Source organism: Rhizobium sp. BK049, from assembly GCF_014193135.1.
In the GTDB taxonomy this organism is placed as follows: domain Bacteria; phylum Pseudomonadota; class Alphaproteobacteria; order Rhizobiales; family Rhizobiaceae; genus Rhizobium.
Map to the genome: position 1 here is coordinate 228,439 of NZ_JACHYV010000003.1, position 57,671 is coordinate 286,109.

A 57,671-nucleotide genomic window follows, 5' to 3' on the forward strand; every position below is an offset into this window, starting at 1 on the left:
ACACGTAGTTCCATGGGTCGGGATGCTCAAAGACCCGTTCCCAATATTCCTCTTTGGAAGCGGCCTCTGACAAAAGGGCTTCCTTTCCAGTTTTTTTTCCGCGGCGCTCGGCTAACACCGCGCCATGCAAGCGCTCATTCTGCCGATCTGCCTTCGAAAGGCGCAGGTCATCCGTTTCCCCGTCGCCTGCCAGAGATTTTACAAGAGCTGCGTCGCGCGTTGACTGGACAAGGCGGCCGAGGCGTCCCCGCCGTCGTCCTCCCCGACGAAGAATCCGAAGGAAGCCTCTATAGTTACGCAAGGTTTCGAATAACCAGTGGCGCGCAAAGGCGAAGGTCCTGGGCGTGGGCAGCCGACCGCCTGCATGCATATCCCGGACGATCAGGCGAACCAATGCGCTGACCGACAGATCTCCCCATAGCGGCCCCACGTGGGCGCCGATATGTTTCTGTCCGGACGAAAGCTGCAGTACCAGCGTATCGGCTTCGACGGCCTTGGTAATCATCGCGAGCTTGTTGACGTCGACGCTCACAGTCTGGACGCGTCCCAGCTTAAAAGAACGCGAGACGGCTTCTGATGAAAGCCGCCAGGCAAGAAGCTGCTCTGTCTTTCTTGCGGTTCCGGCCAGCGAATGGCTTTCGATGAGGGCGAGGAGCCGCGAGACTGCCGGTGCCCACGAGTCCATCAGGTCGATCAGGGCGGCAGTATTCTCAACCGATTGGCCCGTCTGCAACCCATGAAGGATGGCCACCGCCATCATGTCTTCGTGGCCCGAGCCATCGGGAAATTCCGGCAGAAGCTCGGCCAGGTCCTTGGGATCGGTTTCCGCACAAATATGCATCGACGCGATCCAAATGAAGATGCGAAGCTGGCTAAGGGCGGGCTTCGGCCAAGCGTCGTCCTCGCCCTGCGTCGGCAAGCTCCGCTCAACTTGCAAGGCCCGCGCCCTTTCCGTCACGACAATCGCGTCCCGCATCATCCTAATCGGATCGGACGACAGAGAGCCGGCCTTCATGCGATAGAAGGCCAGGCATTTGTCCACCCGCTGGAATCGAGCCCCGGCGAACGCCATGCGAAGCCAGAGATCCCAGTCCTCGCAGGTTTGTAATGTGACATCCATGCCGCCCAGTTCCGTAAAAAGGCGCTTAGGAAAGACTGCCGTATGAATGGCCAGAGCGCAAATTGACGAAAATTGCTGGATTGCATGATCTCCGGTAAGATCATGCGCCTGCTCGATCTTCTGCATCCGGCCATCGGCCGTGACGCGGCGATAGCTGCAATGGGCGATTAGTGGATGAGACTGGTTGCTGGCGATCGGCAGCATGCTTTCGTTGAAGGCGGGATCCAGCCAGTCGTCGGCATCGAGCATGCAGAGCAGAGGCGCAGCGGCAAGCTGAGCGGCTGCATTGCGTGCGGCGGCCGCACCGGCATTCGGTTGACGGTAAAGCGTAATCCGCCCGTCCGCGTTGGCAAGGCTTTCAAGGATCTCCCAAGTCGCGTCGGTCGAGCCGTCATCCACCACGACCGCCTGCCAGTTCGATATCGTCTGATTTTGCAGGCTGCCCAGACAATCCGACAGCGTGCCGGCGGCATTATAGGCCGGAATGAGAAAGGAGATCGCAGGTCTCGACGCCGTCACCATGGCTGCATTTTCCAGCGGCCGAGAAGATAAAATGCGCCCTGCAGGCTCCCCAGAACCTCTTCCTTCAGAAAGAAGTTGTCCGAAGTCGCTCCGCGTTCGAGCCGCTTCGCGAACCTTTTGAGATGATACCAGGGGAGCGACATCAGCATGCGGCGCAGATTGCCCAGCTTGCCGGTGTTCTGGTACTGGATCAGCAGCGCAGCGACATGGCCTTTCATATATTGATGGACCTGTTTTGCCAGCCCTTCCATGTCCTTGCGGTGAAAATGCCACGAAACCGCGGTCGGCTCGTAGCGGCAAGTATGGCCATGATGGAGAAGCCGATCCCAGAATTCGGAGTCGTCGGAACACCCAGCCGCCCCCGCGCCGAGTCGGACGTCGAATAATCCGCATTCATCGAACACTTTGCGACGAAACGCCTGGCTTGCTCCTGCGCCGACCATCGACATGGGATTTTTATGCCGCTTATGCCGGCGATAGAAGTGCCGATCGAAGTCCCTGCGCCGATAGCCTCGGCCGAACCCCCAGTGTCTTTCGAATATCAACTGCGCGGGCGTGGAAAGCTCTCCGGGAAGGACGAGGCCGGTGACGCACCCGATTTCGGGCTGGTCGAACCCCTTCATCAGGTTCTCGAGCCATCGTTCGTGAAGCACCACATCGTCGTCCGTGAAGGCGACGAATTCCGTCGTTGCCGCGCGCACGGCAGCGTTTCGGGCATAGTCGAGGCCGATCCTATCCTCACGGACATAGGTGGCGCCGGCTGCCTCTGCGACACGACGCGTGCCATCGTCGGCCGATGCGTTGTCGACAACGACGATCTCGACCGGCGGAAGAGATTGTTTGGGGATGGATGCCAAGCAGCGGGCCAGCTCGTCGGGCCGGTCCTTGGTGCAGATCAGAATACTGACGTCGTGATTTTTGAGTGGGATTTGCGCGACCTGATGCGCATGCTCGACCGTCTCGGGCTGCACGACGCGCAAGGCGAGTGCGGCCGTGTTCTCTGGCTTGTCGACATAGGCCTGTCCTACGGGAATGCCATCCGACAGAAAGATCACCAACCCCTCGGAAAGGACGGATGAGCCGGTATCGACCTCGGCCGAGGCGAGATCGAGATAGCGAATTGGTACGGGAAAGCGGATGTCCTTCAGATCAGCCGGAATTGGTTCTCGCATCAACGCTCTCTCGATCGCACCCTTGAACCTTGCGGATCGGCCCTAGATCGGGCTGATCTGACAGCACGATGTGCCGGTTCAGAATATCGGCGCCCTTCGCGCGTCCGAAAGGCCGCGAGCCGCCCCAAGCCGTCAGCATCAACGATGCGCGCTGCGCCGCTGTGGTGATTGCTTCTCGGCCTTCATTTTTTCCCTGAACCATTCGAGCGTCCGGGCAACGCCTTGCTCGTAACTGATCTTACACGACCACTCGGGCATGACGTAGTTCGCATTGCTGAGGTCCGGCCGCCGGTTGGTTGGATCCTGTGGGGGTGACGGCTCGAACACGATGGGCGCGCCGCCGACGAGGCGGGAGACATATTGCGCGACCTCGAGAACCGAAATCTCGCGATCGTTGCCGATGTTCAGTGGCCCCTTATAGTCGGTTTGGTTTATCCAGAAATAGCGGGCGAAACCGTCGACGATATCGTCGACATAGCCCCAGCTGCGGGATTGCAGACCGTCGCCGAACACGGTGATCGGGCGGCCCGAAAGCGCCTGGGTGATGAAGTTGGAGACCGCCCGCCCATCGTCGGCGCGGGTTCTCGGGCCATAAATGTTGAAGGGACGGATGACCTTGACGTCCAGCCCCTGGGTGCGCTGCATCTCGAACAGCAGCGATTCCGTGCAGCGCTTGCTCTCGTCGTAGGACGAGCGTGGGCCGGTACAGTCGACCTGGCCCTTGTAGGATTCCGGCTGCGGCGAGACGAGCGGATCGCCATAGACTTCGGAAGACGAGGTAAAGCCGAAACGACCCCCCTTTTTCAGGAGATCGAGAAGCCGCATTGCCCCGAGAAGATTGGCGGAAATCGTCCGCTTCGGCTCCTTCATATACCAGGGCGGCGATGCGGGAGAGGCGAGATGGTAGATTTCGTCGAATTTATCGGATGTCTGCAGGTTTTCGACATCCGATTTCACGAAGTGGAAACGCGGGTCTTTGATGTGTTCGATATTTTCGAAAAGTCCGGTCCAAAGATTGTCGACAACAACGAGTTTCTGAACGTCAGTCCGAAGCAGAAGTCGATCGCACAGATGCGATCCGATGAAACCAGCTCCGCCCGAAATCAATACAGTTTTCATTTGCATTGCCCCTGATGACTTCAAGAAAGGTAGTTGTTTATTAGCATTCTCTATGAGGACTGGCAATTGCTTAGAGAAATTCTAAGAAATACTCGCGCATTAATCTTAATTATTAATTTTGCATTACTCCCGGTAGTAGCGCCCCGTGTACTGGGGGGCGAGATTGCGGTCGTTGGACATACGCTGCAGCCGGCTCGGCCACAGCATGTCCGGCCGCCAAGGGTCTATCACAAGGGCGCGGTCGCGCATCGGGCTAAAGTCCGACTCGAGACGAGCACGTTGATTCAGAGCGTTGCCCTCCGTGTGCTTCAAGGGTCCGACGGGTGAACAGCCGCTTTGGCGTGCCTCACGTCGATTGCGCCCATTTCCGATCAGTCGGCCGTAAGTGCGGTCAATATCCGATAGGCCGCGGCAATCCGATCCTCGTTGGGATAGTTTTTATTGGCCAGAATGGCGATTCCAAGGCGCTCCTGCGGAATGAAGGCGACATAGGCGCCGAACCCGTTGGTCGAGCCGGTCTTGTTGATCCAGACGTCGTCACGCGGCTTCATCGGCGGCCGCAGTTCAGAAACCGGAATGGTCTTCAGCATCGCGGGCGAATTGCCTTCGAGCAGGCTCGCCAGGGTGGCGGGATAGGCGTATTGCTCCCAGATCAGATCCTGGGTCATCTTCCCGACGCTGAAATATCCGGTATGGGTACTGGTAATCGCTTGCTGCAGTGTTCCGTCGAGCTTGACCAGGCCCATATTGGCGCCGACGAAGCGGATCATGTCGCCGGCCGTCGATCTCACGCCATAGGCTTCCGAGGAGAGCAGGGCCGGCGCCAGCCGCGCCGGCTCGCCATTGCGCTTATAACCTTGAGCATAATCGGCCAGCCGCGAGTTCGGCATATTGATATAGGTGCTCTCTAATCCGAGAGCCGCAAACAGCTTGCCTTCCATAAGGGCGGCGAAATCGCCGCCCATGGCCTTCGCGGTGATATAGCCGAGCATGCCGATGCTCGGATTGGCGTAACTTCTCTGCGTCCCCGCCGCATGAGAGGGCTGCCAGGCGGCGAAATAGGAAAGCAGCTGCTTTTCGGTCTTGACGTCATCGGGCAGCTGCAACGGAAATCCGCCGGCGGCATGGGTAGCGAGATTGATAAGCACGACATCGCCGAACGGCTTGCCCTTCATCGCCGGCAGATATGTGCTCACCTTGCGGTCAAGCGAAAACCCGCCCTTCGCGTCAGCGTAAGATGCCAGCGTCGCAGTGAAAGTCTTGCTGATCGATCCGAGTTCGAACAGCGTCGTCGGCGCCACCGGCCGGCCGGTCTCCTTCGATTCGACGCCATAAGTGAAGACGTGCTGCTCTCCATCGACGGTGATGCCGACGGCAATGCCCGGGATGGCGTTTTTCTCCATGACCGGCTTGATCGCGGCGTCGGCGATCGCCCTCACTTTCGCGGCATCGGCGGCAAAGCCGCTTGCGCAAGTGCATGCCGAGATCAAGGCGGCCGATAAAATTCCCATCCCCACATTCTTCATATCAATCATCTCCAAATCGCCAGGTCGATGCAGCGCAGAAAATGCGCCGAGGAGGGGATTAGCTACGCTGTTTTATGACCGCAAACGATGATATCTCGCAACAGCCACAAGAATTTCTAGGGCTCACATGGTTCGGCAATTCCTTCCCCTAAATGGCCTCAGGGCTTTCGAAGCCTCCGCGCGGCATCTGAGCTTCACCCGCGCTGCAATCGAGCTCTGCGTCACCCAGGCGGCCGTCAGCCAGCAGGTCAAGGGCCTGGAGAAGCGGTTGGGGGTGGCGCTGTTCCAGCGCCTTCCCCGCGGCTTGAAGATCACCGCGGAAGGCGAAGCGCTGCTGCCGACGGTCACCGCCTCCTTTGACCAGATGGCGACGACGCTCGACAGGATCGAGGCCGGGCAGGTGCGCGAACTGCTGTTCCTCGGTGTCGTCGGAACCTTCGCCGTCGGCTGGCTCCTGCCGCGGCTTGCGGGCTTCCAGCGCCGGCATCCCTTCATCGATCTGCGCATTTCCACCAACAACAACCGCGTCGATCCGGCGGCGGAAGGGCTCGATTTCGCCATCCGCTTCGGCAGCGGCTCATGGCACGGCACTGAGGCGCAGCGCCTGTTCGAAGCGCCGCTTTCGCCTCTTTGCACCCCGAAACTGGCCGATGATCTCCGATCGCCGGCAGACCTTGCCGGAGCGACACTGCTTCGCAGCTACCGCACGGATGAGTGGAGCACCTGGTTTCAGGCCGCGGGCGTGCCGCCGGCCGCCCAGGTCAATGCCGGCATCGTCTTCGATTCCTCCGTCGGCATGATGGAGGCGGCCCTCCAGGGGCTGGGCGTGGCGCTCGCCCCGCCCTCGATGTTTTCAAGGCACCTCTGCTCGGGCGCGATCGTGCAGCCTTTCGCCACCGCCATCTCGCTTGGAAGCTATTGGCTGACGCGCCTGCAGTCGCGGCCGATCACGGCGGCCATGCGCGCTTTTTCCGACTGGATCTTTTCGGAGATCGAAAGGTAGTCCAGGGGAGCGCCCACCGGAATGGGCGCTCCGAACGCGGCGTCATTTCTGGATGCAGGTGTCGACCGTATCCTTGGTGCACTCGTCCAGCCCGGTAAAGACCGGATCATCGACCTTCTTGCCCGAGATCAGGTCCATCATCACAGTCGGCGCCTTGTAGCCCATTTCAAAAGGCCGCTGGCCGACGAGCGCGGTTACCAGGCCCTCCTTGGCGATCGCCACTTCGTCGCCGATGGTGTCGGCGGCGCCGATGACGAACTCGTTCTTGGCGATCTTGTCGGCCATCGGCTTGAACAGGTCGCGATAGGGCTGCGGAGCGCCGAACAGCGGCCAGCCGCCCATGATACCGAAGGCGTCGAGGTCGGGATTGGCGGCGAGGATGTCGGTCATCGCCTGCACGCCCTTGGCGCCGTCGTCATTGGTAAAGACCGGGCAGCCCGCCACCTCGGTCCAGCCACCTTCACCCTTAAGGGCGTCGAGTCCCTTCTTGCCGCTCAACGTGTCACGCATGCCCTGGGCGCGGCGCAGGATGTTGTCGGCGCCGGGATTGCCTTCGATGGTGCAGATCTTGCCGCCCTTCGGCTTGGCCTTCTTGATGTATTCGCCGATCCGCGCCCCCATCAGATAGTTGTCGGTGCCGAGATAGGTCTTGCGCAGAGCGGAATCTTCCGCGGCAAGATCGGCATCGAGCGTCATGACAGGCACGCTCGGATTGGCCGTCTTGAGCGTCTGGGCGATCAGCTTGGCGTTCGACGGCGAGATGGCAATCGCCGCCGTATCGGCCTTGCCGAGCATATCCTGGACGATCTGCGCCTCGCCGGCTTCATCCGAGGTCGATGCCGGGCCGGTGTAGAAGCATTCATATTCGGCCGAAGCGTTTTCCTTGTTCCATTTCTGGCAGCCCTGGTTGATCGCCTCGAAGAACGGGTTGTCGAGACCCTTGACGACGATAACGAGCTGCTTCTTGGCGGCCATGGCCTCGCCGGCCGTGAACGCCAGAGCTGCAGCGGCAGCCAGCAATAATGCCTTCCTCATAGCTTCCTCCCTTTGTGAAAAGGCGGACGCCTTCGTCCGCCCTGTTATCAACCGGGATACCAGACGATACGAGGCTCCTCCCTTGAACGCCGGTATTCCCAGGCTGAATCGATAAGCTTTTCCAGATCGTAGACGGGGCGCCAGTCCAACAGGAACTTCGCCTTGCTGTTGTCCATCCAGTTCGAGTGATATTCGCTCGGAATATCGACGGAGCCGAGCCCGCGCGTGCGGGCGAGATAAGCGGCGACCTCGCCGTAATCGACCGGCCGATCCATCGCGATGTTGAAAAGCTGCCCCACGGCGCGCGGATTGTCGATCGCCGCCAGAATCGCCGAGACGAGATCGTCGACATGGACGAAATTGCGCTTCAGCGGCCGCCCGTCGGCATCGCGCAACAGCGGCACCGTGGCGTCGCGCGCGTAACGCGCCGCATCGGCCGGCGGCACCAGGCTCTTCCAGTCCGGCCCGCCGAAGACATCGTCGCCGAAGGAGAGTGTATATTTGAAATCGTCCTTCTCCATGATCCAGGGCGCCCGCAGGCAGCAGCTGTTGATGCCATACTGGATGGCGAACTGCTCGAGCATCACCTCTTCCAGCACCTTGGAGAGCGCGTAGCAGCCGGGATAGGCGCGATGCGGCGTCTTTTCGGTCACCGGCCCGTCGTGACGATAGAAGAAATGGCCGACGCCGGCATCGCCTCCGATCAAGATGAACTGCCGCGCCGTCGGGCTTAGGCGAAAGGTTTCCAGCAGCCAGAACAGCCCCTTTACGGTAACATCCATCACATCGTCGGGCGTTTCCTTGCAGGTGGCGAGATGCAGGACATGGGTGACACCGTCCATGGCCGCTGCGACAACATTGCTGTCGGCGATCGAACCCTTCACGACACTGACGCGGTCGGTTTCCTCAAGCACGCGATTATGGCAAAGCGCGCGAATGCGTGCCTTGGAAAATCGCGGCTCGTCAAGCAGCCCAGTAATGAAGCGCCGCCCGACCTTGCCCGTAGCCCCGGTGACAAGGATCAGCATACCTCTCTCCCCAGCAACAGCTAATATGCGCGCGTTTCCGGCGTCAATCTCTATTTGTCGTACAAAATAGATTTTTGTGATGAGAGGCCGTTTTAGCGGACATTTGATTGACCATTCATGGCGCTTTTGCATTAATGAACCAAATCGCTTTTCCGGGAGGAGATCGGCAAAAGCGAGATCGCAGGCGTCTGACTGGCAACCGGCTTCGGCAACCGGCGACGAAGGCAGGCCTGCAGGTTCCGGGGAGGGTGGTCGGCTGGTAGCGGTTCTCGAGCTCACCAATATTTCTAAGCATTTCGGCGCCATCCAGGCGGTGAACGATGTGTCGTTTACGCTCGAAGCCGGCCAGGTCGTCGGTCTGATGGGCGATAACGGCGCGGGAAAGAGCACGCTGGTCAAGATGATCGCCGGCAACTTCCGGCCGAGCGAGGGCACGATGCGGCTCGACGGCAAGGAGATCGTCATGCACCGGCCGGTCGAGGCGCGCCAGCACGGCATCGAGATCGTTCATCAGGATCTGGCGCTCTGCAACAATCTGACGGCCGCCGCCAATGTCTTCCTCGGCCGGGAGCTCCGCCGCGGCATCGGTCCGTTCCGCGTGCTCGATTACAAGACGATGTACAGGCGCGCCGGCGAGATCTTCAAGGAGCTGAAATCGGAAACCCGCCCGCGTGACCTCGTCAAGCAGATGTCGGGCGGCCAGCGGCAGGCGGTGGCGATCGGCCGCACCATGCTGTCGGAAGCGAAGATCGTGCTGATGGACGAGCCGACCGCTGCGATTTCGGTCCGCCAGGTGGCGGAGGTCTTGAACCTGATCCGCGAGCTGCGTGATCGCGGCATCGCGGTCGTGCTGATCAGTCACCGCATGCCCGACGTCTTTACCGTCGCCGATCGGGTGATCGTCATGCGCCGCGGCCGGAAAGTCGCCGACAAATCGATTGCGGCGAGCTCGCCGGAGGAAGTGACGGGTCTCATAACAGGCGCCATCGAACAGGTTTGAGAGGCGTGGAACTGGGCAGAAAAGAAGGTCAGCAATGGCAGTTACCCTCGATCAGACGATTGCGCAGAGAGAGCGAAGCCGGCTTTCGGAGTTCGTCGGCAGTCAGACCTTCTGGGTGCTGATCGCCGTCATCCTCGCCTGCCTCTTCCTGTCCTTTGCCACGGATTCCTTCGCGACGGCGAAGAACCTCTACAACATCACCCGCAACGTCACCTTCGTCGCCATCATCGCGCTCGGCATGACGCTGGTCATCATCACCGGCGGCATCGACCTCTCCGTCGGCTCGGTGCTCTGCCTCTGCAGCATGGTGCTGGCTGTCACCATGCATGCCGGTTACGGCATCGAAATCGGCATAGCGGCCGCAATCGGCACGGCGCTTGTCGTCGGCGCTTTCAATGGCGTCATGATCGCCTATCTCGATTTCCCGCCCTTCGTGGTGACGCTTGGCATGCTGTCGGTGGCGCGCAGCCTCGCCATGGTCGCCTCCAACAACACCGTCGTTTTCCAGTTCGGTCCCGATCACGACAAGCTCCTGGCGCTCGGCGGCGGCGCCTGGTTTCTCGGCATCGCCAATCCTGTTCTCTACATGATCATTCTGGCGCTTCTGACCGGCTTCGTGCTGCGCTGGACGCGGTTCGGCCGCTATATCTTCGCCATCGGCGGCAATGAACACGCCGCGACACTGACCGGCGTTCCGGTGCGTCGCATCAAGGTCGCCGTCTACATGATCTCGGCGCTGTCGGCCGGCATCGCCGGCATCGTCCAGACCGGCTGGCTCGGCGCCGTCACCACCAATATCGGGGCCGGCATGGAACTGCAGGTCATCGCCGCCGCCGTCATTGGCGGCGCCAATCTCGCCGGCGGCGTCGGCACCGCCTTCGGCGCCCTGGTCGGCGCGGCTCTGATCGAAGTGATCCGCAACAGCCTCGGTCTGCTCGGCATCAACGCCTTCTGGCAGGGGACTTTTATCGGCGGCGCGATCGTGCTGGCGGTGCTGTTCGATCGGATCCGGAATTTCAGGCAGAGTGAGTAGGCTGCGGTTCTTCGACAGCAGCATGCGTAAACAATGAACTGAAGCGCGAGCGGATCCGAAAGGTCTCGGCGCGCTTTGATGCTACCGCAACCTAGGCTGCCGGCGGGCGGTATCGGATCGACTTCGCTCTTTCCAGCGCCTGGATCGTGTCCTCGACTTCGAGCAGCACGGTGGTCTCGATCGAGCTGAGCGCGCCGCCGGCGCCGATCGCAAGCGTGACGGCCGCCATCGATACGTTGTCGGGCGCCTCCCACAAATTCCATCCGTCATGCTCGCCAAAGGCATACCAGAACCCATGGAGTTTGCCGCCCACGGATTCAATGTAGCTGCGTGCCGCCTCGCGGCGATCCTCAGGCTTTTCGATCATGCGCGCCCAGGTTTCGGGCGTATAGCTGAAGCGTGTGAGATACATGGCCATGGTCTGCTTCCTCCGCCAGAGCGATAGAGTAGACGCTCAAGCCGGAAGGAAGGCCAGTCACTCAATGTGCGTATTGGATGGAGGGTGTCGGTGGGCCGCCCGGCGACGAAAAAGACGCCGCCGGAACCTGCGTGTTAGGCCTTAGGCGTCGATGATATAGACGATCGTCAGCGCATCGGGATCGACGATGACGATCCGGCCATCCGCAAGGATGAAGAAGCGATAGCCTTCATACTGCGGAACGATCTTGACGATGCGCGGCGGCAATGGTTCGAGCTGCACCTTCTTCGGGATTTTCACCCCGACGGAGACCGTGAAGTCCACTTCCTTCACCGGTGCGACATGGACCTCCTTCACCACCGATCGAATTTCGGTCTGCTGTTCAACCGAGATGTTGACGTTGGTGGTGTTCGAAGTCTGCTTGTTCGTCGTCGTGTTGTTGTTGACGTTGGTTTCCGACGAGCTCTTGTTTGTCGTCGTCGCGTTCTGATCGCTCGGCTGCTTGGTCGCATCGCCGCTCTGCGTAGTGCTGCCTTTTGTGCCTGTGGTGGCCGAGCCGCTGGTATCGGTCGTGCCGGATTTGGCGGCGGGCTTCTGTTCGGTGGTGGTGGCGCCGTTGGCGTCCGGCGATGCGGGCTTGGTTTCCGTCGAAGCCTTGCCCGAGGTGCTTCCGCTCGTCGAACCGTTGTCGTTGGAAGGCTGTTCAGCGCTCTTTTTCATGTCGGAGCCCTGGCCGGATTTCTGCTGCGTCGTCTGGCCCTTGCCCTGCGGGCAGGCCCCGGAAGCATCGGGGGTGCAGTCGGTCTTGCCGGCCCCGGATTGCGAGCCGGAATCCGTGCTTTGAGAACCGGACTGGGTCTGGCCGCTGCTCTTTGTGCTGTCCTGCTGGGCCGCGGCCGGCAGTGTCGCAAGCGGCGAGACGCCGAGCGACAGCGCTGCCAGTAGCATGGTGAGATGGTTGCTTTTCATGATCATTCTCCGAAGTTCGAACAGGCGTTGCCGCCCGCATTCTCATGCGTGACATGCGCGCCCTGATTGTTGGAATGGCGGCTTTGCCGCCCGTCTGTCACTTGATGACCTGGATGACCGTCCGCGAGGAAGGTTCGACGATCACACGCTGATCGTTGACGATCGCATAGGCATATTTCGGATCGTCGGGAATTGGCGTCACGGCGACCGTCTCTGGCAGGGGCTGCCCGACGACGACCTTCTCCTTCACCACCACGCGTTCAGCCGGGGCGGGAGCCTGCTCGACATAGGTCACCACCTTTGGCGGCGGCGGGTCGATGACGCTGCCTGCGACGCCGCCGACGATGCCGCCGACAGCAGCACCTACCGGGCCGCCGACGATCGCACCCGTCGCGGCGCCACCGACCGCACCTGTGACCGTCGACTGCTGCGCAAAGGCAGACGTCGATGCCAACAGGAGACCAGCGGCAATTCCTACTGCTTTGATATTCATCAATTTTCCTCCTTTTATGCGGTTGGTTCCGCTGGCGTACCAACCGGATAATGGAGGAACGGTTCCGGAGTTAGGACTTGAGGCCGGGGCTTAGCCGACCTTGGTCCCAGCCGCCCACCCCTCGCTACTGCGTGGAGAAACGGCTCAGCATCCGGTCGTGGACATTCTCCTCACCGACGATCATCGCCGCAAGCGCGATGGCTTTGTCGCGGTCGGCGGGCTTGGTAATATAGCCTTCAAGCAGCACGACAGGACCGAGCATCCTGACCTCGATAGCGCTGCTGTCGATGTCGGGATCAGCGGAAAGGGCTGCTTCGATTGTGGCGACGGTTGCTGCCGAACTGTGGCCTTGCGAAAAGCGCTCTTCGTGGTTGTTGTTATCGGGGCCGAACTTCATCTCCTCCTCCCGTTCCGCCCCTCCACGGACCTATAGGTTACATGACTCTGTTATATGAACAGCCGCCGCCGCCCTTCCAGTCCGACTTAGGTCCGGCTTTTCCCCTGCATCACCTGCTTTAGATGCTTCCCGTCCGATTGAAGGGACATCTCAGGAAGGTTTTGGTCTGTCGCGAAACACCGTCGAGACCTCCTGCCGAAGCGCCAACCTGCCGAACCCGGCGCCTGCGTTTCAGCGGATGGGGAAGGCTTCTTGTGAGGTGAAGCAACGAATGGCAATACAGACGGTCGGAATTGTAGACTGGCACACAAGCGAAGACTTCGCGCCTCTGATGCTTGTGATGGGCGGTCAGGAAAAACACAGGCTGGTCCGGTCGCTCGGTGAGGTCGCAGGCGCGCTTGTCGCCGCCTGGCCGATGGATGACGGCCGGGAATATATAGCGGCTGTAAAGACCTGCCTTGACGCGATCCAGGGCAATATTTCGCCCGATATGGCGCGCGCCGCCCTCATTCGCGCCGCGGAGGAAGCCGGAATACGGGTGATCGCGGTTGTTCACTGAGGCAGTGAGATGAGCCGGTGGCATGTGCACAACGCCGTTCGGGCCGCATGAAATGCTGGCGCCGCCGGCGATCATCGATTTACGCGTTGCCTTGCCGCTGTTCGCAATCGGATCTCAGAAAGGTCTCGAGATAGTGTGGATCGCGCAGAGCATAGGGGTGCGCGCGGAGACAGGAGAGGCTCCCTCTGCGCGATCCGAAGCAAGAAACGCCGGCGGGCCGCAAGAGTTTCCGTACGATGCCGTACAGAGCAAAGTACTTCAGCAAAAAAGCCCCGCTGGATTGCGGGGCTGCGAAGAGTTGGAAAGGACAAATGCGAAGTCGACTGAGCGACGATTACATCCACACTCTTAACTCACCGGCATTGAAGAAGTTCCTACGACTTATGATCTTGTTGATACGGCTCAGAAGCGCTGAGCGAGTGATGATATATTTCAAACCTTGCGTTGATATTTTAATCGCTCTGTTCCGATCGGGAACGGAGAGAAGAGCATCTCTGCTATTGCCGTGTCGCCATTAGCTCTCAGCCATTGTACCCACAGCACCGGAGCAATTCTCTGACGCAAGCTTAGAAACGACTTCTGGCCCCTATGCATCTATCGTTTTTCGGTGGTCAACCCTCCGGGAGCGACGAAAACCGGCTGGCGTCGAACGGACCTGTGGCGGCGACCGGAACGGTGTTCTCGTCTGAAGCCGCGACATTCGCCTCGCGATGGACCGTGCGTGGGGAAAGGCGAGGCGCGCTCAATCCGATCGCCGCGCCGGGAGAATGCAGCGCCCATTGCATCAGCGCCGCTTCTGACGTCGATCCAAGGAAATCTGCTTCTTCCCAGGAAGCGGTCATCGGCAGGGAGGCGATCATGTCGGCGCCCTGCCAAGAGATCTGCTGTGCAGCAACGACGGGATGGAAACGCGCGTGAGCCGGCAATGCGGGCAGGCGTCTCTCCGAAAGTGCTGCAATCGGGCCGATCGAGGCAGTCACCAGCCTGTCGTCCGCGCCCGCGTCCTGCGCCAGGGCGAGGGGGCGCATCGCCGGTATCGGAATCGGGAGAGATGAAAGATCGGGAGCGGAGCCTTTGTCATCTCGCTCGACCGCGCCGGTCTGCTGCGCCAGCGCGTTCAAGGCCCGGCTTTTCGGCGTCGGCAGCAGCGCGGTTACCAGCTTGCTGTCTGTGGCGCCGCCGCTTGGCGTGGTGGAGGCTCCCGCGTCTTCGTCTTCTCCGGCGGTGCTGGCGATCTCGATCGAGGTGGAGCTGACGCGTTTCCTGTAGTTCGCAACCGCCTGATTATATCCCGGCAGCGGCCGCCCATCGGCCGGAAGATGCATCGTTTTCCCGTTCGGGAATATGCGCGCGAGTTCCTGCCGGGACATGCGGGGCCAGGCCCGGACATTGCCGACGTCGAGATGCACGAAGGGGGATCCCGAGGTCGGATAATAGCCGACACCGCCGACCTGCATCTGCATGGCAATGGCACGCAGCGTCGCAAGCTTCACGCCAGGAACGTAGAAATCCATCGCCTTGCCCAGCATGTGCTGGCTCTTCTTGGCGACGCCAGTGCTGCGCGAACGGTTGCGCAGCATGTTGTTGGTGGCAGGGGAACGATAGGCGGAGACGACGTGGATATAATCCTTGCCGCCGCTCTTCTTATACACCTCCCAGACCAGGTCGAGCAGCCGCGGATCCATCCGGGTCGGCTCGTTCCTGCGCCAGTCGCGCAGAAACCGGTTGATCTGGGCAAGGCCCCTGGAATCGAACTTTCCATCCCGCTTGTAGGTGATCGTGGCCCTCTCGCCCGTGTGGGTGAAGAAAAGCTTCAGCGCCCGATCTTCTGCCGAGGCAAGGGATGCAGAACCGGCAAGTGCCGGCAGCGCAAACAGAGCCGGCAGAATGGTCTGCGCCGCGAAGCGTTTGGCACGCGACATGAGCGCGGCAATTCCGCCCAAGGCTTCACCCGACCAACCCTGTGAATACTCCAACACGACCAATCCCGTCCCACCAAACATTCGACGACGGGCGGGAAACCTCCGCATCCATCAGACCCAGTAAAGGCAGCTTATGGTCAACAAATTGCTAATAGGCGGATGCGCAGGCGAAGGCTTAGGGCGGATACAGTTGCCTCGAAAATCTTCATCTTGTTTGTTTCGCCTGCAATCAGAAGCGTCGGACCAGGAATGCCAAGCCGACGTGGCTGTCTATCAAGGCTAGATTGATGCGAACTTTGGCGATGTAGCGGCGGGCCGTGCGGCCCGGCGCACGGGCCGCCGGCGCCTCGCAGCCGTCATTCTAACGTAGATCACCTTACGCCCAATCGTGATCTCGCTGCCAATTTTAACTACTGTCATAATCCGAAAGGAACCACCGACCGGATAAATTCAATCGCAATATACGAGCAATATCGAGGATCGGATGCGACGGCTCCTGTTTGTTTCTTCGGCCACATCGCTATTAGCGGTTGTCATGCTGAACGTGTACCAGTTGGTTCTAGGCTTTGAATCGATCTTTGGCTTGTTCCGCTCACCGTTAGAAGTCATCGCGCGAGGATTTGGTGAATTCTTGGTTTTTTGATCGCTTGCACTCGTTATCGGATCTTCAGTGTTATTCGCCAGGCGAAAATCCAAGAGCCGAAATCGAGGCGTCGCCTCGTCAGTAGTTGCGACGTTCTTCGGCATAGTGGTTGCGCTGGTAGGTGTTCATCATCCTCGTCATCCCGCAGAATATGTAGCGCTTCGCGGAACCCTAGATGGAGATCCCTTTTGAGCGCCTCATCATGCGCGATGGTCGCCTCCGTTGGCAATCCAACTCGCATTCAACCGTGCTGAAGCCGGAGCCTGAGTAAGGCCGCCGGCCGGGCTGAGAAGGCAAAGATCCTCAGTAACGTCTGGTATGGGACGGAAGTGGAGGGCGCTTGTCGGTTTTTCTAGCTCGTGCGCGATGAGCACCATCTCAACGATGGTATACGAAGGTCCGGACCTGAACACCAAGCTCATCGTCCTTTGTGTCGGAGCACCGACTAATTTGATGGAGAAGCGGAAGACGCGGGACCAGCGTTCGGCTCAGAACTTGCCGTTCGTTCGGCCTGCCCGGCGTGCGGCGGTACCAGGAAATCGAGCAGACCGTCGCTCCGCAGGTCAGCGGTTTTCTTTTCCAGAATGTCACCAATCAAGGTCGTCAGAAATTCGGCGGTCATATGGTTCCAGTCTGTGATGAACGGAACACCCTTGCTGCTGGTCAGGCATTTCTCCTTGTCGTAATCGCAGTGAAGCTTGACGATATCGACGTAGGTGAACGGAAGACCGGAGGGGAAAAACGGCAGTTGCTCTAAAGGCTGGTTGGCCGGCGGATAGCTCGCCGATCGCAGGCAGATAGAGGCATCGGATTTTCTCTGAAACATCAGCCCCAGGCACGAGTGCAATTCGTCAAGCTGGAAATAATTTCCGAACACGAAAACGCGCGCGTCATCCGAATGGCTTTTCATCCAGGAAATAAGCTCGAACCTGAACGGGTTGACGGTGTATTCGAAAGGCCGAAGGCTCGTGAGGAAGATCGCTTTCGTTCGGCTGAGCAATGATTTGTCGTTGATATATTTTTCAAAGGGAATGCAGTATTTGTCGTAAATGCTGGCGCGTGAGGGGGCCTTCACACTATCGTTCTTGATCTCCACCATGCAGTTCAAATAGCTGAGCGCCACGACTTGATACCGACCGGTATCGACGTAATTTTTCAGCGCAATCGACCAGTTTCTGGCGTGCGAGTCCCCAATGATGAAGATAACGGGCTTCTCAGCTTGAATGTTGTCGTTCAAGCTTAGAAAAGTGCTTTCGAGCCTTGCTTCGTTCGCCTGCGCGACAGGTGAATAGACTTCATCCAGCCTATGAGGAAAACCGGCCATCGTGATTGCTGAAAGGACAGCAGCTGCGATGGTTGCAACGGATGAGCTCAGGGTGATCCAGAGAGCGCGGCTTTTCCTGGTGTGGCGAAAGGGCTTTTCAATGACGACAAAGCTGGCGACCGAGACCAGGACCGTCACCGCGATGGCGAGAAACTTGTCGCCATTGCCGAAATCCAAGCTTGTCAGCCGCCAGAAAGCGAAGACCGGATAATGCCACAAATACAAGGAGTAGGACACCAATCCGGTGAGCGCCGCGGGCCGAGAAGCCAACAGGCGCCCGGCTGCGTTCTCACGGCTGGCGAATGCGAGCACAAGGCAGGTCCCGACGACGGGGATCACAGTGACTCGGCCAGGATGAACCGTATCCTTTCCAAACAAGATGAGTGAACCAAGAACGAGGATAAGCCCGGCCGCCGCGAGCAACGGCTGGGGGCGAGGCCGTCCACGCCTGAGCTCGTAATAGGCGAGCAGTGTTCCGGCCAGCAGTTCCCAGGCCCGGGTGAGCGGCGAATAGAAGGCCTGCTGCGGATCGTGCCGTACCGTGACGAAACAGAACACGAAGCTGAGGGCTGCCGCCACCAACACGCATGGCAAAAAGTTCGATTTCAAGTATCGGCGCACGATCAGCAACAAGATCGGAAAGGCGATATAAAACTGCTCTTCGACGCTCAACGACCAGGTGTGCAGAAAAGGCTTGAGAAGGGTGTTGGGCTCTCCGTACTGGGCCGCAGTAAAATAAAAATAGATATTCGATCCAAACAGGAGCGAAGAACCTACGGAGTCGGCGTAATCTGTGAGTTCCAACGGCAATAAGAAGTAATAGGCGAAAGGCATCGTCGCGAAAATGACTGCGAACAACGCAGGCAGAATTCGGCGCGCACGCCGGGCATAGAATTTAAGGAAATCGATACGCCCCGTCGCTTCGATCTCCGTCAGCAAAATCTGGGAAATCAGGAAGCCGCTGATCACAAAAAATACATCGACGCCGATATACCCACCGGAAAGCAGCGTGTGGCCAGCCACCGTGAACTCGGCGTGATAAAGTATAACCGCGATCACCGATATGGCCCTGAGGCCATCAATCTCTGGTCTGTAAGCCTTCAATGCCCGCGGCCTTCATATCGAGAGCGTACTTGGTCGTGCGCAAGATTGGCGCTTTTGGGGCTGCCTAACACAGAGATCTCGGAGGGAGAACACTACGGCCCGATAAAAGATTTGCGGGCGGGGTCGATTTCAGTCGTTATTTTATGCGCTGTTGTAAATCAGCATTCAGGGGCGCTCATTTGTTTTCCCGGTCGGCCCGCGCCAGTGCGGCTCCCCGTCTGGCGTGCCTGGACTCGTTGAGTTGGGAGGCAGCAGTGGCAGGGCGTCCTCCGGCAGGGGCACGATACTGTTCTACTCGTAGGCCATTCGCTCGGCGGTAACATTGCCATCCAGCTTGCCGCCGAAAGAGATCGAGACATAGCCGGTCTGGTTACGGTCAATGCTGTCGCGTCCGTTGTGGCGTTTGTCCCCGCCTATATCCGCCGCTTCGTAACAGATCGATTTGAAGCAGCTCCCAAAGCTCGGCTCATTACGTTCCATGGACAATCGCGCACGATATCGGTGATCAGGTCGTGCCACTTACGCAGGATTGGCACTTTGTCGTCATGCATTTCAGAACGTAAATATGCATTTGGTAACCCCCAATATTCGGCGACACGATTTTGTCGTTGAGTCTATTGCTCACTTATTTCCATCTTTCGATCTTGGCTTAGGGTAGCCCTGTTCAGGCGATGGAGTCTCTTACTTGAAAAGCGCGGCGGTCGCCGCTTGTTTTCAAGAAGTGCCGCGACGGTGTACCTCCGGCGCGGGGGCGGGGAATCGTGGGGATTGAAAGCCTTAGCGATCACGAATAATGTCAACGAAATCAAGGGTGATTTCACACTTCCAATCCCCGCCGGGAGGTAAATGGGGTATTTCTGGAGCAGGCGTCGCACTGTTTTCGGGAGATCGTTTTCCAAGGGTTCGCGGACACCTGGACGGGCTTGAGGCCCTGGCCGACCGGTCGCGTCGTCCGATGCGCTATGCAATCAGTTGCCGGAGCCAGTTACTGCGAGAGTCGGCTTTAACCATGCCCTCAGAAGTTCGGGCTTTCCTCATAGCCTTCCAACTCAGGGCATCCCCTGATGTTGCCGAAACCGATCGTTCGCCGGTCGCCCGATTCATCCAGACCTCTGAGCACGATGATATTCTCATCCTGCTGCATGATCTCGCTGCGATAGATGCCGGCCCGACGCGCACGGTTTTTCGCCTGACTTATATTGCATTGCCCGGGCGGCGGGGTGACATGCCAATATCTCGTGCCTTGCCCATCCGACTGCCATCCGCCAGAAGCGGCAAATCCAGACGCGCTGGATAGCAGCAGCATGGCAGACGACAATATCAGGCTGGCTAGAACCGGTTTCATGCAATCTCCGTAAGCCGTGGCGTTTCCGGGATCCCCAGCGTCCATTTGTCCCTGTTGCAACGGACAAACCGGGTTTCCGATAGTGTCGCTATGGTAGATGACTTACGCTAACACCGTGCTAACGCCGGCTGCGGCCGCTATTCGCCGATATTGAAAATAACGAGTTTTCCGGAGCGGTTAGCATTGCGCTGCCGATATTGCCGTTATGAGGAAGAGCGCAAAAGCCGATAATTCAACAATTTCGATAAGATGATGGCGCACCCGACAGGATTCGAACCTGTGACCTTTGGAATCGGAATCCAACACTCTATCCAGCTGAGCTACGGGTGCATGCCTGAGGCGGTTTGAATCGCCTGTCCGATGGGTGGTTCTTAGCCTAGCTTGCGGCCGGCTTCAATCGCGAAATTCTCGGAAATACCGATGCTTGCGATTTGACGGGCGTTTTTATCCGTCAGCCTGAGGAATGCCACATAAAAAACTCCGCCGGCCTTGCGGGCGGCGGAGCTTGGTTGTCTGGGGCAGGGCGCCGGTGGCGTCAGATCTGCATGGCGCCGGGGCCGGGGATGGCTTTCGGCGGCACCTTGCCGAGGATGATCATGCCAAGCACTTCATCCTTGGTCACGTCCTCGGTGCGAGCATGGCCCACCACCTGGCCGTTCTTCATCACCGAGACGCGGTCGGCGAGGTCGAAGACGTCGTGGATGTCGTGGCTGATGAGGAAGATGCCGATGCCTTCCTTCTTCAGCTGCTTGATCAGCTCGCCGACCTGCGCCGTCTCCTGGGGCCCGAGGGCCGCTGTCGGCTCGTCCATGATCAGGATGCGGGCGTTGAAGAGGATGGCGCGGGCGATCGCCACCGATTGCCGCTGGCCGCCCGAAAGCGCCTTCACCGGCTCCTTGAAGCGCTTGAAGTTGGGGTTCAACCGCCCCATCACCTGGCGGGCCGAGGCTTCCATCGCCACGTCGTCGAGCGTGCCCCAGCGGGTCTTCAGCTCACGGCCGAGATAGAGGTTGGCGGCAGCGTCGACATTATCGGCCACGGCAAGCGTCTGGTAGATCGTCTCGATGCCGTATTTCTTGGCATCGCGCGGATTGCGGATCTCGGCCGGCTCGCCATTGATCAGGATCTCGCCGCCATCGCGCTTGTAGGCGCCGGAGAGGATCTTGATCAGGGTCGATTTGCCTGCGCCGTTGTGGCCGAGCAGGGCCACCACTTCGCCGGGGTAGAGATCGACCGAGGCGTTGTCCACGGCGTGGATGCCGCCGAAGGAGATCGAAATGTTTTTCAGTTCCACGAGGGGAGTGCGTTGATCAGCCATATCTGGAGCTCCTCTCACTTGGCACGGGCGCGGTAGACGGTGTCGAGCCAGACCGCCACGACAAGGACGCTGCCGACGACGACGCTCTGCAGCGGCGTGTCGACATGCGCCAGCACCATGCCGGATTGCAGAGACTGCATGACGAGCGCGCCGAGCATGGCGCCGGCGATGGTGCCGGTGCCGCCGGCCAGCGACGTCCCGCCGATCACGGCGGCGGCGATGGTGTAGAGCTCGTCGAGCGTGCCTTGCGAGTTCGTCGCCGCATTGAGGCGGGCGGTGGAAATCGCCGCCGCAATGGCTGCGAGCACGCCCATCAGCGCGAAGATGCGTACGGTGACCCAGCGGGTCTTGATGCCGGCGAGTTCGGCCGCCTCGGGGTTGCCGCCGATCGCGAAGACATAGCGGCCGAAGCGCAGGCGGGTGGCGATGAAGGTCATGATGATGCCGACGACGATGGCGATCAGCACCGGCACGGCGATGCCATAGGGAATGTCGAGACCGGTTTCCGGCCAGGGGATATTGTTGGTCTCGGCATATTTCTTGGCGATGTTAACAGGCCAGTAATAGCTGTTGGCGATCGAGACGGCGCCGAGGATCAGCACGCAGCTCAAGGTCGCGAGGAAATATTCCGCCCAGATCGGCCGGCGCGGAAAGCCGAAGCGGCGGCGCTGATGGCGCGAGCCGATGATGCTGGCGATGACGAAGAGGCAGGCGGCGATGCCGACGACCCAGCTCCAGGTGGCGCCGATCGAGCCCTCCGCGCCCCCGCCCATGATGCGGAAGGTCTGGTCCATGGGGGCAACCGTCTGACCGCTGGTGACGAGCCAGGTCGCGCCGCGCCAGACGAGCAGGCCGCCGAGGGTGACGATGAAGGAGGGCACGTTGAGGAAGGCGATGATCATGCCCTGAAAGGTGCCGATCAGGCCGCCGGCGATGATGCCGATCAGCAGCGTGATCACCCAGGTGAAGGGGCTGTCGAAGCCGATATATTCCGGCAGGATTTTCGCCTGCGTCACGCCCATGATCATGCCGCAGAGGCCGAGCACGGAACCGACGGAAAGGTCGATGTTGCGGGTGACGATGATCAGCACCATGCCCGTCGTCATGATCGCGATGTCGGTCGTCTGGACCGAGAGGTTCCAGAGATTGCGCGGGGTCAGGAACAGGCCGCCGGTGATGATGTGGAAACCGATCCAGATGATGACGAGCGCGCCGATCATGCCGAGTAGGCGGGTGTCGATCTCGGTCGCGCGGAAGAAGCGGGTCACCGGATTGGCTTCCGCCGTTCGCGGCCCGCTTGAAGTCGTTGATTTTAGCATGTCGGCCATGGGTTTGCCGTTCCCCCATTCTTGTTTAGACGGGCGCCTGCGTGCTGGAGCTTGGCCAAAGGCGTCATTCGTCTGTCTTCAACTGACCACCGCGATGCTTCCGGAAGCCGGTCGCGTGGCGTCGCGACGCTCTTCCGGCAGGGAATGCAAGTCTGCGATGGTGTGGCGAGGCGGAGAAAACTTCGTCTTGGAATTCCCGTCCGCATCCGGCGCCGCAGCGGTGTCCGCTGCGGCGCCGGTCATTCTAGTTCAAAGCTGGCTTACTTGCAGGCGGCAACCGTGCCGGCCTTGACGCCCTGGCAGGCTTCAGCCTTGGAGATCCAGCCGGCGTCGATGACGACGTTCAGATTGTCTTTGGTGATCGCAAGCGGCTTCAGGAAGACCGACTGCATTTCCACGCCCTTCGGTCCCCCCTTGAAGGCCTGAGCGCCGTCGATCTTGCTCATGTCCTTGCCGCCGGCGAGGTCGAGAGCGATTTCAGCGGCGCGCTTGCCGAGTTCGCGGCTGTCCTTCCAGACGGAAACCGTCTGCGTGCCGAGCGCGATGCGGTTCAGCGCCGCCTTGTCGCCGTCCTGGCCGGAGACCGGAACGGAGCCGGCGAGGCCCTGGGCGTCGAGCGCTGCGATCGCGCCGCCGGCCGTGCCGTCGTTGGAGGCGACGACGGCGTCAACCTTGTTGTTGTTGGCGGTCAGGAACTGCTCCATGTTGCGCTGAGCATTCTCCGGCAGCCAGCCGTCGGTATAGGCTTCGCCGACATTCTTGATCTTGCCGGCGTCGATCGCAGCCTTCAGCACTTCCTGCTGGCCCGAGAACAGGAAGTCGGCGTTCGGGTCGGAAGAAGAGCCCTTGATGAAGACGTAGTTGCCTTCCGGCTTGGCCTTAAAGACGCCCTCAGCCTGCAGGCGGCCGACTTCCTTGTTATCAAACGTGATGTAGAAGGCAGCCGGGTTTTCGATCAGGCGGTCGTAGCCGACGACCGGAATGCCTTCGGCAGCGGCCTTTTCGATGGCCGGGCCGATGGCGTCGGAGTCCTGCGCGAGGATGATCAGCGCATTGGCGCCCTGCGAGATCAGCGATTCGACGTCGGTCAGCTGCTTGGCGGCAGAAGACTGCGCGTCAGCGGAAATATACTTGGCGCCCTTGGCTTCCAGAGCCTTCTTGATGGCGGCTTCGTCTGTCTTCCAGCGCTCCTCCTGGAAATTCGACCAGGAAACGCCGACGACGAGATCAGCAGCCATGGCGGCGGTATGCACGGAAACGAGAATGGCAGCACCTGCCATCAGTTTCAAAATAGACTTCATAAATTGTCCTCCCGAGTGAGTTGCGACCGGCCCAGCCCATGCTTCCTCCGGCCACCGCGAAAGCTGTCGAGATTTTTTTCTCGACAGTCGAGAAATTAACTGTCAGAGATTTTTTCAACTGTCAACTCTGCATCGCCGGCTTAATTCGCTTGCGCAAGAGCGGCCGCAGATGCAGTGGAAGGTGAGGGCGAAGAAGGCATGATGCCGAAAACCGCGAGCGGTTTTTCGGGTAACATCATGCTCTGACGAAAGCAGGAGGAGAGGGCGGCATCCATGCTGACCAAGTCGAGCACGGAGCTGGTCCGGCAGAGAAACAGCGTGCTCGTGCTGTCCGTGCTGCGGCGCCACGGTGCGCTCGCCCATACGGAAATATCCGATTTCACCGGCCTTTCCTCGGCCACCATTTCGGCGATAACAGCCGATCTGGAACGCGCTCAGATCATCGAAAAATCCGAGCAGCAGGCGGCAAGCGGCCGCGGCCGGCCGCGTGTGCTTTTGCGCCAGCGGCGCGATTGCGGCTATCTGATTGTCGTCATCATCTCCTCGGATGCAGTGCAATATTCGCTTGTGGATTATGCAGGCAAGCTGATCGACCGTTTCAGCGAGGAGCGCTCGCGTGATCCATCCGGTGCCGCCCGGTTCGTCGCCGGGGTGCAGGCCGGGCTCTTGCGCATTCTCGATCGTTCCCGGATTTCGCAGCAAAGGGTGCTGCTGATCTCGATCAGTTCCAAGGGGCTGGTCCATTCCACCGAGCCGGTGCTTCTGTGGTCGCCGATCTTCGGCAGCGACCAGATCGATTTCGAATCGGCGCTGCGGCCCGACTGGCAGGCGAAGGTCATTCTCGATAACGAGACGCTGCTCGTCGCCGCCGCGCTCGGCGCCCGTGAGGAGATCGCCAAGGCCGCTGATTTCCGTTCGCTCGCCGCACTGTCGCTCGGCCACAGCATCGGGCTCGGAATCGTCCGGCGCGGCGGCCAGGCTGGCCAGGAGATCTCCGCCCCCAATTTCGGCCACATGCTGCATATGGCGGGTGGCGGCCTCTGCCGTTGCGGCACTCGCGGCTGCATCGAAGCCTATGCCGGCTTCTACGCCATCCTGCGCAGCGCGTTCGAAGTGCCGCTCGATACGATCCCGGCCAAATTCGTGCCGGTCGCCGAACTCGACAAGATCGCCGCCCGCGCCCGCCAGGGCCACCGCACCTCCGCCTTCGCCTTTCGCCAGGCGGGCCTCGCGCTCGGCAACGGCCTGTCGCGCATGCTCAGCCTGACCGAACGCATGCCGATCGCCATCACCGGCCCCGGCACCCGCTATTACGACCTGCTGCGGCAGGGCATCGAAGAGGGCCTCGGCCAATCGCATGTCGTGCGCATGGAAGGCATGCCCGAAATCCGCGTCGTCCCCGACGAACCCATCCTCGTCTTCGAAGGCCACCTCAACCGGGCGCTCTCGGTGATCGACCAGGACATCGTGCTGTCGGGGGGGCAGGGGACGGATTAGGGATAGATCCTGTCGGCGCCTCGGCGTTAATGGCTGCCCGTCACCCTAACCCTCTCCCCGTAAAAAACGGGGCGAGGGGACGTGCCAAACGCAACGTCGAGATGGAGAAAGAGGGCGCGGCATGTCCCTTCGCCCCGCCTGCGGGGAGAAGCTGCCGGCAGGCGGATGAGGGGCAGCCAAAGACACGAATTTTAGCAACCGTGGCTCGGCGGGGAAGGCTCTTGGTTCACGCACCTGCGAGTGCTATCCAACGCAAAACGGCCGGGCAGAGCCCGGCCATCTCATGCACGACCTCCGGTCGGGAGAGGACCGTCAGCCGATCTTGATAAGCTTGCCTTCCTTGACCGACTGGACGGCGGCGTCGGCGAGAGCCAGCGCTGCCAGGCCATCCGCGCCGGAGGGGGTGATCTTCGAGCCCTTTTCGATCGCGGCGATGAAGGCGGCGATCTCGTTGGCGTAGGCTTCGGTGTAGCGGGTCATGAAGAAATCATGCAGCGGCGGGCGGGTATAGCCGTCGCCGTTCGCCACTTCGATCGACACCGGGCGCTGGTTTTCGGCTGCCGCCATGCCCTTGGAACCGTGCACTTCGATGCGCTGGTCGTAGCCATAGGTGGCGCGACGGGAGTTGGAGATGACGGCCTGCTTGCCTGAAGCGGTCTGCAGGATGACCGAGACGCTGTCATAATCGCCGGCTTCGCCGATCGCCTTGTCGACCAGCACGGCGGCGGTCGCCAGCACCGAGACCGGCTCTTCGCCGAGCAGGAAGCGGGCCATGTCGAAATCGTGGATCGTCATGTCGCGGAAGATGCCGCCCGAACGCTTGATATAATCGACCGGCGGGGCGCCGGGGTCGCGCGAGGTGATCGTCACCATTTCAACGTCGCCGATCTTGCCGTCGTCGATCACCTTGCGCACCGCCATGAAATGCGGATCGAAGCGGCGGTTGAAGCCGACCATCAGCTTGGCGCCGGTCTCTTCCACCACCTTGATGCAGGCCTTGACGCGGTCGACGTCGAGATCGATCGGCTTTTCGCAGAAGATCGCCTTGCCGGCGCGGGCGAAGCGTTCGATCAGGTCCGCATGGGTGTCCGTCGGCGTGCAGACAACGACGGCGTCGATGTCTTTGGCGGCTTCGATTGCCTCGATGGTGCGGACTTCGCAGCCATAGGCCGAAGCGATGGCTTCCGCCGCCTGCGGAAAGGCGTCGGCGACGGCGACCAGCGTCGCATTGGCATCGCCGCTGACGGCCTTGGCGTGAACCTTGCCGATACGGCCGGCGCCGAGCAGACCAAATCTTACAGTCATTTCAATCTCCCTTGAATTCGGAACAAATAAACCGAATTGCCAAAAATCTGGAATTTTCATTCCATCATCTGCGCGTCTCGTCAAGCCCGCGACTCTTTCACATTTGCAAGATTCAAACTAAAGGACAGTGCGACAAAATGCGACCGCGGGGACAGACATGCAGCTTATCGATCCGAACCATCCGGCATACCAGCGCCTCTGGGTGCGTGTCGGCATCGTTGCAGTCTGTTTCGGCTGGGCGGCGATCGAGATCATCGGCGGCGATCCCTTCTGGGCGGTGATCTCCGCTGCAGCCGGCGCCTATGCCTTCTATATGCTGTTCTGGACCTTCAAGCCGCAGCCGCAGTCGGCCGAGCCGGTTGCGCAGCCCGACGCCGGGGGAGAGGACGAGGCTGATGAGACATCAGTCGAAAAGCCTTCGAAAGACGGGCAGGCGGAATAGTAGCGGGCGATTCGCCGATCAAGAGATCGGCGAGCATCATCGGCTTCGTCGCAGCCGAACAATCGAAGCGCGCCGCGCTCTTTCCGATGCGCGCCGCGCTTGACATCTTTGTTCGATATTAGCGCAAAACCGGCGCAAGGCTTCGCGTGCAGCGAGCCTGATCTATGCGCATTCCCGTCCCGTCAGAGCGACAATTCCCTGGCCTGCGCGTCGATCTTTTCGCAGGCATCGCCGAATGGATCGCTTATCGGTACCAACGGCGAAACGCCGAGCAGGAGAAGCGCTTTCAAGTGTGACCAGCCACCTCCGAGCAACGGCGCAAAGGGTGTCATCATGCTGCGTTCCCCGCCATAGAGACGCTGGTACTCTGCAAAGTTGCAGAAGTTCTCGTGATTGCTGTTCTTCAGATGGAAGGACTCGGCCGCAGCACCTTCGGCTAGGATAACCTCGTGCGCATCGAGCATGACGGCATAATAGTCGATCGAGGCGTCGGGCGCGGGAGCGACCGGTGCGATCGTCGTGCCGTTCACGAGCTCCTTCACCTGGATCAGAACGCCGTTCAGGTACAGCCCATGGCCAGGCGACAGGTAGAGATCCGAATGGGGTGTGTGCCCGTCCAGCGCGTGACGGCAAACCCGGATCGGCACCACGTCTTTCTGCCAGCGTGCGCCGCTCTTCTTGAAGCTTTGGCGGCCGACCCACTTGACCGCACGGGTGCTGCCGTCCGGAAGGGCAACGCGATCGCCGATTCTGAGATCCTCGACGGGCTTCTCACCGCAATCGGTGAGGATCGCCGTTCCGCGCAGGAAGCAATTTGCGCCGCTGCCGCCATGGCCACCTCTTCCGCCGGAACCCCCGTGTCCACCGGAGCCGCCCCGCCCCCAGCGCCGACCCATCGCTTTGGCCGGGGAGATTGAAATTGCCGTGGCCATGGCCGCCGCGCCGGCGAGACGAGCGCCGGCGGCCGCAACCACTCCTAGAAAATGTCTGCGCGCAGTGTTGCGCGGCTGCTTCGGATCTTCCGTAGACGACATGTGGGCGATCTCCTGAAAACATTAAACCGCCCGATGCTACAACATGTTGTATCGCATTCAATTTCGCCAGTTAGCGCTGTGCCTTACTGAAAAGGACGTAGGCATGGGTTAGGGGGTCCCGAAATGCGCTATGTCAGATACCAAAAAGCGGGAGGTTTATCTGCTACCCCAACGCGAAAGAATCGAACTGAGTACCTTGGTGGGAGGTTGAATTGCTGGAAAACAGCACATATAGCGTGCGCGGACCGAGCCGGATGGCAGCGCTTCCACAGCGTCGGAGTGTTTAACCGCGCTCGAGATAGCTTCAGCTACGCGGCAGGCGGCGCATCGCCTCGTCGATCAGCAGATTGGCGATCATCATGCGCCTGTTGACATTGTCGCGGAAAGGCGCTGGGACACCGTCAGGATGATTGGCCTTGGCAAAGGCGCGCCGCTTCTCGTTCAGCGTCTGTTGGGTATCGGCGGCAGCGATCGCCAGTTCGATGGCGATCTCTTCGGGGGCAATGCGGGCGAGATGATCCGGCATGACGGGCTCCTGCGGCGGGAGCCAAGGCCTTTGTTGTGCGGGGTTGATTAAAGATCGTAAAACCTGACCCTCGTTGAAACGGTCGAGCCCATGAAGGGCGTTCGCGGGTTCGCCCTCCATGAAATCTCAACCGCCTGATATCCGCCAAGCCATGTTTCAGAGTCCCGAGCGAGGGCGGGAAACTGGAGAAGCTGACTTCGAACTCAATGTCCGGCGAATACCAGGGTCTGAACCGGCAGCAACATCGCCTGTATACGCAGGATCATCGCATGCACGACACCCACCGTGTCGACGACATGCAGGAACATCCAGCGCGGCGTGCTGATATTGGGATCGGCGAGCGCGTCGTGGTTGTTGGTATAGGCATTGGCAATGCAGCTGCTGCCCGGCGGCACATCAGCGAGGCCGCCGTCGAAGAGCGGCTGCAGGAACACCGTCAGAGTGCCGGGTTTTGCCATCTGCTGGACGTCGACCAGCTGGTCGGTGGGGCGCAACTGGCCGGCCGCGATCACGTCCTGCACGTCGGTCACGACGAGCGGGATGATGGTGAACGGCTTGCCGACACAGACAGCCTCCGCGACCATTCCGGGTTTCATCACCTGCGCCTCGATCTGCCCGAAACCGGCGATCAGCGTGCCGCGGCCCGCTTCGCTCGGCACCAGGATGCCGGCAGGACGCAGCATGGTGTTCAGCACATCACCGGGCCGCAATGTGAATTGCTGGACAGTGCCCGAAACCCCCGCCTTGATGATTGTCTTGTCGAGTTCCACCTGCGCTTCGGCCCGGGCCGCCTCGGCGCTCGCCTTCTGGGCGGGCAGGAGAACGCTGAGCTTGGTTTCCAGCGTCTGTTTCTTGGCGAGCGCAGCACTCACGGAACCCTTGCGACTGTCGACCGTATTGGTGAGGCGGACCACTTCCCGGCGAGCGACGGCATCGTTCTTCAGGAGCTGGGTCTTCATCTCCAACTCGTCCTCAGCCACTTTTAGGGCGCCTTCGGCCTCCTGGATCTGGCCGTCCATGCTCGCAAGCTCGGTCTGCGCGACCTTCGCTTCGGCTTCGACTTCGGCGATTTGGCGGCTGGCGGTTTCGAATGCTGCCTTCTGCTGTGAATCGTCGAGACGGAAGAGCGGCGCGCCGGCGGCGACCTTTTGGTTAACGCCGACAAAGACTTCATCGACCCGGCCGGAGGCCTCCGGCAGGATCGTGACGGTGCGGAAAATGGCCGTGACCGTTTTTGTCGAGGGATGGAAATAGAAGATCATGGTGATCAGAGAAACGGTCAGGATCAGGCAGGCCGAGATTCCCCAGCGCAGTTCGTACCACATGCTGTAAAGGGTGATCTCCTGGCCGATGCGCTTGCCCTGGACATAGCGCCTGTAGAGATAGTCCGGAAAGATCGTCAGCATTGAGCAGAGCAACAATTCGAGCATGATCAGATCCCCTCTTCGTGCAGTGTCTTGGCGGGCGCCCGGGCGGCAGGTGCATCCGCCACCGGTTCTGGCGCCGGCGCTTGGACTGGTTCCGGGCGATCGGCTGCAACCGGCGCCTCCTCCTGCTCGAGTTCGGCCGGGTTGCGACCGGCAAGCCTGGCGAGCGACCGCGCGATCGAATAAAGCGGCGTCGCAAAATCGGGAAACCGAACGAAGGCCAGGAGCAGACCGAGGATCCAGTAGAGATGGTTGTGGGTGAAGAGCGAGATCAGCGCCAGAACGGCGACGATCTCCATCTGCACCTTGTTCGTGTGATGGGCGATGCGTTCGGGAACGGCGTGCAGCTGAAAGTAGAGGTTGCCGACCACGAGAATCACCAGGAGCAGAAAGACGATGACGCCGACGAACAAATAGTCCGTCTGACCCGGCGCGGTGATGAAGCCGGGCACGTGATCGGTGAGAGCGGAGTGATAATCATCCATCGAAATCTCCTTTCCTGAACGCCATATTGGCCAGGCCCGCCAGCCGGCAGGCCGCGTGGATCATGTCAGCCAGCGCCTGCCGCCAGGGCCTGCTTGTGCGCCGTCAGTACCTGCTGGGCGGCCGCGGCCGTATCGGCAACCTTGTCGCCGGCAACCTGGACGGTCGGAACGGCTATCCGGATGCCGTTTTCATTGAAGGCCTGATAGATCATCCGCAGCGCCCGGCGCTTCAGCGTGAACTGTTCTCCGGGAAGCGTCATGACCTTCATGCGCAGCAGCAATCCGGAGTCGCCCAGGCTGTCGATGCCCTGCATCTTCAGCGGCTCGATCGTGATGGGCTTGAACTCGGGGTCGGCGAACAGTTCCTGGCCGATCTTCTTGATGATCTTCCGGGCCTTTTCGACATCGGCATCATAGGCGACGGTGATCGTCATCTTCTCGATCACCCAATCGCGGCTCATGTTTTGAATCGCGCCGAGTTCGCTGAAAGGCACGATGTAGACGGCGCCACGGTGATGCCTGAGTTTCACCGACCGGAGGCTGAAGGATTCAACGCTTCCCTTGTAATTGCCGCTCTGAATGTATTCGCCGACGCGGAAGGCGTCGTCGAGTAGGTAAAACACACCGCTGATAATATCCTTGACGACGGTCTGGGCGCCGAAGCCGATCGCAACGCCGACGACGCCGGCGCCGGCGATCAGCGGCCCGATCTCGACGCCGAGCGAAGACAGCGCCATCATCACCGCAATGGCGGCGAAGAGGATCATCAGCACGTTGCGCAAGATCGGCAGCAGCGTACGGATTCGCGCCCGGCGGCGTGCCCTGTCGGTGCCTGCCTCTTGGGTCGTATCGGTCTCGCGAAGCTTGCGGTCGATGACAACACGCACGAGGCTCCAGGCGAGATCGATGACGAGAAGGATGATACCGGCGCTCAGCATGCCCCTGACGATCCGCAGCATCGGGGTGTCCTGCATCGTCATGCGGGTCAACTCGACATCGAGAGCCTTGGCAAGCAGGAGGATGGCCCCGACGATGACGGCTGCCCGTACGCCGCGCTCCACCAGCACTGAGGTGATGCTCGCCTGCTCGGCCTTTTCCTCGCCGGCAGGAGAGGACAGAATATTTGCGATGGAGACGCGAGTGAGCGCAAGGATGGCCGGCACGGCAGCACATACCGCGACGATCCAAAAGAGTCTCATCGCACCGACCACCCAGAGAGCCCAGAGACCGATGAAATAGGCGGTCCATAGCGAGTTGCGGATCGTGTGGCCGATGCGGGGCGTTTGGCTCTCGGCCAGCTCTTCCACGGGTCGGCGCCACAGGCTTTCGATGGCGATCACCAACAGTACGACACCCAGCATGTAGGCGACGAGCAGCCGCGAGGCGGGGGGAAGGCCGAGCGTTGCAAGCAGCCGCACCGTCACCCAGCCGAAAGCGAACCAGCCGCAGAGATAGGCGAGGCGGCGCGCCCAATAGGTCGCGACCGGATCGCTGACGGGGACCACGCGAAATGCTGGCTGTACGGCGGCGGGGGGCGCGAGCCAAGCGCGCAGAAGCGCGGCCGCGAGCCGGAAGGCGACGAAGGCGAAGAGGTAGCCGACGACGATTTCGCGCACGAGCGGCGGCCAGTCGAAGACGAGGAAAAAGCCGATGCTGCCGAGCGCGAAAGCCAGCACATGGCATGCTTCCCAGAGAAGCTTGGCGCCGAGAAGGACAAGCCGCTCCCGGACGGTCGAAAAGGGCGCACGCTCCATCCAGGCGCGCCAGCCGCCGCTGATCCGCCGGAAAAACCATTGGGCGGCAAAACCTGCCGCCATGAAGGCGATCAAGAGCACTACCGGCCGGGTGCCGCCGTTCGCCTGGATATCACGCTCGAGCACGGCCGCAGCAGCCATCAGCTGAGATGGAAACGAGGTTGCAGCCTCCATCAGATCCGAAGAATGCCGGCGGAAGCGTGTGGCGAATTCGGCGAAAGAGGGATCGCTTGGCTTCGCCCCGCCTGTTTCGGCAGCCGCTTTTGCCGCCGCCTGCTGCTTCAGCCATTCCTGCACCGCAGGATCGGTGGACAGGGTTATGAACTGCTCGATCCGTTCGGCCGGCAGTCCGGCCGGCGGCGTCTGCGACATCGCGGGAATGGCCGTCAGTGCGGCGGCGAGGGATGCCATCACCGCCAGGAGCAGCGTGCGAAGACCATTCCTTGATGATACTATCGGCATGATCCCTCCCAATCCCGAGTATCGAATACGGCGCCCTATGGCCGGCATTCCGTCCTGAACGCATTGCCACATGCGGGTTTCGACTTGCCGCCGGGCCCGGCAACCGCGCTGACATCGGCGGCATAGGCGTCGCGTGTGTCCTGATCGACGACGGCGGCAGGCGCCGCCAGTATCAGGCCCGCAGCGTTGCCCGCGGCGGCCGCCGTTTCAGTCGTCGCCGCAAGAATTCTCTCGCCGAGGCCGACGCGGCTTTCGGTCAGCGTCTGTCCTTCCGAAATCCGGGCGCCGATCAACTGGACGATCGCGGGCGAAGCCGCGAATTTGGCGTGGTTGAGCCGGTCGCTGGTCTTCACCTTCGTCAGGTCGATGACAATGATGTCGTATTCCTCGAGCTCCTGCTTGTAAGGCGCCTGTTCCGGATCGATTGAGCCGAGACGGGCGACATCGCCCCAGACCCTTCGGGAGACGGCGAGCGCCTTATCGTCACGCGATACGAACAGGGTGAATTGGGGATGCTGCTTTCCCATGTCGGCGATCTGCTGGCGGAACACGTCGACATCGACGTCGGGAGCCGCGAGCATGACATTCTTGAATTTCGCTGGCAGGCGGCCATTGCGGATCGCCATCTGCCGCAGGCCTTCCATTGCAAGCCAATTGCCCATCGAATGGGCGAGGATCGAGACTTCCTTGATCTCCGGATCATGGTAGAGATACTGAAACAGCTTCTCCAGCGCGTTGCGGGTGTAATTGGTACTCTCCCGATCATAACCATAGGCGAGCAGCCGCCCGCGCGAGGGCCATGTCACCAGCACCGGCGCGCTGTGCACGCCGGAATCATGAACGATCTGGGCAAAACGGTAGACGGAGTCCTCGAAGCGGGTGTTGTAGCCGTGGATGAAGACGAAAACGCTCCTGTCGGGGCTTTTACGCACGCTGGCGCTGAGCCAGGCCTTTGCGGCGTCGACATCCAACTCCGTTGCCTTGAGCGTCGCAAAATCGGTCTTGGGGTTGGACGGCAACTTCTTCGGCCAGGCGACTTCACCGGCTTTGCGGCCAGGCGGAATCGATACGGTGATATCGGCAAAGGTGGGCTGGCGGGCGCGCTCGCCGCTGAACATCTCTCCGGGAACAGGCGAGCGGCTGCGCGTCGTGGCGACCAGCATGTCGACGCGATCGGCGCGAGGAGCAGTCTCTGCGACCGGGGTCAGCACGCCTTTCGGATGCCCGCCGCAGCCTGACAGGCACATCATCGTAACGCAGATCAGAAGCCGTCGCAGCGTCTGCCGAAAAGCGGCCTGACTGCCGCGCATGTTGCTTATGTTCACACTGCTCCCCACCCTGACGCATGCTGCCGGGGGCTGACCCGGTCCTGCATGGAAGAGATTGGGCCAAAGACGAAGCCGCAGGCATGTATGATCCTGTATGTTACAGGTAACAGCACCCTGCGCTTCGTTTGGCCGATGGCGAGGACAGCCTGTCGCACACCGTCGTCAATTCGCCGGCCGGTCGTTTGGAACGGGCAGGCCGGCAGCCTCCAATCCGGCAAAAAAACGTTCCTGGTCCTCGATCCTTGCCAGCCGCCGGACGACCTCCCGCCGGACATTCAGGATCAAGGCGGGCGATCGGGCCTCGATCCAGTCGATTTGCTCCTTTGCCTCCGCCGATTTTCCGAGGGTGCCGAGGATCGAAAGCAGGACGAGGCGATGCATCGGATTGTAGTTGAGGTCCGACATGCGGGACCATAATTCGGCAGCCTGGGTATCGCCCCGCATGAAGGCACAAAGCGCCATCCCAACTTCATAATATCCCTGCGGTCCCGCATTCTTGCTGACCGCCTGCGAAATCAGCTCGCAGCCCCTCTCCCAATTCCCCGACATTGCCAGGCGCAGGCCGTATTCGCCGGCAACTTCCGTGTCGTTCGAATTGCTGGCGTAGGCCGCTTCACCGGCGCGGAGGGCCTCGGTCGGGTCATTGCCGAAAAAATTGGCAAGCATCAACGCCTGCAGAGCTCGGGCATTCTTCGGATCGAGCCGCACGGCTCGTTCGGCTAGCTCCTTGGCAGTTGCCAGCGTGGCAGCGGTCGGTTTCGTGTCCAGCTGATATGGAAAGCGGAATTCGTCGAGATAGGTGAGCGAAAGAAAAGCCGCGATATTGGAATCATCGGGCATCTTTTCGGCAGCATGCTTCAGGCAGGATTTTGCCGTTTCCTGCGCCTGCGGGGTCATTTCGCTCCGGTAGCTGTAGTAGGACAGGATGCAGGAAAACGCGTCTGCGTTTCCTGCGATGCTGGCGGTGTCCGCCTGAAATATCACGCCGAACGGGCGCGCAACCGCCGTCGCAATGTCCTCGGCAAGACTTGCCTGCGTTTGCAGGAGACCCTGGACTTTCATGTCGGCGTCGTAATTGTTGGCCCAGATGACGGTCCCATCGGCTCGCCGTACAAGCCGGGCCGTCGAGCGCAGCGTTTCGCCTTCCAGCCTGATACTGCCCTGCAAGGCATAGATCGGTTGCGATGACAACTGACCATCGCGATTGCGCGGCAGAACGGCGGCGACGACGATATCGTTGAAGGGAACCAGTTTTTCGATGATGTCGTCGGTGATGCCCTGGGAGATGTCGGATGCTACCCCGCTGCCGGAGGCGCTTTCGAAGCGCTCGACGACGATGATTGGGCGGCCGACAGCTCCGGACGGCATCTCTTTCCCGGTATCGAACAGCCTCACATGCTGAAGCGCCGCGGCAGCGGCGGCAAACACGACCACCGCGCCTGCGGCGAGCCAATATCGGGACCATGACACACGCCGGTCCGCCTTATCCCGGCGGCGCCCATCCGCTGCTGCGCGTAGTCTGGGGAGGGCCGCAGCTCAGCGGACTGTCCCGTTTGCGGCCTTTCTGCAGGCTCGGCTCCTCGCCTTACCTCGAAGATGGGCGCATAGCCGCCTCTGGGAATTGTGATGATAACCCGGTCGCTGGCTCCGGCGGTCAGGTAATAATGTTCCAGTTCCCTGCGCAGTCGTCCTGCTTCGATACGGACACACGGATCCTGCTGAGCATCGAAACTTGCATCTCGGCCGAAAACGGCCTGTGCGATGGTAAACGCCTTCAGGTAGTCGCGATGGCCGGCAAGCGTCTCGGTCACCACGAATTCAAGGAACCTTCCTGCCCGCTCCGGAAGACGAAACTCCGGACTGGACAGAATACGCTCAAGTTGCTGCTGCACCTCTTCAGGTGAAGAAACGTCGCTGCCTGCCCTGTCAGCGCCTGCATTTTGCATCGGCTCCCCCAAGACTCCGATTGCGATCAACCTGCAGTATTAGCCATCGACGATAGACCTGAGTCAGCATAACGGCAATGCGATTTGCAAGAATGTGCTAATTATGGATCACCTTAGTCGATGGTCGCCAATAGCCAATGCAGGCCAGTATAACCCTGATCAGCGTAGGATACCGTATCCTACCGGCGAGGACATGTATTTTACTGCCATCGTCACTCCGTGCGCTCTATCATCGCCTAAACATTCTGGAGGAGGCGACGATGACATCACCCGAAGCGTCCACATCATCCATGACGAGCGCTGAGGACTTGCGCAAACGCGCTTTGGAACTCCAGCTTCTGGAAATCGAGCGCAGCGAAAAGATCAAGTCGCGCGAAGCGAAGAAGCATGCTGACTTCGTCGAGGATTTCTTCCGCAAGCAGATCGGAGAAGCGGAACGCGCTGTCATCAAACGCCTCGTGATGAAGGCGGCCGCGGACGGCAAATACGAGGCGCTGATCTACAGCTTTCCATCGACGTTCTGCACGGACAGCGGCCGGGCCATCAACAATAACCTTCCTGGGTGGCAGAAGACGTTACAGGGAAAGGCGAAGGAACTGCATGGACTGTTCGAGGAGGTCGCCAAGCCGCAAGGCTACGGGCTCAAGGCGATGATCATCAATTTCCCCGACGGCATGCCCGGCGACGTCGGCTTCTTCCTCACCTGGGAACCCCCCGTCGAGTAACGGCAAAGAGCAGGCGTGAGCAAGGAAATATCCTATTGAAAGCGATAGAGATCGAGCGAAAGTTCCTGGTCCGGGACGACAGTTGGCGCGCTTGCGCCGACGAGCCGCACGTTCTGCAGCAGGCCTATCTCTGCCTCGATCAGAACTGCATACGCGTCCGCCTGATCGACGGGCATTCCGCGCGCCTGACGATCAAATTCCGCTCGCCAGGCCTCGCTCGCGAGGAATTTGAGTATGACATTCCGGTCGAGGAGGCACGCGACCTCCTGCTCCATGCAGGTCATGTCCTTGAAAAGACGCGATACCGCGTCCTGCATGACGGCCGGAGCTGGGAGGTGGACGTATTCGCCGGCGCTTACCAGGGATTAACGCTCGCCGAAATCGAAATGGCGAGCGAGAATGACCGGTTCAATCTGCCGCAATGGCTGGGGCGCGAGGTCACGGGCGAGAAGCGATACTCAAACCGCGCCATGGCAGCTGCTCCTCGTACTCAGCTGGCGGCGCAGGGCACTGCTGGCTGGCCTCTCAATCCTTTACCACAGTCCAGCTTGCGTCCGGATTGAAATCCTTGATCGCCGCGGCACGCTCTTCCGTTGTCGGACCCAGATCGCGCTGGTAGATGACGCTCATCCCGTTGACCATGAACGTCTGCACGCCGGTGACCCTGTATTTGACCGGCCAGGCGATCAGTGCAAAGCCGCCGGTCATATAGCCGTTGATGATATAACTTTGCTTGCCGCCAAGCACGTTGTCGCCCTGGGATGTCAGAATGCGGTAGCGATATCCGTAATAGCCCTCGCCGCGTTTGGCGGCTCCGAAAGCGGCCGTTTCGACCAGCGCGCTTGCCGGGCTTTCCTCGGGGTATACGCTGGGATCCCAGTAAAGACCATCGAGCTTGCCGGGGCTGCTGATCAATTTCTTCGCGAACTCGTAGATGCCGTCGCCGTCACGATCCTCGGATGCGAACCAGTACTGGGCAGCCACATATTCACGCATGGTATCGATGGTGGCGAGCTCGTTCTCGCCGACGCGGCGATTGATGATTTCTTCAAGGCCACGCTGAGTATCGAAGAACCATTTGCCATCCTTGTCTTCGGTCAGCGGAAACGGCAGCGGCCAAAGCCGATCGCCGATCGCAGCGACCTTCAGATTGCCGAGATCCTTCAGAACCACTTGGCGCTCTGCGCCCTCGCGGATCAATCCGTATGCGATCATCGCCTCGTTGCTTGAACGGAGCTTGTCGGCGTTGAGGCCCAGCAAGGCGGCAAGATCGTCGATGTTGTTGGAAGCCAGCACCGACTTCAGTTTGTCGATCGCAAGCTGCGCACTGTCGAACTTGGGCGAGGACGTCGCCGCCTTGTAGGCGGAGAGATCCGCCTGCGCCAGTGAGAGCGTCGGCGTTGCCGAAAAAGCGCAGAGCGCTGCTGCGAACATGAGCGAAATTACAGTCGATTGGCGTCTCATGATGTCACTCCCTGAGCTGAAACAGGTGTTACCGCCGTCCACCGCCGCCACGGCCACCGCCGCCACGACCACCGCCACCGCCACCGCGGCCACCGCCGCCGCCTGGCAGGCGGCGATACTGAGGTGGACGGGCCGAAGGACGCTGGCCCATGCTCTGCGAGCCGCGGTGTGAGGAGACGGCCTCCCGGCGACCCGACTGCGGGTTGCCGAGAGCGCTTGGCTGGCGTCCGCGATTGTCTGGTCTCGCAGCCATTTGCGGCTTGTTGGCTTTCTTGACGGATTTCTGGGCCGGTTTGGCGGGGCGATTGGCGGCCTTCTGAGGACGGGCCTCAGGCCTCGACGCTCCCTGCCGATCGCTTGCCGCCGGTCGATTGGAGGCGGGCTTGGCCTTCAAACCTTGCGCCGTGTTTCTGCGGATGTCTTCAGCGCGTGCGGCGTTACCGCGATTGCCGGGCCTCTGGCTTGCCTGGATATCGTTGGCCCTGTTGCGCAACTGGTTGCGATTGTCGCTCTGGAGACTGGATTTGATCGACGACCGGTCCAGCTTCGAAAACTGGTCCTTGCCTATACTCAGTTTGCTGCGATCGACATTGCTCCAGTCGACGTCGTTAAGCTTGAGCTTCCCATTGAAATTGCGGTCGTTCAGGCAATTGTTGCAGTCGATGTCGATATCGCCGCCGTCCCAACGGCCGCCCCAGACGCCCCAGTCGTCCCAGTTGACGATGGCCGCCCACGTCAACCCGGTTACCGCAGCCGCAAAAAACCCCGCCCCGGGGTAATAGTAGCTGTCGTAATAATCCGGATAGTAGGAGATAGGCTCCGAGGCATAACCCGGTTCGTAGAGCATTTCCGGTGGATATTGCGGGATATAGATCTTTTCGGGATCGGTCGGCCGGATGATGATATTCTCGTTCTCGGTAACGACGGTCACCTTGTCATCCGTCTTGATGATGTTCTTTTCCACCGCTTCGTCGCGAAGCTGCTGGATGGCAATCAGAACATCCTTTTGCTGATTGGTGAGCGCATCCGCCAACGATTGCGTCCAGTCGAGGTCCTCGCTCATCATCTTGACGATATCGGGATAGTTGAGCAGCGAAATGACGCTGCCGTCCCACTCGCTCTTCGGCTTGAGGTCGGAATTCTTCTTTTTTGCCTCCAGGAAACGCTGCGCCTCGATAATCTGCAGCGGAAAGAGCGAGGCAGCCGAGATTGCTGCGACCAACTCGTCCGGATAAAGGGCAATGCGCGCCACGAGCACTTCCAGCTCATCGTCTGACAGAAGGGCCGCCGCAGGCTGTTCGGCAGCCGGCTGGGCCGGCGATGCCGCTGGTGCAGCCGCCTGGGCGCGCGCGGGCAAGGCCGGCTGCAACGCGATGATCGCGACAGCCGACAATCCAGCAATGACTTGGCCAGCGAGGAGTTGGCCAAGTGGGAACCGGCCCCCAAACACTTTGCGGGAAATGGCTTTCATCGCATCGACCTCCCTTGGATCAAACAATGACGGATGCCTTTATGAAGACTTCGGACCGATGAGAGGCGGTCGCCCCAGCACGACGACTTTCGATTGGGCGATTGCCTCGCCCATCTCTTTCAGCAGAGCCTCGACCAGACCCGCATATTCTTGCCGCCGCGCCTCTCGAACCGCCTCCGGCAGACCTTCGACATGCGCCAGAGCCTGGGCGGCGGCCGCGAGATCCTCACACATGCTGTGAAAGGGCTCGTTAACGTAGAAAAGCCGCTGTACCAGCCGCGTCTGGTTCGGAAAATAAGTCTCGGCCGTCTCAAGGGCGGATAGATATGTCGAACCTTTATCTCCCGACGCCATCTCCGCCCCCGCCGCGACTGCGCTCAGCAGATGTCAAAACTATACAACAGCAGCACCCGCGGCTGACGTAAAATACGCGATCCTCTACGGTAGCCAGCTTTTGAGTGGCCGGGGAAATCGAGGCAACCGGCCGAATGTCAGTAATCTAGCAGATCGAATCGCTCCGCTCCTCAGGCGCTGACGATCACCGCAAGGGCTTGGCGGCGCGCGACCCGATAGAGATTACACGATGCTACGAGCCTCCAAGCCGAAACGGGCCTAATATCGACCGTTGATAGCGATCTAAGGGCGAGGCCAGACCGGCCAGAAGGAGCGGCCGTGTTTAGACTATCTTCGTCGTCACCATCCTTGTCTGAGATGGCGATCGACGGTCAGATCTGATCGCCAACGTATCAAACCACCTCATCAGCACGCCGCGAACGCTGCCAAACGGGCGGCCTTAACCCGCGGTCTTGCGATTGGCTATCGCAGTTGACGCAACCGTGCGGCCAAGCAGCGCGATGATCGGGAAGAACCAACGGCGGGAAGAACCAACGGTTAAGAGCATAGGAGCCAGCGGTGATAGGTAGCATTCCGATGTTGCGAGGCCTGAGCGGTTTCAGCTGGGATTGGCTTCGCAGCGATATCCCGGCCGGGCTGTCGGTCGCTGCCGTCGGCCTGCCAAGCGCCATCGCCTACCCGGCGATCGCCGGTCTGCCGCCGGAAACCGGCATCTATGCCAGCATTCTTGCGCCGATTGCTTATGCGATTTTCGGGCCGTCGCGGTTGCTGATCGTCGGGCCGGATGCCGCGACGATGACGGTGCTTGCCGCTGCCATGGGCGCCATCATCGCGGCCTTGCCTGCCGATACCGCTGTCGATCGGGTTGCGATCGCTTCGGCGCTTGCCATCGGTGTCGGCCTCTTCTGCATCGCTGCGAAACTATTGAAGCTCGGCGTTCTCGCGAGCTTCCTGTCCCGGCCCATTCTGGTCGGGTTTTTCGCCGGGGTGTCGCTTTCGATCCTGGTCGGACAGATCGGCCGCTTCACCGGAGTGAAGATCGAATCCGACGGGCTGATCGCACCGCTCGTCGAAATGCTCGCCAAGAGCGGCCTGATCCATTGGCCTTCGCTCATCCTCGGCCTTGCGATGTTTGCGCTGCTATGGATCGTCCGGGCGCTGCACTTGAAGGTTCCCGGCCCGGTTCTCGTCGTAGTGGTGTCTGTCCTTCTGTCGGCGATCTTCGATTTCCGCGGGCAGGGCATCGCCGTGGTCGGCGACTTGCCAAGCGGCCTGCCGGCCCTCTCCCTGCCCGCGTTTCATCAGATGCCTCTCGACAAGATCGTGCTCGGTTCAGCCGCGATTTTTCTCGTCAGCTTCGGTGCGGGCATAGTGGCGGCGCGCAGCTTCGGCTCGCGCACCGGCGAGGAAGTCGATGCAAACCAGGAATTGATCGGCCTTGGCGCGGCCAATATCGCACCTGGTCTTTTCGGTTCATTTCCGATCAGCGTGTCGGATTCCCGCACAGCCATAAACCTGTCGACAGGAGGTGTCTCTCAACTTGCAGGTCTGGTCTCTGCCGCGACGCTGATCGCGGCACTGGTCTTCCTGAATGATGCGCTGCGCATTCTCCCGATCCCGGCGCTGGCGGCGATCCTTGCAACGGCGGCGATCAGCCTCATCGATGTCGATGAGCTCGGGAAGATCTGGCGCATCAGCCGCATCGAATTCATCTTCGCGCTGATCGCGATGTGGGGCGCGATCAGCTTCGGCGTCCTCAATGGCGTGATCGTCGCCATCGCGGCAACCTTCGCCTATCTCCTGCGGCAGACCATGTTTCCGCGCGACGGCCTTCTTGGCCGCATCGAAGGGCGGCACGGATTCTTCGATCTGCAGCGCTTTCCGGAAGCCCGTCCCATCGAGGGCGCGGCCGTCTTTGCAGTCCAGGGCAGCATCCTGTTCTACAACGCCGATTATGTGCGCTTGCGCATGATTTCGGTGATCAAGGGGCTGGCCGCCGAGACCAGATGCCTGGTGCTCGATGCAAGCGCCATCACATATATCGACAGCACCGGGGCGACCGCGCTCGAGGCCGTGGCTGAACTGCTTGCCAAACGCAACATCATCTTCGCGATTGCCGATCTCAGTGATGAAAGCCGTGCCATTCTTACCCGTGCCGGGGTCATAGAGAGGATCGGCGCCGACAATCTCTTCAACGGCAGGGAAGAAGCCTTGCGGGCGCTGATCGGCGATATCCCCCAGCCCGACCGCACCGTTCAGGCCAGCAATATATCTCAGTGACAGAAGGAGGGAGAGCCATGGACGAAAATTATGAGCCGAGAGAGGCCGACGCAGAGCCAACCCGCAGCGGCAAGGATAAAAAGAAAAAGAAATCTTGGGATTATGACAAGGAGATCAACCGGCTGCAGGTGGAACTGGCGCATCTTCAGGCCTGGGTGAAAAAGTCGGGCGCAAGGATCGTCATCATCTTCGAGGGGCGGGACGCCGCCGGCAAGGGCGGCATGATCAAGCGGATAACGGAGAGGGTCAGTCCTCGGGTTTTCCGCGTCGTGGCGCTGCCCGCGCCCACCGACCGCGAGAAGTCGCAGATCTACATGCAGCGTTATATCGCTCATCTGCCGGCGGCCGGTGAAATCGTGATATTCGATCGTAGCTGGTATAACCGAGCCGGCGTCGACCGTGTCATGGGCTTCACCAGCGAGAAGAAGGCGCAGCGCTTTCTCGAGCTTGCCCCTCGCTTCGAAGCGGCGATCGTCGAGAGCGGCGTCATTCTGCTCAAATATTTCCTGACGGTCAGCGAGGAGGAACAGGAGCGCCGCTTCAGGCGCCGGATCGACGATCCCCTGCGGCAATGGAAGCTCAGCCCGATGGATGTCGAATCCTACCAGCGCTGGTGGGATTATACGCGCGCCTATGACGATATGCTGCGGATGACCGACTCCAAACACGCTCCGTGGTGGATCGTGCCTTCCGACGACAAGAAGCGCGCCCGGATCAACTGCATCTCGCACATCCTGCAGTCCATTCCTTATGAACGGCTGAAGTTCGACGAGCCCGACCTGGGCAAACGGCAAAAACGGCCGGCCGATTTCACTGAGGATCGCAGCGTCCGCCATGTCGTGCCTGACATGACATCGTAGGGCATGACGGTCCGGCCTGTAACCCGACGGATGCGACGATGGAGCAGACAGCCGATACGACAACGCAAGGGACCGGCGCAGGTCAGATTTCGATAGAGGCGAGAGTAAGCGATCTCGTCCGTCTGGGCATTATCGGCCTTTTCGCTTATTGGACGATGACGCTGATTGCTCCTTTCGCGCTTATTCTCATCTGGGCCGCCATCCTCGCCGTCGCTCTCTTTCCGATGTTTGCGACGCTCTCGCGACTGATCGGAAACCGGCCGGTGATCGCCGCCATCGTCATCGTCGCCGGTTGCCTCGTCCTGATCATCGCGCCGCTCGCCCTTGTAGCGGTCAATTTCGCCGACACCGCAGAGGCGTTGATCGGCAAGTTACGAACGGGAGAATTTACCCTGCCGGCAGCGCCTGACGCCATCAGGGATTGGCCGGTTGTCGGTGAGCGGCTCCATGACATTTGGAACCGCCTTGCCGGCGATCTGGCATCGACGATCATCAAGTTTCAGGCGCCCATCCGTGAGGTCATGGGCGCAGTGGTCACAAAGCTTGCCTCGATCGGCGGCGGTGTATTGAGTTTCGTCGTCTCTATCATGCTCTCCGGCCTGTTCCTCACCCAGTCAACGGGCCTGGCGGCAGCGATACAGATTCTGGCAAGCCGGGTCGCGGGCGACAAGGGCGTCGGTTTCGCCCGGCTGTCGGGAACCACCGTCCGGAATGTCTCGCGCGGTGTTATCGGCGTGGCTTTCCTGCAGACCCTGCTTTGCGGACTGTGTTTTGCCGTCTTCGACGTTCCAGCGCGTGGCGCGCTGACCTTCCGATCTCGATCGTCGACAACGTCCTGAAGCCGATCCTGATGGCGAGAGGCCTCTCGACTCCCATGCCCGTCATCCTGATCGGCGTGATCGGCGGCACTCTGTCCCACGGGCTGCTGGGGCTTTTTCTGGGGCCGGTAGTGCTCAGCGTCTTCTACGAGCTGCTGAGAGCCTGGGCCTGGCCTGCGGCAATGACGGAAGGATCAAAACATGATCGCGCGCCGGGCCCTTGAGGTCGAGCGCGCCGGATAGTCTTCTTCGGCGTGTCTACCTGTTGGTACAGTAGACCACGACCTCCTGCTCTATGTCGCGACAGAGCTCCTCATATTCCGCAACGAGCCTGTCTTCTCTCGGGCTCTGGGTCCGGAATCGATCCAGCGCATCGACTGCAAGATCGTAGGCCTCGAACAGTTCTCCGAGGGTCTCGTTGGTTATGTCCGCCAGGAGATGGCGGATATCCGGAAGCCGCAACATCAGTTTTCTGCGGCCGCGTTCTTGGCTCATGAACTAGCTCCGCATTGGTACCGCGTCCTGCAATTGATACGAAGTCAGAAAGGTGCCGGATTGTTCCCGAGGTAACATTAACTGTATCAGAAAGACAACATTAGTTCGGTAGCGGACAATCGGCGCCGCTTATCCGCGCCAAGAACGGTCCGCGCCCAAATTTGGGGCGTTCTGCGCGAATCCCAAAGCAAAACTTGCAACCAAAGGCTGGCGCGGTATGATGTATTAGAACGGACTTAGATAATTGCGTGACTTGTCGTGGGGCGATCATGAGGAACGCAAAGGTCAATGTTTTGGGCAGTCTCGAGCCGACGGTTGATGAAATCTGCCGTCAGGTCGAGCGAATTCTCGCAAGCGAGGAATTTCATGCGCCGAAGCGGGGGCGGGATTTCCTCGAGTTCGTCGTCAACGAGACGCTCGCCGGCCGATCGGGGTTCCTGAAAGCTTTTACGATAGCGAATGTTGTTTTTGGCCGCGAGGCTTCATTTGACCCGCAGAATGATCCTGTCGTCCGGATCGAGGCCGGTCGGATCAGAAAGGCGCTCGAGCGCTATTACCTCGTCGCAGGCCGCACGGACGAGGTCGTCATCACCGTGCCCAAAGGCGGATATGTGCCGCATTTCGAATATGCACAGGAAGTCCCGCCTCCGTCCTCGATAAATCCGGAAGAACCTCAGGCTGCAGAGCTCAACGTCCAAGACAGCCCTCGTAGCACGATGCGTGCTCCGACGCTGTCGGCAGCTCGGGGCTTCGGGATCGTCATATCAGTGGGGTTTGGGGTCTTCGCCTTGGTCCTTGCAATTGCGCTGTCTGTTTGGAACGGGCGACCGACTGCGACGCTGCCGCTGGCGAGCGCCCATCCGAAGGTGCTCGTCGAATTCTTTTCCGAAAGCGGCTCCGCCGGCGCCGGTTCGGACATCGCTCGCGGCCTGAGGGACGATGTAATCGGTCAGCTTGCCCGGATCGACGACATCATCGTCGTTGCCGATCCGCTACGCGGCGGGCGGGCCGCCGTTGCCGACTACTCGCTCCACGGCAATGTCCAGCTCGACAAAAGCAGGTTGCGCGCCTCAGCGAGGCTCGTGCGCCAATCGGATGGCGCGGTCATCTGGGCCAGAAATTTCGATGCCGATCTTCAAGCCGAGAACAAGCTCGTCATCCAAGCCAACATCTCCCGGCAGATTTCCACCGCTATCGCGCATCCTAATGGCGCCATCCTTCAAACCGAGACGGATAAGATCGTCGGACCAGCGCAGAATGGCGACCAGGATGACTATGCCTGCACGCGCGCCTATCACAACTACCGTCAGGCCATGACCGCGCAAAGCCACGCTGCCGCACTGGAATGCCTCCGGCAGGCGACACAGCGTTTCCCCGATAACGTTGCTTCCTGGACATTGCTTTCCATGGTCTATCTTGATGAGGTGCGGTTTCGCTACAAGCTCAGCACCCCCTCTTCGGTTCGACCGCTCGAAATGGCAAACGCTGCGGTGGAGAGGGCGGCATCACTCGCGCCCAGCGATCCCCGGGTTCTGCAGGCGCTGATGTTGGTGGGCTTCTTCCAGGGAGATGTCGACAAGGCGCTGAAGGCTGGCACGGCGGCCTACGCAGCCAATCCCGGCGACGTCGAAGTCGCGGGCGAATATGGCTATCGACTGGCGCTTTCCGGGAAATGGCAGTCAGGCTGCGAACTACTCTCGATCGCCCTCAACAGAGGCGTCGGTCCCAGCGGATATTATGAAGCCGGCATGGCGCTCTGTGCATTCATCAAAGGCGATCTCGAACAGGCGGAGCGCTGGTCGCGAAAATCCGATCTCGGCTCGAACCCTGTCCATGGTCTCATCCTGCTATCCATTCTCGGGGCCGCCGGCAAGACCGAGGAAGCCGAAGCGGAAAAGCGCTGGCTTTATACCCATGCGCCGGCATTGATGGTCAATATCCGCGAGGAAGTTTCGCTGCGCTTGCAACGGCCTGAAGATCAGGAGCGCTTGCTGAACGGATTGCGTGCCTCGGGGCTTGATATCGACGCCACCGCGGCAAGATGAGGCGCTTATCGATCGGGCGGTGTGGTGCTCTGCTTGCGGCTTTCCGAAATTTCCAGAGCGATTTGCATGGCGATCTCGTCTTCGATATCGAGAATGGTCCGGCCTTGGAGCTCGCGATCATATCGATTTGCCCATATGACTGTGCCGTCGGCGCCATTGATCAGGCGGACATGCAGATGAAGGGCCGATCCCTCGATAACCACGCTTCCCTGCAGATTGAACTGTGGAACGATCGGTTGGGCACCCGGCCGATCGGGCCCGAGCACGACAAGATTTTCCGCTTTCATCAGCTTCGTCAGCAGCTGGTCTGCTAAGCCTTTCGCAAAATTTAAGCCTTCGGAGCTGCCGCCGAGAGCGGCGAAGGGCTCGACGACGATGCTGGCCTTGCTTGCAAGCGTCGACGCGGCGGGCGCCGGCGGCGCCTTTGGCCTTGAAAAATATTCTTCCAACGGGCGGATGATAGCCAGAATCGCGATCACGCCCAACAGCGCCGGTAGGCCGATCGGCAGCAGAAGATCGCGATAGGCGATCGGCTGATCAAGACCGCCCCGCTTGTTTCCGGGGTTTTGCGAATTCGTTCCAACGCCGGAATTCGAGGTGCCATTGGTGCTTGAAAAATGCGGCGAATAGCCTCCTTTGGGGATGGTTATCCCGATCGGATCGCTTCTTCCGCTGACGAGGTAATATCGCTCGAGCGCACGGCGGATCCGCCCCGCCTCGATGCGCACGACCGGGTCATTCTGCGCATCGAAAGAGGCGTCGCGCCCGAAAACCGCCTGCGCAATCGTATAGGCCTTGAGCTGTTCGCCGCGTCCTTCCAGCATCTCTTCGACGATATATTGCAGGAAACGCCTCCCACGCTCGGGAGCATGAAATTCGGGACTGGCGAGGATGCGATCGAGCTGCTCGCGAACGGCTGCGGGATCGTGAGGTGCGGGGCTGGTTCTTCCCTCATCCGATACCATCGAGCCCTCCCGCGACGCCACCTATTGCCTTATACACCCGCTGATGGCTCTGGACTTCCGTAGCAATACGTAACTGAGCGGCACTCCCGGGCGCTTCTTGCGCACTGATTGAGAACTAAGTCCGGCCGCCGGCGACGCCGTTGCAATAGCGCAGCAGAGCAGGAATCAAGGCTCCTGGTCGTCCGCATTCAGCGCTTTCACCGTAACGGCCGCGACGACGCCGGTCAGCACGATGCCCGCAAAGCCGATCACCAGCGCCAATATCCGCGACGTGACATGTTTGGGGGTAAAATCGCCGTAGCCGATCGTCAGGCCGGTGACGAAAGTGAAATACATGGCTTCGTCAATGCGCCAGTTTTCGATACGCCAGATTGCAAGCCCGGATCCGACCATCAGGGAGACGATCCCTGACACGATTGGCCAGATCACACGAAGCTGCGTTGCGAGCGCGATGAAAAACAGGCGCCGCATTCGTCTATGGCTCGACTTTCGGCCAGCTCTTACCGACACCTTCCGGCCTTCCTGCAGTTGGATCAGGGCATTCGTAAGACTTACGCAGCATTATCGCCGGCAACCGAGCCTCACGTCGATCTCGCAGTTTGTTTGCCAAGCCATTATGCGGCCTCAAGACCCCCGATCGGGCAAAACATACAAAGTCGTGGCGAAGATCATGTAAACCATCAGCACCAATATGCCGACGAACCACGCTGAACGCCCGCTGTTGGTGACGAACATCGCCGTCATGGTCGCCAGCAAAACCATGACGACCACGCCCGGAGAAAACTGCAGATCCATCGGCGTCGGCCCGATGACGTAGCTCAACAGCACCAGCACGGGCGCCACGAAAAGGGCTATCTGCGAGGCGCTTCCAAGCGCTATGCCCACGCTCAGGTCGAGGCGGTTCTTGCGTGCACCGGAAAATGCCGAAGCCATTTCGGCTGCGCCGCCCACCAGTGCTACGACGATGAAGCCGACAAAGGCGGGCGTCATTCCAAAAACCTTGGCAGCCTCCTGCACCGACTCGACGAAGACTTCGCTGACCAGCGCGACCAGTATCGTCACACCGGCGAGTGTGGTCAGCGCCACCCCGATCGGCCACGGGGTTTCGTCGCTCTCGGCGTGCTCGGCGGTAGCAAAAAACTCCCGATGCGTCTTGAGGGTGAACAGCAGTCCCAGCGCGTATCCGACGATAAGCAGGATCGCCAAGCCTAAGCTGAGCTTGTTGATCACTTCCGTAGCCGAGGTCGAATCCATTGACGCAACCGCCGATGGCATCAGCAGGCCGATCGTGGCGAGGAAGAGCAGACCGGCCTGAAGCCGCGCATTGGCTCGGTTGAACTCCTGACTGTGATGTTTGAGGCCGCCGAGCAAAAACGATGCCCCAAGCATGAACAAAGTGTTGGCGACGATCGCACCGGCAACCGATGATTTTACCAGCGTATATTGTCCTGCACTCAAGGCCGTCAGCGCGATGACGAGCTCCGTCAGATTCCCCAGCGTCGCATTGAGCAGTCCGCCAGCGGCGTCGCCCGTCTTCGCCGCAACGGACTCAGTCGCGTGACTGAGGAGCCCGGCCAGCGGTATCACGGCAAGCACCGACAGTATGAAGAGCACCGTGTGAGCCTCGGGGGCAACGCCCGCAGCGACGAAGACCACCGGCACCGCAGCGAGCAGCCACAGCATGCGGTTGTGACGGATTTCTTTCCAAAGAAGACTCACCCCATCGCTCCCGTTCAGTTGCTTCAGCCGTTCAGCGGGTTGCAGATCAATACGCCCAGCTCCAGAGCGGGGCCATTTGTTTGGCGGCTCGATCCGTCGCAGTGCTACTCCGGCAAGGCTGTTTGCCGGAAGAAGGTCACGGTCGCTTCGTCCGGCGGCCCGAACCAGGTTGTGAAGAATGTCCGGAAATCCGGCCCGGCATAGGCCTGGCTGAGCGCGCGATCGACGGCAAGGCGGAAGTCCTCATCGCCGCGCGCGAGCTCAAGGCCGAGCGGTTCGTAGGTGAAATGGCGCTGCAGGACGATCAGATTGCCGGAATTGTCACTGCGGGCGGCGGCATCCATCAGGATCGGCATGTCGCCGAAGAGCACCGCCGAACTGCCATCTACGACGCGCTCGATCCCCTGCTGGTAATTGTCGACCGGCGCAGCCGTCGCAGCGAGTTGAAAAGTCTTGATCCTGTCGCTTAGCCAGCCTTCGCTCGTCGTGCCGGCAATCGAGGAGAAGGTCTTGTGCTCGAGGATCGTGCGCGCCGGTGAACCGCGCCAGACGGGACGGGTCGAAGGTTCGCCATATTGCAGCACTTCCCGCAAGGCCAGCGGCGAGCTGGCGCTCAGGAGCGCGCCGGTGCCGCTCGGGAAGATCGGGATGGAAAACGACACCTGCTGCCGGCGCGTCAATGTCACCGGCTCCGCACCGCAGACAATATCAGCGGTACCGCTCTCTATCGCTCGTGTCTTGACGTCGCCTGAAAGCGAAACCCATTCGACATCGAGCTTCGGCAGGTTCAGCTGTGCCCTCAGGCTATCGGCAATCTTGTTGCAGAGCGCGACGGCATAGCCATCCGGCCGTCCCTGTTCGCCATTGAAGGAAAAGGGCCTCGCATCCGGATCGTAGCCGAGCTTCAGCGCGCTGCTTGTTCTGACGCGATCGAGCGTCTGAGCCTGCGTGGGCGTGCTGAGGGCAAACAAAGCCGTTGCGGCGAGGACAGAGGCGGTGATACCCGCCCACCGAGCATTTTTTCGTGACATTTCTGATCCTCCTCTGTTACTCGGCCGGAAGCCGGTTCGTGCCGCTGGCGAAACGCGGGGCGATCAAGCCGTAGATGATGAAGCCGATGCCTGTGACGATCATGCCGCCGAGCACCGCATCCTTTCCGGAGGCATAGATGGCGAAGACGCTGTAGGCCATCCCGACCAGGGCGATGGTCGCATTCAGCCGGTATTTCGGCTGTGGCACGCGGGCAGCCTTCATCATGACGAACAGCGACGAAAGCGCGATGATATAGGGCAGTACGTTGGTGACGACGGCGAGGTTGACGAGCGCTGAGAACTGTTCGCTCAAAGTCGGCGATATGGTCATCAAAGCAAGGCATGTCTGCACGATGCCAAGGATGATCATGCCGGCCACTGGCGCCCCCATCTCGTTCACCCGCGAGAATATAGATGGGAACATCCGCTCGTCGGCGGCGGTTTTCGCCGTCTGCGCGATCGTAAACTGCCATCCGAGTAGCGAGCCAAGGCAGGCCAGCACGGCAAGCGCCATGACGATGGAACCAATGGTGGAGTTGAACATGGTGGCATAGGCGAGTGCGAAGGGTCCCGTGGAGGTAGCGAGATCCGCATTAGGCACGATGCCTTGAATGACGGTCGTCGACAGGATGTAGATGACGGCAGCGCCCAGTGTGCCGAACATGCAGGCGAGCGGTACGTCACGCTTGGGATTTTCGACGGCATCGGAATTCTGCGCCGCAGACTCCATGCCGAGAAAGGCCCAGAGCGTCAGCGAAATGCTCGATCCCATGCCTTGCCCAAGCGATAGGCCTTGCGGATTCCAGGCTGCCGCGAAGGTGCTGGAGCTGAACCACAGCCAGCCGAGGATCGACAGCAGGCCGACGGGAAGGATGACGCCCCAAACAGTGACCGAGCCAATTCGGCCGGTAATGCGCGGCCCGCCGAAATTGGCGGCCGTGGTCAGCCATAAAAGCACGATCAGCGCCAGGCAGGTCATGATCGGGGTCGAGGTTAGCACCGGAAAGAAGCCAGCAAGGTAGCCGACGGCCGAGATGCCGATCGCCACGTTGCCGACAGCAAGCGACAGGAAATACAGGAAGAACACCATGAAATAGCCGTCCTTCCCATAGGCATCCTCCGCATAGGCGGACATGCCTCCAGGCCGCTGGTTGAACAGTCCGGCCTGGGCGAAGCCATAGGCGATCGCCATCGAGCCGATCGCGGTCACGAGCCAGGAAAGCAGCGAGATCGCGCCGACTTGCGCCATATTGGCAGGCAGCATGATGATCCCCGACCCCATCATGTTGACGGCGACGATAAAGGTGAGCTGCACCAGGTTCATCTTTTTCTTGGTCGTGGCCTCGGCCGCAAGATGCATCGTGTTGTCGGTCATGACGTAATCCTCCCTAAAGCGCGTCGCGATCCTGCAGCTTCGCTTGGCTCACACTTTAACTCTCTGTTTTCACACATGTCGTCATCGCGAAACCGCTTTGCAGCCCTACTCGCGCACGACATATGTGTGGAACTTGATCCGCCCATCGATCCGCTCCTGGAACACGCCTTGGACCTCGTAATTGAAGCCGGGGAAGCGGTTGAAGGATTCTTCGAAGGCGAGGAAATAGTCCCGCATCGGCCGCGCCCTCTCGTCCCAGCGTTCTCCAGGCACGATCACGCCGATACCGGGCGGATAGATCAGCGCCAAGGTTGCCGAGATGCGGCCCGCGGCTTCCGTCAGCGGCACATAGTCGACATTGTTGGCGACGAGTGCCTCATAGGCCTGTTTGGGTGCGATTGCCGGTTCCGGGAAGCTTTCGGAGCGGAAGCACAGGCGCTGCAGCTCCTTGACACCCGCCTCGCGATAGAAGGAATGCATCTCCCGGCAGACCTGGCGGACGCTGTAGCCGGCGTAACGCTCGCGATTGGCCGCAAAGACGGTCGGCAGCACTTCTGGCAAGGGTGCGTCGCGATCCCACAGATTTTTGAACTTGACGAGCTTGGCGACCAGCGTGTTCAGCTTGCTCTCGTCTTCAGCCGGCGTCAGCAAAAAGAGCAGGCTGTTCAAGTCGCATTTTTCCGCCACGACCCGCTGCTCGCGCAGATAGTTGGCGACAACGGTCGCCGGAATGCCGAAGTCGCGATATTCGCCGGTCTTACGGTCGATGCCGGGTGTCAGTATCGCAAGCTTGTTGGGATCGACCATGGTGTAGCCTGGCGCGTAACCTGAATAACCGTGCCAGCTGGCCTCCGGATCGAAACGCCAGCATTGCTGCTCGCGTTTCAGCACCTCCGTCGGGACGTCTTCCCACGTGGCGGCGGCAAGGTCGCTGGTGTGCTTCGAGCGCGAAACCGTCACCCTGTCCGGCACGAAAGGATCGAAGAACCACTGCTCTTCCGGGGGCGCAGCCTTGGTTTCGTAGTGCTCCACGAAACCGCGCAGCTTCTTGCGAACCTCGATTCCGAGCTCGATGCAGCGGTCCCAGAGCATCTCGCCGGCCTTGCCCTCATGCACCTTGGCATTGACATCGAGCGAGGCGAACAACGGATAGAAGGGAGACGTCGACACATGCATCAGCAGCGATTCATTAAACCGCTTATGTTCGACAAAGCGGCGCTGGCCGCTGATATGTTCGTCGCGCTTGTGGATTTGCGATGCCTGCGAGAAGCCGGCGCCCTGCTTATGCACCGATTGCGTGGAGAACAGCCCGGGCATATCAGCCCTGAGGTCCTTAAGACGCATCGGGCTGTGACCCTCAAAGAGGGGGTGGAAGGCATTGTCGCCGATCCAGGCCTCGTCCCACAGCACGTAGTCGCAGAGATGGCCGAGCTTCTCCATCACCCGGGCGACATTGTAGATCGTGCCGTCATAGGTCGCGAGCTGGATGCAGGCCAGACGGAAAGGCCTCTCCGCCTGCGCACGGCTCTTGTCGGTGACGAGTGGATGTTCCTCTATTTTTTGCCGCAGCCAGGCCTCGTCCCAGGCCGCCCAGTCGACAGCGCCGATCATGCCGAAGGAATTGCGGGCGGTCGGCAGAAAGATCGGGATCGCCCCGGCCTGTACGAGGGCACCCTGGTGCAGCGACTTGTGATTGTTGCGATCGAAGAGCACGAGATCGCCGCTACGCAACACTGCGTTCGCCACCACCTTGTTGGAGGTGCTCGTACCGTTCAGGATGAAATAGGTCCGGTCGGCGCCGAAGATGCGCGCCGCCGCTTTCTGAGCTTCGACGGCAGGCCCTTCATGGATGAGCAGATCGCCGAGATCGACATCTGCATTGCAGAGGTCGTTGCGGAAAATGCTTTCGCCGAAATATTTGAAGAAGAGCTGGCCAGCCGGCGACTTTCGATAGAACTGGCCGCCCTGGTGCCCTGGGCAATCAAAGGCGATATTGGCTTCGCCATCATAGGCCATCATGCCGCCGAAGAATGGCGGGAGCAGCGATTTGCCGTAGTTGACGGCGCTGGACACGATCTGCTTGGCATAGAAGACTGGTGTCTGCTGACCGAGGTAGACGAACCCGTCCACTTCGCCAGCCATTTCCACGACATCCATGTCCCCGATCGTCAGTGTATCGGCCATCGCCCAGATGGGCGTGCGAAAGCCGATATCCCTGACGGACCGCAGGAAACTGCGTGCCGGAAGCAGCAGGCCGCCTTCGACCGAGCCGATATAGGCACCGACGTCAGCATCCTCGGACACATCGGCTGAATAGTCGCCCCGCACTTCCACCTCGAAGCCCTGAGCGGTGATCTGCGCCACCAGCTCCTGTGCCTGGGGATTGTCGCGGTCGATGACGGCGACAATTTTCAGCAGCTTGTGGAACGGTATGGCGACCGTTGGAGACTTCACATCGCGCGGGATCATTCTGGCGCCTCCTCTGCAATGCAATCGACGAGATAGCGGCGTCCGCCGTCGCCGGGAGCGAAGCGAAGACCATGGATATCGGTTTCGAAACCGGGGAACTTGCGATCGAAATCGCGGGCGTAGAGCAGGTAATCCTGAATCGATTTCGTCGATTGGGTGATCCTCTCGCCGGGCATGATCAGCGGAATTCCCGGCGGATAGGGAACGATCATCACGGCGAGGATGCGGTTCATGAGATTGTTAATCTCGACGCTCTCGATCCTGCCTTTGACCAGCCGGTCATAGGCGTCCGCCGGACGCAATGCCATTTCGGGCAGGACAGTGTACATCTCGCGCTGCGCCTTCGGGACGTCATCTTTGCGGTAGATCGCATGGATCTGCGCGCAGAGATCTTTCAACCCCATGCCGGCATAGGCTTCCTGATGCGCGGCGGCGAGCGCGGGCAGCGCTCGCGTCAACGGCGCGTTGGCATCATAGAGATCCTTGAAATTGAGGAGCTCAGTGATCAGCGTGCTCCATTTGCCGCGGGTAATACCCATCGAGAAAAGCACGAGGAAGGAATAGAGACCGGTTTTTTCGATCTCAATGCGCCGCGACGACAGGAACTTGGTGATAACGGCAGCCGGTATGCCGTGCTCATCCATCACTCCGCTCGCCGACAGGCCCGGCGACAGGATGGTGACCTTGATCGGGTCGACCATGACATGGTTTTCGGCAAGGCCGGCAAAACCATGCCAGGCATCATCCGGCTTCAGGACCCAATCGGCACGGGTATCGCTCGGCGTCTGCCCGGCAGCCGTCGGCTCCCAGACGTCAAACCACCAGGTGCCTTCCGTCTGTTTCCTCACCGCGTTCATCGCCCGGCGGAAGCTGATCGCCTCATCAATCGTCTCCTGCACCAGGGCGCGGCCGGCTGGCTGTTCCATCATGGCGGCCGCGACATCGCAGGAGGCGATGATGCCATATTGCGGCGAGGTCGAGGTATGCATCATGAAGGCTTCGTTGAAGCGGGTGATGTCGAGACGCTTGGTCTCGGCATGCTGGATATGGATCATCGATGCCTGGGAAAGGGCGGCCAGCAGCTTGTGCGTCGAGTGCGTGGCAAACGTAATGGCGTTTTGCGATCGGGTAGGCCGGTTCGACGAGATCCCGTGAAAGCCATCGTAGAATTCGTGGAAATTGGCATAGGCGTACCAGGCTTCGTCGAAATGCAGCACCTCCACCGCGTCGCCGAGCGACGCCTTGATCGCATCGACATTGTAGCAGAGCCCATCATAGGTCGAGTTGGTGATGACCATCAGCCGGACTTTGCCGCTGGTCTGTCCGGCAAAGGGGCTGGCGGCGATCTTGCTGGCGATCGCTTCAGGCGTGAACTGATCCTTCGAGATCGGACCGATGATGCCGAGTCCATTGCGCGACGGCGTCAGATAGATTGGGGTGGCCCCCGTCATGATGAGGGAATGCAGGATTGATTTGTGGCAGTTGCGGTCGCACAGCACGAGATCGCCGCGCCCGACCATGCCGTGCCATATGATCTTGTTGGCAGTCGACGTGCCGCCGACGACGAAGAGAGTTTCGTCGGTACCGAAGATGCGCGCGGCATTGCGCTCGCCCTCGGCGATCGGCCCGACGTGATCGAGAAGCGAACCGATGCTGCCGACCGATACGGAAATATCGGATCGCAGCGTATTTTCGCCGAAGAACGTGTAGAAGAGCTGGCCGACAGGGCTCTTGCGAAACGCGACGCCGCCGCCATGACCCGGCGTGTGCCAGGAATAGGCGCCTTCCAGCGTATAATCCATCAGCGCCTTGAACATCGGCGGCGGCAGCCGGTCGAGATAGTTGCGGGCGGCCTGCGCGATGGCGCGCGCCATGAATTCCGCCGAATCCTCGAACAGCCGGAAGAAGGCATTGGCGTGGCGCAAAACCGTGGCCGGAACGTCTTCCGCCGTGGTATCGTCGCCGAATAGGAAGATCGGCAGACGGTCGTTTCTTTGCCGTTTTGCGGCGAGAACCTCGCCTAGCACCTGCCAGCGCGTGCCCCTGTCCTCGGTGCCGTCGACGGAAACCAGCCAGCAGGATTCGGTGTTGAAGACATGCACGAGACGGCGCGCATCCTCATAGGAAATACCGGAGACGATCCGGAATCCTTCCTTTTCAATGGCTGCGGCCAAATCGCGCATTCCGCGCCCGGCAGCACTCCTACCATCAAAATCCTCATCGATGACCGCTATCGGAAATGCCATCTGGAATTCCATGCGTTCCTCCAGAAACCGATGTCAAAGGCTGTGGCAGCCATGCAGCCCGCTGCGTCTCAGGTTGAAGGATCGTACATGAGCGGTCGTGGAGCGTCCTTGATTGCAATCAAGGTGACGCCAAGCATTTCGACGTCGTAGGCCGAACTTGGATTTTGACTGGCTATTCGGCCCATTCCGCGTCGGCGGTGAAGGCGATCGTCAGCCAGCGATTGGCGCTTTCGTCACCGATCGCGTTGCCGATCTCGTCGCGGAGCGTGTCCCATTCTTCCACGGTCTTGGCAGGAAGACCTTCGGGGACGATGAAATAAAGTTCGATCTGCATTGCGCGGCCGACCCGGGCAACATAGGCGCGATGGGAGAGGAAGCCGAGACGGCGAACCGTCTCCAGGGCGACCCGGTCGACATGTTCCTGCAGGTCGACGGGGGCGATCAGCAGGATCTCGCTCAATGCCTTCCAGACGGTGCCCACCGGAAGGGGAATCATGACAAGGCAGATAAGCGCCAGAACTGCTGGGTCCATATAGCTGGCAAGCCACGCTGCCGGGGTTGCCTGCACCGCCATGCCGATCAGGAATGCGACGAGCAGCGCAAGCGCAATGCCGCCCGACATGATCCACGCCTTGACGTCGAGCGAGATGAAATCCGATTTGATGCGGGCGTTCAGCCTGATGCCGAGGAAGGCCATGACCGCGCAGACAAGCAAGGTCGCTGCGGAATAGGCGACCGCCATGCCGAATTGCAGTTCGTGGCCGCCATTCAGGATGCTGATGATGGCGCTGATCAGCGCATAGACGCCGACCGTCATCAGCAGGCAGCCGTTGAGCATCAGCACGATCGGCTCCAGATGCCAGAATCCCATGGTGAAGCGGTTACGAATTCTGCCGGATCGGGCATCGCTCTGCGTGGATTGAATGATCAGGTTCGAAACCCAGAGCGCAAGCCCGGTCATCGCGGCATCGGCCAGCGAGTAAACGCCATCGAAGGCTATCGAGAAAGAGCCGGAAAGAATGCCGAAGACGACGCCCAGCGTTGCGACCACGACGGTCGCTGCAATCGATATCCTGAGAAACCCCTGCTCGCTCAGCATCGTCGACTTCACCTCCGCTCCGCCCCTCATCCGACGTGCTTTAGCAGCTTTATCTCGATGACGAAGGCTACACCAGCCCGCCAGACTACGCATTGATCCGGATTGCGGCAGCCGGTTTTTGCTACGACAATTACGGCTTGAAGGCGGTCCGCAGAGACATCGGCTCCGGGCAGCCGGCTCGCGGGGGGAAGCTCATGACAACGTCGCAAAATGGCAAGAGCCTCGGACTTGCTGCCTGCACCGCCATCGTGGTCGGCAATATGGTGGGCTCGGGCTTTTATCTTTCACCGGCCGCGGTCGCGCCCTACGGCAACCTTGCGATTATCGTCTGGATCATCATGGGCGCCGGCGCGATTTGCCTGGGTCTGAC

Annotated in this window: 49 protein-coding genes, 1 tRNA gene and 2 pseudogenes (2 of these 52 only partly in view); 13 read left to right on the forward strand and 39 right to left on the reverse strand. The window is 60.4% G+C overall.

All coding sequences use genetic code 11. The features are described 5' to 3' along the window. The 4 genes from FHT70_RS04670 to ampC all read right to left on the reverse strand — a co-directional run. Nucleotides 1–1,642: the 5' portion of a glycosyltransferase gene (locus FHT70_RS04670; RefSeq protein WP_183699255.1), read on the reverse strand. Its footprint begins 1,361 nt before the window's first position; 1,642 of the gene's 3,003 nt are visible here — the first part of the coding sequence; it begins with the start codon at nucleotides 1,640–1,642; the stop codon falls past the left edge of the window. After that, nucleotides 1,636–2,814 (reverse strand): glycosyltransferase, encoded by a 1,179-nt coding sequence (locus FHT70_RS04675; protein WP_183699257.1) that lies wholly within the window; start codon nucleotides 2,812–2,814, stop codon nucleotides 1,636–1,638. Before FHT70_RS04675 ends, FHT70_RS04670 begins: the two co-directional genes overlap by 7 nt. Before the next feature lie 138 nt (nucleotides 2,815–2,952). After that, nucleotides 2,953–3,933, reverse strand: coding sequence for an NAD-dependent epimerase/dehydratase family protein (locus FHT70_RS04680; protein ID WP_183699259.1), 981 nt, complete (start codon nucleotides 3,931–3,933; stop codon nucleotides 2,953–2,955). 371 nt (nucleotides 3,934–4,304) lie between these two features. After that, nucleotides 4,305–5,459, reverse strand: a complete 1,155-nt coding sequence (gene ampC, locus FHT70_RS04685) for a class C beta-lactamase (RefSeq protein WP_183699261.1) — start codon at nucleotides 5,457–5,459, stop codon at nucleotides 4,305–4,307. A 127-nt stretch (nucleotides 5,460–5,586) separates the two neighbouring features. Between ampC and FHT70_RS04690 the strand changes: the two genes are divergently transcribed. After that, nucleotides 5,587–6,462 (forward strand): LysR family transcriptional regulator, encoded by an 876-nt coding sequence (locus tag FHT70_RS04690; protein ID WP_183699263.1) that lies wholly within the window; start codon nucleotides 5,587–5,589, stop codon nucleotides 6,460–6,462. Nucleotides 6,463–6,504: 42 nt separating this feature from the next. On the opposite strand, the gene FHT70_RS04695 is transcribed toward FHT70_RS04690, so the two are convergent. Together FHT70_RS04695 and FHT70_RS04700 are read right to left on the reverse strand one after the other, a co-directional pair. Beyond that, the gene (locus FHT70_RS04695; protein WP_097597076.1) at nucleotides 6,505–7,497 is read right to left on the reverse strand and encodes a sugar-binding protein; all 993 of its coding nucleotides are present in this window, start codon (nucleotides 7,495–7,497) and stop codon (nucleotides 6,505–6,507) included. Between the two features lie 47 nt (nucleotides 7,498–7,544). Next, entirely contained in the window at nucleotides 7,545–8,525 is a 981-nt protein-coding gene (locus tag FHT70_RS04700; RefSeq protein ID WP_183699265.1) for an NAD(P)-dependent oxidoreductase, read from the reverse strand. Nucleotides 8,526–8,847: 322 nt separating this feature from the next. On the opposite strand from FHT70_RS04700, the gene FHT70_RS04705 reads away from it, so the two are divergent. Beyond that, complete coding sequence (locus FHT70_RS04705) at nucleotides 8,848–9,525, forward strand: ATP-binding cassette domain-containing protein (RefSeq protein ID WP_245362101.1); 678 nt, start codon at nucleotides 8,848–8,850, stop codon at nucleotides 9,523–9,525. Between the two features lie 34 nt (nucleotides 9,526–9,559). Continuing rightward, nucleotides 9,560–10,558 carry an ABC transporter permease gene (locus tag FHT70_RS04710; protein ID WP_085779084.1) on the forward strand — a complete coding sequence of 333 codons (999 nt, stop codon included), beginning with the start codon at nucleotides 9,560–9,562 and terminating at the stop codon, nucleotides 10,556–10,558. A gap of 91 nt (nucleotides 10,559–10,649) precedes the next feature. Here the strand turns inward: FHT70_RS04710 and FHT70_RS04715 are convergent, their stop codons facing one another. The 4 genes from FHT70_RS04715 to FHT70_RS04730 form a co-directional block, all read right to left on the reverse strand. Beyond that, complete coding sequence (locus FHT70_RS04715; protein ID WP_085779083.1) at nucleotides 10,650–10,976, reverse strand: GYD domain-containing protein; 327 nt, start codon at nucleotides 10,974–10,976, stop codon at nucleotides 10,650–10,652. A gap of 141 nt (nucleotides 10,977–11,117) precedes the next feature. Further along, on the reverse strand, nucleotides 11,118–11,945 hold the full coding sequence (locus FHT70_RS04720; protein WP_183699267.1) for a DUF1236 domain-containing protein: 828 nt from the start codon (nucleotides 11,943–11,945) through the stop codon (nucleotides 11,118–11,120). 97 nt (nucleotides 11,946–12,042) lie between these two features. Continuing rightward, on the reverse strand, nucleotides 12,043–12,438 hold the full coding sequence (locus FHT70_RS04725) for a DUF1236 domain-containing protein (protein WP_183699269.1): 396 nt from the start codon (nucleotides 12,436–12,438) through the stop codon (nucleotides 12,043–12,045). Nucleotides 12,439–12,562: 124 nt separating this feature from the next. Further along, a complete protein-coding gene (locus FHT70_RS04730) occupies nucleotides 12,563–12,835 on the reverse strand; it encodes a BON domain-containing protein (RefSeq protein WP_085779081.1) in 273 nt (90 codons plus the stop codon). A gap of 277 nt (nucleotides 12,836–13,112) precedes the next feature. Between FHT70_RS04730 and FHT70_RS04735 the strand changes: the two genes are divergently transcribed. Next, nucleotides 13,113–13,394 (forward strand): DUF982 domain-containing protein, encoded by a 282-nt coding sequence (locus FHT70_RS04735; protein ID WP_097597138.1) that lies wholly within the window; start codon nucleotides 13,113–13,115, stop codon nucleotides 13,392–13,394. Between the two features lie 611 nt (nucleotides 13,395–14,005). Here FHT70_RS04735 and FHT70_RS04740 read toward each other — a convergent pair. The 8 genes from FHT70_RS04740 to xylF all read right to left on the reverse strand — a co-directional run bounded on the left by FHT70_RS04740 (nucleotide 14,006) and on the right by xylF (nucleotide 23,679). Then, nucleotides 14,006–15,397 (reverse strand): DUF882 domain-containing protein, encoded by a 1,392-nt coding sequence (locus FHT70_RS04740; protein ID WP_183699400.1) that lies wholly within the window; start codon nucleotides 15,395–15,397, stop codon nucleotides 14,006–14,008. 1,007 nt (nucleotides 15,398–16,404) lie between these two features. Further along, entirely contained in the window at nucleotides 16,405–18,387 is a 1,983-nt protein-coding gene (locus tag FHT70_RS04745) for an acyltransferase family protein (RefSeq protein ID WP_183699271.1), read from the reverse strand. Nucleotides 18,388–18,678: 291 nt separating this feature from the next. After that, the gene (locus FHT70_RS04750) at nucleotides 18,679–18,867 is read right to left on the reverse strand and encodes a hypothetical protein (protein ID WP_183699273.1); all 189 of its coding nucleotides are present in this window, start codon (nucleotides 18,865–18,867) and stop codon (nucleotides 18,679–18,681) included. A gap of 535 nt (nucleotides 18,868–19,402) precedes the next feature. Beyond that, nucleotides 19,403–19,732, reverse strand: a complete 330-nt coding sequence (locus FHT70_RS04755) for a hypothetical protein (RefSeq protein ID WP_097597137.1) — start codon at nucleotides 19,730–19,732, stop codon at nucleotides 19,403–19,405. Nucleotides 19,733–19,985: 253 nt separating this feature from the next. Beyond that, a tRNA-Arg gene (locus FHT70_RS04760) sits at nucleotides 19,986–20,062 on the reverse strand. A gap of 205 nt (nucleotides 20,063–20,267) precedes the next feature. Next, the gene (locus FHT70_RS04765; RefSeq protein ID WP_088393066.1) at nucleotides 20,268–21,050 is read right to left on the reverse strand and encodes an ATP-binding cassette domain-containing protein; all 783 of its coding nucleotides are present in this window, start codon (nucleotides 21,048–21,050) and stop codon (nucleotides 20,268–20,270) included. Nucleotides 21,051–21,064: 14 nt separating this feature from the next. Further along, entirely contained in the window at nucleotides 21,065–22,378 is a 1,314-nt protein-coding gene (locus FHT70_RS04770; protein ID WP_183699275.1) for a sugar ABC transporter permease, read from the reverse strand. Nucleotides 22,379–22,638: 260 nt separating this feature from the next. After that, complete coding sequence (gene xylF / locus FHT70_RS04775) at nucleotides 22,639–23,679, reverse strand: D-xylose ABC transporter substrate-binding protein (RefSeq protein WP_003581351.1); 1,041 nt, start codon at nucleotides 23,677–23,679, stop codon at nucleotides 22,639–22,641. A gap of 273 nt (nucleotides 23,680–23,952) precedes the next feature. On the opposite strand from xylF, the gene FHT70_RS04780 reads away from it, so the two are divergent. Continuing rightward, complete coding sequence (locus tag FHT70_RS04780; protein WP_183699277.1) at nucleotides 23,953–25,176, forward strand: ROK family protein; 1,224 nt, start codon at nucleotides 23,953–23,955, stop codon at nucleotides 25,174–25,176. Between the two features lie 312 nt (nucleotides 25,177–25,488). Here the strand turns inward: FHT70_RS04780 and iolG are convergent, their stop codons facing one another. Beyond that, nucleotides 25,489–26,481, reverse strand: a complete 993-nt coding sequence (iolG, locus tag FHT70_RS04785; protein WP_097597065.1) for an inositol 2-dehydrogenase — start codon at nucleotides 26,479–26,481, stop codon at nucleotides 25,489–25,491. 157 nt (nucleotides 26,482–26,638) lie between these two features. On the opposite strand from iolG, the gene FHT70_RS04790 reads away from it, so the two are divergent. Next, nucleotides 26,639–26,923 carry a hypothetical protein gene (locus FHT70_RS04790; RefSeq protein ID WP_183699279.1) on the forward strand — a complete coding sequence of 95 codons (285 nt, stop codon included), beginning with the start codon at nucleotides 26,639–26,641 and terminating at the stop codon, nucleotides 26,921–26,923. Between the two features lie 182 nt (nucleotides 26,924–27,105). On the opposite strand, the gene FHT70_RS04795 is transcribed toward FHT70_RS04790, so the two are convergent. The 8 genes and pseudogenes from FHT70_RS04795 to FHT70_RS30205 all read right to left on the reverse strand — a co-directional run bounded on the left by FHT70_RS04795 (nucleotide 27,106) and on the right by FHT70_RS30205 (nucleotide 35,885). Beyond that, entirely contained in the window at nucleotides 27,106–27,957 is an 852-nt protein-coding gene (locus FHT70_RS04795; RefSeq protein ID WP_183699281.1) for a Hint domain-containing protein, read from the reverse strand. A 304-nt stretch (nucleotides 27,958–28,261) separates the two neighbouring features. After that, nucleotides 28,262–28,501: pseudogene (locus FHT70_RS04800) on the reverse strand (hypothetical protein); the annotation flags it as partial. 185 nt (nucleotides 28,502–28,686) lie between these two features. After that, nucleotides 28,687–29,913, reverse strand: coding sequence for a biotin/lipoyl-binding protein (locus FHT70_RS04805; RefSeq protein ID WP_183699283.1), 1,227 nt, complete (start codon nucleotides 29,911–29,913; stop codon nucleotides 28,687–28,689). Between the two features lie 2 nt (nucleotides 29,914–29,915). Next, on the reverse strand, nucleotides 29,916–30,395 hold the full coding sequence (locus tag FHT70_RS04810) for a hypothetical protein (protein WP_246721737.1): 480 nt from the start codon (nucleotides 30,393–30,395) through the stop codon (nucleotides 29,916–29,918). 65 nt (nucleotides 30,396–30,460) lie between these two features. Continuing rightward, nucleotides 30,461–32,611 (reverse strand): mechanosensitive ion channel family protein, encoded by a 2,151-nt coding sequence (locus tag FHT70_RS04815; RefSeq protein ID WP_183699285.1) that lies wholly within the window; start codon nucleotides 32,609–32,611, stop codon nucleotides 30,461–30,463. A gap of 35 nt (nucleotides 32,612–32,646) precedes the next feature. Continuing rightward, nucleotides 32,647–33,921, reverse strand: coding sequence for an alpha/beta hydrolase (locus tag FHT70_RS04820; RefSeq protein ID WP_246721751.1), 1,275 nt, complete (start codon nucleotides 33,919–33,921; stop codon nucleotides 32,647–32,649). Between the two features lie 180 nt (nucleotides 33,922–34,101). After that, nucleotides 34,102–35,409, reverse strand: coding sequence for a hypothetical protein (locus FHT70_RS04825; RefSeq protein ID WP_246721738.1), 1,308 nt, complete (start codon nucleotides 35,407–35,409; stop codon nucleotides 34,102–34,104). Further along, on the reverse strand, nucleotides 35,331–35,885 hold the full coding sequence (locus tag FHT70_RS30205; protein WP_246721740.1) for a hypothetical protein: 555 nt from the start codon (nucleotides 35,883–35,885) through the stop codon (nucleotides 35,331–35,333). The genes FHT70_RS04825 and FHT70_RS30205 overlap by 79 nt, the downstream gene beginning before the upstream one ends. A 260-nt stretch (nucleotides 35,886–36,145) precedes the next feature. Here FHT70_RS30205 and FHT70_RS04830 point away from each other — a divergent pair, with 260 nt between their 5' ends. Further along, complete coding sequence (locus FHT70_RS04830) at nucleotides 36,146–36,610, forward strand: hypothetical protein (RefSeq protein WP_085779046.1); 465 nt, start codon at nucleotides 36,146–36,148, stop codon at nucleotides 36,608–36,610. Between the two features lie 35 nt (nucleotides 36,611–36,645). Further along, nucleotides 36,646–37,173 (forward strand): CYTH domain-containing protein, encoded by a 528-nt coding sequence (locus FHT70_RS04835; RefSeq protein WP_085779045.1) that lies wholly within the window; start codon nucleotides 36,646–36,648, stop codon nucleotides 37,171–37,173. Here the strand turns inward: FHT70_RS04835 and FHT70_RS04840 are convergent. The 3 genes from FHT70_RS04840 to FHT70_RS04850 form a co-directional block, all read right to left on the reverse strand. Then, entirely contained in the window at nucleotides 37,136–38,074 is a 939-nt protein-coding gene (locus FHT70_RS04840) for a DUF2950 family protein (RefSeq protein WP_183699287.1), read from the reverse strand. The two genes, FHT70_RS04835 and FHT70_RS04840, sit on opposite strands and share 38 nt — an antisense overlap. A 28-nt stretch (nucleotides 38,075–38,102) precedes the next feature. Beyond that, on the reverse strand, nucleotides 38,103–39,467 hold the full coding sequence (locus FHT70_RS04845) for a DUF3300 domain-containing protein (protein ID WP_246721753.1): 1,365 nt from the start codon (nucleotides 39,465–39,467) through the stop codon (nucleotides 38,103–38,105). Nucleotides 39,468–39,584: 117 nt separating this feature from the next. Beyond that, nucleotides 39,585–39,899, reverse strand: a complete 315-nt coding sequence (locus FHT70_RS04850; protein ID WP_183699290.1) for a hypothetical protein — start codon at nucleotides 39,897–39,899, stop codon at nucleotides 39,585–39,587. A 558-nt stretch (nucleotides 39,900–40,457) separates the two neighbouring features. On the opposite strand from FHT70_RS04850, the gene FHT70_RS04855 reads away from it, so the two are divergent. From FHT70_RS04855 to FHT70_RS04865, 3 genes and pseudogenes are all read left to right on the forward strand, one after another. Beyond that, nucleotides 40,458–42,179, forward strand: coding sequence for a SulP family inorganic anion transporter (locus FHT70_RS04855; RefSeq protein WP_183699293.1), 1,722 nt, complete (start codon nucleotides 40,458–40,460; stop codon nucleotides 42,177–42,179). 17 nt (nucleotides 42,180–42,196) lie between these two features. Then, on the forward strand, nucleotides 42,197–43,039 hold the full coding sequence (gene ppk2, locus FHT70_RS04860) for a polyphosphate kinase 2 (RefSeq protein WP_097597056.1): 843 nt from the start codon (nucleotides 42,197–42,199) through the stop codon (nucleotides 43,037–43,039). 38 nt (nucleotides 43,040–43,077) lie between these two features. After that, a pseudogene (locus FHT70_RS04865) lies at nucleotides 43,078–44,081 on the forward strand (AI-2E family transporter). A gap of 34 nt (nucleotides 44,082–44,115) precedes the next feature. On the opposite strand, the gene FHT70_RS04870 reads toward FHT70_RS04865, so the two are convergent. Further along, complete coding sequence (locus tag FHT70_RS04870) at nucleotides 44,116–44,352, reverse strand: hypothetical protein (RefSeq protein WP_097597054.1); 237 nt, start codon at nucleotides 44,350–44,352, stop codon at nucleotides 44,116–44,118. A gap of 269 nt (nucleotides 44,353–44,621) precedes the next feature. Between FHT70_RS04870 and FHT70_RS04875 the strand changes: the two genes are divergently transcribed. Continuing rightward, entirely contained in the window at nucleotides 44,622–46,397 is a 1,776-nt protein-coding gene (locus FHT70_RS04875; RefSeq protein WP_183699295.1) for a hypothetical protein, read from the forward strand. 5 nt (nucleotides 46,398–46,402) lie between these two features. On the opposite strand, the gene FHT70_RS04880 is transcribed toward FHT70_RS04875, so the two are convergent. From FHT70_RS04880 to FHT70_RS04915, 8 genes are all read right to left on the reverse strand, one after another. Then, on the reverse strand, nucleotides 46,403–47,362 hold the full coding sequence (locus FHT70_RS04880) for a hypothetical protein (RefSeq protein WP_183699297.1): 960 nt from the start codon (nucleotides 47,360–47,362) through the stop codon (nucleotides 46,403–46,405). A 165-nt stretch (nucleotides 47,363–47,527) separates the two neighbouring features. Then, nucleotides 47,528–47,833, reverse strand: a complete 306-nt coding sequence (locus FHT70_RS04885) for a potassium channel family protein (protein WP_097597051.1) — start codon at nucleotides 47,831–47,833, stop codon at nucleotides 47,528–47,530. A 153-nt stretch (nucleotides 47,834–47,986) separates the two neighbouring features. Next, nucleotides 47,987–49,081 (reverse strand): calcium/proton exchanger, encoded by a 1,095-nt coding sequence (gene cax, locus FHT70_RS04890; RefSeq protein WP_183699299.1) that lies wholly within the window; start codon nucleotides 49,079–49,081, stop codon nucleotides 47,987–47,989. A gap of 104 nt (nucleotides 49,082–49,185) precedes the next feature. Then, a complete protein-coding gene (locus tag FHT70_RS04895; protein ID WP_183699301.1) occupies nucleotides 49,186–50,112 on the reverse strand; it encodes an amino acid ABC transporter substrate-binding protein in 927 nt (308 codons plus the stop codon). A gap of 16 nt (nucleotides 50,113–50,128) precedes the next feature. Further along, the gene (gene potE, locus FHT70_RS04900) at nucleotides 50,129–51,487 is read right to left on the reverse strand and encodes a putrescine-ornithine antiporter (RefSeq protein WP_183699303.1); all 1,359 of its coding nucleotides are present in this window, start codon (nucleotides 51,485–51,487) and stop codon (nucleotides 50,129–50,131) included. Between the two features lie 105 nt (nucleotides 51,488–51,592). Further along, nucleotides 51,593–53,956: an ornithine decarboxylase gene (gene speC, locus FHT70_RS04905; RefSeq protein ID WP_183699305.1), complete on the reverse strand. Its 2,364-nt coding sequence runs from the start codon at nucleotides 53,954–53,956 to the stop codon at nucleotides 51,593–51,595. Then, the gene (locus FHT70_RS04910; RefSeq protein ID WP_183699307.1) at nucleotides 53,953–56,214 is read right to left on the reverse strand and encodes an arginine/lysine/ornithine decarboxylase; all 2,262 of its coding nucleotides are present in this window, start codon (nucleotides 56,212–56,214) and stop codon (nucleotides 53,953–53,955) included. Before FHT70_RS04910 ends, speC begins: the two co-directional genes overlap by 4 nt. 160 nt (nucleotides 56,215–56,374) lie before the next feature. After that, nucleotides 56,375–57,301: a cation transporter gene (locus FHT70_RS04915; RefSeq protein WP_183699404.1), complete on the reverse strand. Its 927-nt coding sequence runs from the start codon at nucleotides 57,299–57,301 to the stop codon at nucleotides 56,375–56,377. Nucleotides 57,302–57,495: 194 nt separating this feature from the next. Here FHT70_RS04915 and FHT70_RS04920 point away from each other — a divergent pair, with 194 nt between their 5' ends. Beyond that, nucleotides 57,496–57,671 carry the start of an amino acid permease gene (locus tag FHT70_RS04920; protein WP_183699309.1) on the forward strand. It continues 1,192 nt past the right edge of the window, so only the first 176 of its 1,368 coding nucleotides appear in the window; the start codon lies at nucleotides 57,496–57,498; its stop codon lies off the right edge, out of view.

Excerpts from the sequence above, each read along its gene's own strand:
- FHT70_RS04680 (WP_183699259.1), bottom strand. The coding sequence starts at position 3,933 with ATGAAAACTGTATTGATTTCGGGCGGAGCTGGTTTCATCGGATCGCAT.
- FHT70_RS30205 (WP_246721740.1), bottom strand. The coding sequence starts at position 35,885 with ATGCAAAATGCAGGCGCTGACAGGGCAGGCAGCGACGTTTCTTCACCT.
- iolG (WP_097597065.1), bottom strand. The coding sequence starts at position 26,481 with ATGACTGTAAGATTTGGTCTGCTCGGCGCCGGCCGTATCGGCAAGGTT.
- FHT70_RS04765 (WP_088393066.1), bottom strand. The coding sequence starts at position 21,050 with ATGGCTGATCAACGCACTCCCCTCGTGGAACTGAAAAACATTTCGATC.
- FHT70_RS04770 (WP_183699275.1), bottom strand. The coding sequence starts at position 22,378 with ATGGCCGACATGCTAAAATCAACGACTTCAAGCGGGCCGCGAACGGCG.
- FHT70_RS04815 (WP_183699285.1), bottom strand. The coding sequence starts at position 32,611 with ATGCCGATAGTATCATCAAGGAATGGTCTTCGCACGCTGCTCCTGGCG.
- FHT70_RS04830 (WP_085779046.1), top strand. The coding sequence starts at position 36,146 with ATGACATCACCCGAAGCGTCCACATCATCCATGACGAGCGCTGAGGAC.
- FHT70_RS04675 (WP_183699257.1), bottom strand. The coding sequence starts at position 2,814 with ATGCGAGAACCAATTCCGGCTGATCTGAAGGACATCCGCTTTCCCGTA.
- FHT70_RS04885 (WP_097597051.1), bottom strand. The coding sequence starts at position 47,833 with ATGCGGCGCCTGTTTTTCATCGCGCTCGCAACGCAGCTTCGTGTGATC.
- FHT70_RS04870 (WP_097597054.1), bottom strand. The coding sequence starts at position 44,352 with ATGAGCCAAGAACGCGGCCGCAGAAAACTGATGTTGCGGCTTCCGGAT.
- FHT70_RS04730 (WP_085779081.1), bottom strand. The coding sequence starts at position 12,835 with ATGAAGTTCGGCCCCGATAACAACAACCACGAAGAGCGCTTTTCGCAA.
- FHT70_RS04720 (WP_183699267.1), bottom strand. The coding sequence starts at position 11,945 with ATGAAAAGCAACCATCTCACCATGCTACTGGCAGCGCTGTCGCTCGGC.
- FHT70_RS04715 (WP_085779083.1), bottom strand. The coding sequence starts at position 10,976 with ATGGCCATGTATCTCACACGCTTCAGCTATACGCCCGAAACCTGGGCG.
- FHT70_RS04850 (WP_183699290.1), bottom strand. The coding sequence starts at position 39,899 with ATGGCGTCGGGAGATAAAGGTTCGACATATCTATCCGCCCTTGAGACG.
- FHT70_RS04910 (WP_183699307.1), bottom strand. The coding sequence starts at position 56,214 with ATGGAATTCCAGATGGCATTTCCGATAGCGGTCATCGATGAGGATTTT.
- FHT70_RS04690 (WP_183699263.1), top strand. The coding sequence starts at position 5,587 with ATGGTTCGGCAATTCCTTCCCCTAAATGGCCTCAGGGCTTTCGAAGCC.
- FHT70_RS04790 (WP_183699279.1), top strand. The coding sequence starts at position 26,639 with ATGCAGCTTATCGATCCGAACCATCCGGCATACCAGCGCCTCTGGGTG.
- FHT70_RS04820 (WP_246721751.1), bottom strand. The coding sequence starts at position 33,921 with ATGCGCGGCAGTCAGGCCGCTTTTCGGCAGACGCTGCGACGGCTTCTG.
- ppk2 (WP_097597056.1), top strand. The coding sequence starts at position 42,197 with ATGGACGAAAATTATGAGCCGAGAGAGGCCGACGCAGAGCCAACCCGC.
- FHT70_RS04725 (WP_183699269.1), bottom strand. The coding sequence starts at position 12,438 with ATGAATATCAAAGCAGTAGGAATTGCCGCTGGTCTCCTGTTGGCATCG.
- ampC (WP_183699261.1), bottom strand. The coding sequence starts at position 5,459 with ATGAAGAATGTGGGGATGGGAATTTTATCGGCCGCCTTGATCTCGGCA.
- FHT70_RS04805 (WP_183699283.1), bottom strand. The coding sequence starts at position 29,913 with ATGCTCGAATTGTTGCTCTGCTCAATGCTGACGATCTTTCCGGACTAT.
- FHT70_RS04695 (WP_097597076.1), bottom strand. The coding sequence starts at position 7,497 with ATGAGGAAGGCATTATTGCTGGCTGCCGCTGCAGCTCTGGCGTTCACG.
- FHT70_RS04880 (WP_183699297.1), bottom strand. The coding sequence starts at position 47,362 with ATGGTATCGGATGAGGGAAGAACCAGCCCCGCACCTCACGATCCCGCA.
- FHT70_RS04740 (WP_183699400.1), bottom strand. The coding sequence starts at position 15,397 with ATGTTTGGTGGGACGGGATTGGTCGTGTTGGAGTATTCACAGGGTTGG.
- speC (WP_183699305.1), bottom strand. The coding sequence starts at position 53,956 with ATGATCCCGCGCGATGTGAAGTCTCCAACGGTCGCCATACCGTTCCAC.
- FHT70_RS04810 (WP_246721737.1), bottom strand. The coding sequence starts at position 30,395 with ATGGATGATTATCACTCCGCTCTCACCGATCACGTGCCCGGCTTCATC.
- FHT70_RS04895 (WP_183699301.1), bottom strand. The coding sequence starts at position 50,112 with ATGTCACGAAAAAATGCTCGGTGGGCGGGTATCACCGCCTCTGTCCTC.
- FHT70_RS04780 (WP_183699277.1), top strand. The coding sequence starts at position 23,953 with ATGCTGACCAAGTCGAGCACGGAGCTGGTCCGGCAGAGAAACAGCGTG.
- FHT70_RS04750 (WP_183699273.1), bottom strand. The coding sequence starts at position 18,867 with ATGGAACGTAATGAGCCGAGCTTTGGGAGCTGCTTCAAATCGATCTGT.
- FHT70_RS04710 (WP_085779084.1), top strand. The coding sequence starts at position 9,560 with ATGGCAGTTACCCTCGATCAGACGATTGCGCAGAGAGAGCGAAGCCGG.
- FHT70_RS04875 (WP_183699295.1), top strand. The coding sequence starts at position 44,622 with ATGAGGAACGCAAAGGTCAATGTTTTGGGCAGTCTCGAGCCGACGGTT.
- FHT70_RS04915 (WP_183699404.1), bottom strand. The coding sequence starts at position 57,301 with ATGCTGAGCGAGCAGGGGTTTCTCAGGATATCGATTGCAGCGACCGTC.
- xylF (WP_003581351.1), bottom strand. The coding sequence starts at position 23,679 with ATGAAGTCTATTTTGAAACTGATGGCAGGTGCTGCCATTCTCGTTTCC.
- FHT70_RS04700 (WP_183699265.1), bottom strand. The coding sequence starts at position 8,525 with ATGCTGATCCTTGTCACCGGGGCTACGGGCAAGGTCGGGCGGCGCTTC.
- FHT70_RS04795 (WP_183699281.1), bottom strand. The coding sequence starts at position 27,957 with ATGTCGTCTACGGAAGATCCGAAGCAGCCGCGCAACACTGCGCGCAGA.
- potE (WP_183699303.1), bottom strand. The coding sequence starts at position 51,487 with ATGACCGACAACACGATGCATCTTGCGGCCGAGGCCACGACCAAGAAA.
- FHT70_RS04755 (WP_097597137.1), bottom strand. The coding sequence starts at position 19,732 with ATGAAACCGGTTCTAGCCAGCCTGATATTGTCGTCTGCCATGCTGCTG.
- FHT70_RS04840 (WP_183699287.1), bottom strand. The coding sequence starts at position 38,074 with ATGAGACGCCAATCGACTGTAATTTCGCTCATGTTCGCAGCAGCGCTC.